Consider the following 52,368-nt stretch of genomic DNA (forward strand, 5'->3'; position numbering starts at 1 on the left):
GACACCTTCGAACGCATGGCTTTTCGCTTCAACGAGATCAGCACGTCCGCCATGGCGGCGTTCGCCGAGGACTATCGCGTGGTGCCGACATCGCGGGGGTGCCACCTGACCTGGATCATGGCGCTGCAGCCCGCGAACCTCGCCGGACGGGCCGGACTGACGCTGGGCGCGCCGGTGATGAACCGGATGTGCCAGCGCTTCCTGAACGAGCTGCGGCGCTACACCGACGAGCGGTTCGCCCGTCAGTAGATGCGGGCCCATGCGCTGCGGCGCACTCGATCCGGGTCTTCCTCGACCGCGTCCCGTCGCGTGGCGATCAGGCGGGTCCGACGATGCTCGACGTCGTAGAGAGGCCAGTTCGCCTCGTCGCGGACGCGATCGCTGCAGGCGAAGTCCAGCCAGGTGCGTTGCATGCGGACGCCCACCGACGGCGGGAAGCGCCGCCCGAGCGGATGCAGCTTGCGTCCGATGAAGGACGCGTAGCTGTGCTGTACGTGCACGATCTCGCTGCCGTGAGTGGCGCCGAGGCCGAGCAGGCGCAGGCTCAGCCCTGCGTGGTCGAACCGGTACATCCGGGCCGGCGCGCGTGAGCTGTAGGCGTCTGCGAATGCCCAGGCGGGCCCGCCGAACATCACGTCGGAGCCGATGGCGATGAGGGCGCTGCGCCGCGGATAGCGCGGATATGCTTGCAGCACAAAATTTTTGACGTCGGGGGCGACCCGGTCGAAGTAGGCGTGCACCGACTCCTTCGTGGTGGGCAGCATCGGCGGCCGGGTCCAGGCGAACATCGTGGCCTCGTGGCTGTTGGTGCCGATGATCAGCGGTACGCGGGCGATCTCGCCGGCGCGGGCCGCGTCGATCGGATGGCGGGGCAGCAGCTCGGTGCCGTGCGTGAGCCCGTAGGCCAACATGGGCGTCTGCGCCGCGCTCGCCAGCTGCACCTGACCGGCGGCGCGGCGCAGCTGCCGCTGCGGCAGTTCGGCCACCTCGGCCGCCGGCACACCGAGGTGGCCGAGGAAATCGCGGGCCCGCTCCGCACGTAACGCCCGGTCGGCGATCAGCGGCAAGGCGGGGCTCTGCGCGATCGCGCGGTGGAACAACCCGCTCGCCTGCGGACAGGCGAGCAGTGCCAGCACCGACGTCGCTCCGGCCGACTCCCCGAACACCGTGACGCGATCCGGATCTCCTCCGAACGACGCGATGTGCTCGCGCACCCAGCGCAGCGCAGCGAGTTGATCGCGCAGTGCCAGGTTGTCGTCGAAACCCGGACCCAGATCCCCGAGCTCGAGACCACCGAACACGCCGATCCGGTAGGTCACGTTGACGACGACGACGTTGCCGTTGGCCGCCAGGCGCGACCCGTTGTAGAGCTGGAACTGCCCGGCGCCGTAGACGAATGCCCCGCCGGGAATCCACACCATCACCGGCAGCGCGGCGGTGGTGTCCGGCGACCAGACCGTCACCGTCAGGCAGGCCTCGTCGCGGACCTTGGGATCGTCGCGGCCGCCCCCGACGAACGACGTGGTCTGCGGCGGCAGCGGCCCATGCTCGAGAGCATCGCGCACCCCGTCCCACGGCATCGGTGGCGCCGGAGCCAGGAACCGCCGCGGCCCGATCGGCTGCTGCGCGTACGGCACGCCGCGCCACACCCCGATGCCGCCCTCGATGTCGCCGCGCAGCTCACCCAGCGAGGTACGCACGACGGTGGATGGTCCGGCGACGACTGCCACAACGCGAATCGTAGTGTGCGATTCTTGACGGGCCCGGCATCCGGGCCCGGCGGCGAAGCGAGGTGGGGCCATGACCTTCAACGAGGGCATGCAGATCGATACCAGCACCACGTCGACCAGCGGGGGTGGTCGCGGTCCCGGCCGGGGTATCGCCGTCGGCGGCGGCCTGGGCGGCCTGCTGATCGTCGTCGTGGCGCTGTTCCTCGGGGTCGATCCCAGCTCGGTGGTACCGCAGCAGCAGGCCGGCCCGCAGACCGCCGACACCCCGGGCTTCGACACGAGCCAGTGCAAGACCGGCGCCGACGCGAACGCGATCGTGCAGTGCCGGGTGATCGCCACCGGCAACTCCGTCGACGGTGTGTGGGCCCAGCTGATGCCGGGCTACACCCGTCCGAAAGTGCGCCTGTTCACCGGACAGGTCGACACGGGGTGCGGTCCGGCCACCAGCGACGTGGGGCCGTTCTACTGCCCGGTGGATCAGACCGCGTACTTCGACACCGACTTCTTCGACGTGCTGACCACCCAATTCGGTTCCAGCGGAGGGCCGCTGGCCCAGGAGTACGTCGTCGCCCACGAATTCGGCCACCACGTCCAGAATCTCGAGGGCGTGCTGGGCCGGGCCCAGCAGGACCCGCAGGGCGCCACCGGCGCCGGGGTGCGCACCGAGTTGCAGGCCGACTGCTACGCGGGCGTCTGGGCGCACTTCGCGGCGATCACCAAGCAGGAGGGCACCGGGGTGCCGTTCTTGGAGCCGTTGAGCGACAAGGACATCGCCGATGCCCTCTCCGCGGCGGCATCCGTCGGTGACGACCGGATCCAGGAGTCCGCGACCGGGCGCGTCAACCCCGAATCCTGGACCCACGGCTCCTCCGAGCAGCGGCAGAAGTGGTTCACCACCGGCTACCAGACCGGTGACCCCGCCCAGTGCGACACGTTCGCGGCCCGCGACCTTGGGTAGGGCAGCCACGGCCGTCGACGCCGTCGCCGAACGCTATCTGGACACCTGGGCGCAATTGGACCCCTGCGGTGCAACGGAGGTCGGCATCGCCGGCTTCGACGACCAGGTCACCGACTACTCCCCCGACGGCTGCGCGGCCCGCGCCGACGCCGCGCGCGCCGGGCTGCGTGAGCTGGCCGGTACCGCACCGGCTGACGACGCCGACGTGGTGACCGCCGCCGCACTGACCGAACGCCTCACCGTGCTGGTCGACCTGCACGACGCGGGTCTCGATGTCGGCGAACTCAACGTGATCGCCTCACCGCTGCAGACGATGCGCGACGTGTTCGACCTGATGCCGACCGACACCGCCGACGACTGGGCCACGATCGCCCGGCGCCTGGCGCGGGTGCCCGAGCGCGTGTCGGGATACGCCGACGCGCTGCGCGCGGCGGTGTCGACGGGCCGCGCACCCGCGGCGCGCCAGATCCGCCGCGGCATCGCCCAGTCCGGCCAGATCCAGCGCCTCTACCTGGACATGGTCGCCGACGCGGTGCCCGACGATCTGACGCTGCACGCCGAGTTGCGCCGCTGCGCCGAGGACGCCGCCAACGCCTACGCCGCGCTGGTCGGAGTGTTCCGCGAGGAGATCGGCCCCCACGCCCGCGAGGTCGACGCCTGCGGTCGCGACGACTACGCGATGCTGTCCCGCTCGTTCCTCGGCGCCTCCGTGGACCTCGACGAGGCCTACGCCTGGGGCCTGGACCAGTTGAGCTCGATTGTCGCCGAACAGGATTCGATCGCCAACCGGCTGTATCCGGGGGCGAGCGCGAGCGAGGCGCTGCGGCGGCTCGATGACGAGGAACGGTATCTGGTGCACGGCACCGAGGCGCTGGCGCAGTGGATGCAGGACCTGTCCGACCGAGCCGTCGACGCACTGGCGGACACGCATTTCGAGATCGCGCCGCCGCTGCGCCGGCTGGAGTGCCGTATCGCGCCGACGAACACCGGCGGCATCTACTACACCGGCCCCTCCGAGGACCTGACCCGCCCGGGCCGGATGTGGTGGTCGGTGCCCGCCGGCGTGCGCACGTTCCACACCTGGCAGGAGATGACCACCGTTTTCCACGAGGGGGTTCCCGGTCATCATCTGCAGATCGGGCGCGCCGTCGTGTTGGCCGACGAACTCAACCGGTGGCGCCGGCTCGGCTGTTGGGTCTCCGGGCACGGCGAAGGCTGGGCGCTGTACGCCGAACGGTTGATGGCCGAACTGGGGTGGCTCGACGACGCAGGCAACCGGATGGGCATGCTCGACGCGCAACGCTTCCGAGCCGCGCGTGTGGTGATCGACATCGGTGTGCACTGCGGGCTGACCGCGCCGGACGGCGGCACCTGGGATGCCGCCCGGGCGTGGACGTTCCTGCAGTCCCACAGCGCGATGGCCGAGGAGAACCTGCGCTTCGAACTGGACCGCTACCTGGGGTGGCCGGGTCAGGCGCCGTCGTACGCGATCGGTCAGCGGATCTGGCAGGAACTGCGGGACACGGTGACGGAAAAGGGCGTGCCGCTCAAGGAGTTTCACCGGCGAGCGTTGGACCTGGGCGGGCTGCCGCTCGACGTCCTGCGCTCAGCGCTCCTCGACTGAGGATCAGAACAACGCCGGCTGGGCCGGGAGTGCCGGCGCTGGCGCGGGTCGGCGCGGGCCGGTTTGCCGAAACGAACGGCCCGGCCCCAAACCGTATTTCGCGACCAGCGGGGCGGCGCGCTGCGCGAGCATCGCCCGATAGTCGGCCGGCAGATAGGCGCCGCGCCGGTACAGCTGCCGATACTCGCCGACCAGATCCGGGTAGGTGGCCGCCAGCCAGTCCATGAACCAGCCGCGGGTGCTGCCGCGCAGATGCAGACCGAAGACCGTCACGCTCGTCGCACCCGCCGCCGCGATCCGGCCGAGCAGGTCGTCGAGATGAGCCACCGAATCGGTCAGCCGCGGCAGCACCGGGGCCACCATCACATGGCAGGGAAGGCCCGCCTCTCGAATCGCCGAGATCAACCCGAGCCGCGCCTGCGGCGTCGGCGTCCCGGGCTCGATCGCGCTGTGCAGCTCCGGATCTCCGACCGCGAGGGACACCGCGACACTGACGTCGACGCGCCGCATCGCGTCGGTGAGCAGCGGCAGATCGCGGCGCAGCAGCGTGCCCTTGGTGAGGATGGAGAACGGGGTGCCCGAGTCGGTGAGCGCGCCGATGATGCCCGGCATCAGCGCATACCGCCCCTCCGCCCGCTGGTAGGGATCGGTGTTGGTGCCCAGCGCGACGGTCTCGTGCGTCCACGAGGGGCGGCGCAGTTCGCGCCGCAACACCTCGGCCACGTTGGTCTTGACGACGACCTGGGAGTCGAAGTCCTGGCCGCTGTCGAAATCCAGGTACTCGTGCGTCGGGCGTGCGAAGCAGTACCGGCAGGCATGCGAGCAGCCGCGGTAGCCGTTGACGGTGTATTGGAACGGCAGCATCGAGGCCGCGGGCACCTTGTTCAGCGCCGACTTGCACAGTACCTCGTGAAACGTGATGCCCTGGAACTCCGGTGTCCGCACGCTGCGGACCAGACCGAGCCGCTGCAGACCGGGAAGAGCTCCGTCGTCGACATCGATGCTCTGACCGGACCACCGCATACCACCATGCGAACACATGTTCGAACCAGTGTCAAGCAAGTAGCGTGGTTGGCACCATGTCGACTGACGGCTACAACACCGAACTCGCCTCCGAACAGCGCTATGTCGCCACGCTCTACGACCGCCTCGATGCCGAACGCATCCGGGTCAGGGACCGCTACCGCGGCGCCCTGCGGGGCACCGGCGGCACCCTCGTCGAACGCGATGCCGAGGTGCGCGCACTGGCGCGACAGATGGCCCGGCTCAACGTCGCCGACAGCGGCCTGTGCTTCGGCCGGCTCGACAGCATCGACGGGGAGACGATCTACGTCGGACGCATCGGCATCCTCGACGAGGCGGATGACTTCACCTCGCTGCTCGTCGACTGGCGGGCGCCGGCCGCCCGCGCGTTCTACGTCGCCACCGGTGCGTCGCCGGAGAACATGCGGCGTCGCCGCCAGTTCCACACCATGGGCCGCCGTGTGCTCGACTTCACCGACGAGATCCTCGGCCGCCCTGACGCCGCAGAAGATCTCGACGGCCGGGGCACCGGCGACGCGGCGCTCCTCGCCGCGGTCAACGCGCCGCGCGGTGAGGGCATGCGCGACATCGTCGCCACCATCCAGGCCGAGCAGGACGAGATCATCCGTCTCGACCACGCCGGGGTGCTGGTCATCGAAGGCGGCCCGGGCACCGGCAAGACCGTCGTCGCGCTGCACCGGGTGGCCTACCTGCTCTACACCCAGCGCAAACGCATGGAGAGCCACGGCGTTCTCGTCGTCGGCCCCAACGCGGCGTTCCTGGACCACGTCGGGCGTGTGCTGCCGTCCCTGGGTGAGACCAATGTCGTGTTCATGACCACCGGCGACCTGTATCCGGGACTGGGGGTCGCCGCCCGGGACACCCCCGATGTCACCCGGGTGAAGGGCGCCCTCGACATGCTGAAGGTGCTCACGGCGGCCGTCGCCGACCGGCAGCGCGTTCCGGCCGAGCCGATCCCGATCGACTTGGCCGATGTCTCCGTGCGCATCGACCCGGACATCGCGCAGTGGGCCGTCGACGAGGCCCGCGCCAGCGGAAAAACCCACAACGACGCCAGGGCGGTGTTCGCCGACGTGCTGACGTGGGCGCTGACCGAACGCGCGATCGGCAAGATCGGCAAGGGTTGGTTGACCCGAGAGGACCGCAACGCGTGGGAGCACCTGCGCTCGGAACTGGTCGAGGAACTCGACGATCACGCCGGCTTCGCCGCGGCGCTCGACCGGCTGTGGCCGATGCTGACACCCGAAATGCTTCTGGCCGAGCTGTATTCGTCCCCTGAGCGGCTGAGTGCTGCCGGCGCTGACCCGATCCTGCTGCGCACCGATGGGCAGGCGTGGACGGTGTCCGACGTGCCGCTGCTCGATGAACTGGTCGACCTGCTGGGTCGCGACAAGAAGGCCGAGGCGGCCGCGGAGAAGGATCGCCGCGAGGAAGCCGCCTACGCCGCCGGGGTGCTGGACCTGATGATCGGCCGCGAGGACCTCATGGACGACGAGGACCAGCTGCTGGCTTCCGACGTGATCGCGGCCGAAGAGCTCGCCGAGCGCTTCGAACAACGCGACACCCGCGACCTCGCCGAACGTGCTGCCGCAGATCGGGATTGGACGTACGGGCACGTCGTGGTCGACGAAGCCCAAGAGCTCTCCGCGATGGAGTGGCGGGTGCTGATGCGGCGTTGCCCGCGCCGGTCGTTCACGATCGTCGGGGATCTGGCCCAGCGCCGCTCCGCCGCCGGCGTGACGTCCTGGCAGTCGATGCTCGAGCCGTATGTCAACCAGCGGTGGCTGTACCGCCCGCTGCTGACGAACTACCGCACCCCGAGCGAGATCATGGCCGTCGCCGCCGCGGTGCTCGCCGAGTTCGCCCCGGATGTGACACCGCCCGAATCGGTCCGCTCGTGCGGGGTGGCGCCGTGGTCACGCCGCGTCACCGAGGACCAACTGACTTCTGCCATCGAAGAATTCGTGCGCACCGAGGCGGCAATGGAAGGCACCAGCGTGGTCATCGGTCCGCCCGGCACCCCGGGCGCGGTCGCACCCGCGGACACCAAGGGGCTGGAGTACGACGCGGTGCTCGTCGTCTCCCCGGAGACGATCATGGCCGACGGCCCGCGCGGGGCCGCTGACCTGTACGTGGCACTGACCCGCGCCACCCAGCGGCTCGGCGTGCTACACACCGGAGCTCTGCCCGAGGCGCTGCGCGGACTGACCGAGCAGCGAACGGGTTAGCTCACCACTGGGCGCCCTGGCACAGCGGGCTGTAGGGGTGATCGCCCTGGATCACGATCTGCCCGTCGACGGCGACCTCGCAGTGCGCATTAGGCGCCGCCTGCCCGCCCTTGGTGGTGCTGCTCGCCCACACGTACGCCCACTGCGGATCGCTCAGCGTGGTCTCGAACGTCCACGGCTGTCCGGGTGCGATGGTGACGGAATCGCGCTTGATGTAGGCGTAGGCGTCGGCGTTGTAGGCCGCCTTGTCCGTCGGCTGGTTCACCAGATACGTCACGTCGAACTGGTACGGGCCGGCGGTGCTGATCGTGTAACGCACCTGATGACCGGCCGGCTGCGCACTGGCGACACCGGGACTCACCGCGGTGGACCCGAGCACGGACGCGGCCGCGACCATCAGGGACACCCCAACCTTGGCTGTAGCTGTTCGCATGTCGATCACATCGCCCGACGGTACCCAACCGTTACCGGCCTTCGATCGGTGTGGCCCCATAGCCGGTGAACGGCAAACCAACTCCCGCGCCAGCCAACAGGTTAACCGTGCCGTCACACACAGACATTTGACAGAAACACGGGCGCTCTAACGTCCGGAATCGACACCGACCCGTGTCGACAATCCCGCGTTCACCCGTCGCCCACCCATGGCGACACTGCATGTTCTGCGCAGGTGAACCCGGGTAAACACTGTCGACCATCAGAAAGGCCCTCTATGGAGCATCCTCGGCGCCACCCGTCCCGGCGCACCGCGCTCGCCGCGGGGAGCATCGTCGCGGCGGTCAGCTTGCTGGTAGCAGGCTGTGGAAGCAAGGCGAGTGAGTCAGATTCAGCAAATGCGGCGTCGTGCGTGGACACCTCCGGGTCCACCATCAAGGTCGGATCGCTGAACTCACTGTCGGGCACGATGGCGATTTCCGAGGTCACGGTCCGTGACTCCATCAAGCTGGCCGTCGACGAGATCAACGCCGCCGGCGGGGTGATGGGCAAGCAGATCCAGCTCGTCGGCGAGGACGGCGCGTCCGAACCCACCGTGTTCGCCGAGAAGGCCGAAAAGCTCATCAGCAGCGACTGCGTGGCCGCGGTGTTCGGCGGGTGGACCTCCTCCAGCCGCAAGGCCATGCTGCCCGTCTTCGAGTCCAACAACTCGCTGCTCTACTACCCGGTGCAGTACGAGGGCCTGGAATCGTCGCCGAACATCTTCTACACCGGCGCCACCACCAACCAGCAGATCGTGCCTGCGCTGGACTACCTCAAGGAGAAGGGCGTCAAGTCGCTCTACCTGGTGGGCAGCGACTACGTGTTCCCCCAGACGGCCAACCGCATCATCAAGGCCTACGCGGGCGCCAACGGCATCGAGATCAAGGGCGAGGACTACACGCCGCTGGGTTCGACGGACTTCTCGACCATCGTCAACAAGGTCCGCACCGCTGACGCCGACGCCGTGTTCAACACCCTCAACGGCGATTCGAACGTCGCGTTCTTCCGCGAGTACAAGAACGTCGGCCTGACCCCGCAGCAGATGCCGGTCGTGTCGGTGTCCATCGCCGAGGAAGAGGTCGGCGGCATCGGCGTGCAGAACATCACGGGGCAGCTGACGGCCTGGAACTACTACCAGACCATCGACACCCCGGTGAACAAGAAGTTCGTCGACGCCTACAAGAAGGCCTACGGCGCGAACAAGCCGACGTCGGACCCGATGGAAGCCGCCTACACCTCGGTGTACCTGTGGAAGAACACCGTCGAGAAGGCGAAGTCGTTCGAGACCAAGGCGATTCAGGACAACGCCGGCGGCGTCACGTTCGACGCGCCCGAAGGCCTCGTGACGATCGACGGCGAGAACCACCACATCACCAAAACCGCCCGCATCGGCGAGATCCGGCCCGACGGACTCATCTACACCGTGTGGCAGTCCCCCGGCCCGATCGAGCCCGATCCGTTCCTGAAGTCCTACCCGTGGGCCGCCGGCCTCTCCGGCTGACCCGATGGATGTCCTGATCGGACAGCTGGCAACAGGATTGAGCCTCGGCTCGATCCTGTTGCTGGCCGCTCTGGGTCTGTCGCTGACGTTCGGCCAGATGGGCGTCATCAACATGGCGCACGGCGAGTTCATCATGGCCGGCTGCTACACCGCCTACGTGGTGCAGCAGGTGATCTCCAGTGCCGGTGTATCCCTGATCATTTCGCTGGTCATCGGGTTCTTCATCGGCGGTGCGATGGGCGTGGCGCTCGAGGTGGGACTGATCCAACGGATGTACGACCGGCCGCTGGACACCCTGTTGGTCACGTTCGGTGTCGGCCTGATCCTGCAGCAGGTGGCGCGCGACATCTTCGGCGCCCCCGCCGTCAACGTCGTCGCACCGGAATGGCTCTCGGGCGGCGTGGAGATCCTCGGCGCCGTGGTGCCAAAGACCCGCATCTTCATCCTGGTACTGGCCGTGGTGTGCGTCGCGGTGCTGGCCACAGTGCTCAAGGTCAGCCCCATGGGCCGGCGCATCCGCGCGGTCGTGCAGAACCGCGACCTCGCCGAGACCAGCGGCATCTCGTCCCGACGCACCGACATCACCACGTTCTTCATCGGCTCGGGCCTGGCTGCCGTGGCCGGTGTGGCGCTGACGCTCATCGGCTCCACCAGTCCGACGATCGGCCAGAGTTATCTGATCGACGCGTTCCTCGTGGTGGTGGTCGGCGGGCTCGGACAGATCAAGGGCACCGTGATCGCGGCGCTTGCGCTGGGCTTCTTGAACTCGTTCATCGAATACAACACGACCGCGTCTCTGGCCAAGGTCGTCGTGTTCGTGATCATCGTGATCTTCCTGCAGGTGCGTCCACAGGGGTTGTTCACCGTCCGGACAAGGAGTTTGGTGTGAGAACCCTCATCGGCCGCTGGCAGACGTGGGCCGGCTTCGGGATCGCCGCGCTGGTCCTGTTCGTCATCGCCCCCGCGCTGCTGTCGGACTTTCGGCTCAGCCTGCTCGGCAAGTTCCTGTGCTTCGCGATCGTCGCCGCCGGTATCGGACTGGCGTGGGGTCGCGGCGGCATGCTGGTGCTGGGCCAGGGCGTATTCTTCGGGCTCGGCGGCTACCTGATGGCGATGCACCTCAAGATCGCCGACGCGCAGCTGCGCGGCGACGAGGTGCCCGACTTCATGCAGATCCAAGGCATCCGTGAATTGCCGTCGTACTGGCAGCCGTTCGCCTCACCCGCGGTCACGCTCGTGGCCATCGTCCTGCTTCCCACGGCGATCGCCGCCGCACTGGGCTTCGGTGTGTTCAAGCGCAGGGTCAAGGGCGCCTACTTCGCGATCCTGTCGCAGGCGCTGGCGGCTGCACTCGCCATCTTGCTGGTCGGCCAGACAGGCCTCGGCGGGTCCAACGGGCTCAACAGGTTTCGCACGTTCTTCGGGTTCACACTCAACGATCCGGTGAACCGCCGGATGCTGTACTTCATCGCCGCCGCGGTGCTGCTGCTCGTCGTCGCCGTCGTGCGCCAGCTCATGCAGAGCCGCTACGGCGAGCTGCTCGTGGCGGTGCGTGACGGCGAGGAGCGTGTGCGGTTCCTCGGTTACGACCCGGCCAACATCAAGGTGGTCGCCTACACCGTCGCCGCACTGTTCGCGAGCATCGCCGGTGCGCTGTTCGCGCCCATCGTCGGGTTCATCGCGCCGTCTCAGGTCGGCATCCTGCCCTCGATCGCGTTCCTGATCGGCGTCGCGATCGGCGGCCGCACAACATTGCTCGGCCCGGTGCTCGGGGCCATCGGCGTGGCGTGGGCGCAAACCCTGTTCTCCGAACGGTTCCCGTCGGAATGGACGTACGCCCAGGGCCTGCTGTTCATCGTCGTCGTCGGATTCTTCCCCGCGGGCCTCGCTGGCCTCGGTGTGGTGCTGCGCCGGCGGCGGAAGAAGGCCGCCGCGCCGGCCGAGGACACCGCGCCCGACGAGGAGAAAGTGGGGGTGAGTTCATGACCGAGGTCGATGCCGCGACGGCGGGCAAGGAGCCCGTCGAGGGCGGCAACGCCGGGATGGGCACGCAGTACCTCCAAGTGCGCGGCTTGACAGTCGATTTCGACGGCTTCAAGGCCGTCAGCGACGTCGACCTGACGCTGTTCCAGGGCGATCTGCGCTTCCTGATCGGGCCCAACGGCGCCGGCAAGACGACCGTGATCGACGCGATCACCGGGCTGGTGTCGGCGACCGGTTCGGTGAACAAGTCCGGGGTGGAGCTGCTCGGCAAGAAGGTGCACCAGATCGCCCGCAGCGGAGTGGGACGCACGTTCCAGACCGCGAGCGTCTTCGAACAGCTCACGGTTCTGCAGAACCTCGACATCGCCGCCGGCGCGGGGCGTTCGGCGTGGGCACTGCTGCGGCGACGCTCCGGCGTGCTGCCGATCATCGAGCAGACCCTGCACACCATCGGCCTGACCGAGCTCGCCGAGCGGCCCGCGGGTGTGCTGGCCCACGGGCAGAAGCAGTGGCTGGAGATCGGCATGCTGCTGGTGCAGAACTCCGACGTGCTGCTGCTCGACGAACCGGTGGCGGGAATGAGCACCGAGGAACGTGAAGAGACCGGAAACCTGTTGCGGCGCATCGGGGCCGAGCGCACGGTCGTCGTCGTCGAACACGACATGGACTTCATGCGGGCGTTCGCCACCTCGGTGACGGTGCTGGCGCGGGGACAGGTCATCGCCGAAGGCTCGGTGGCGGAGGTGCAGGCCGATCCCAAGGTCCAGGAGGTCTACCTCGGCACCGCTGCCGCAGGCGCGGAAGGAATCTCGTGACACTCGAACTCGTCGACGTCCGCACCGGCTACGGCCGCAGCACCGTGATCCACGGGGTGAGCCTGGAGGTGCCCTCCGATGGCGTCGCCGCCGTCATGGGGCACAACGGCGCCGGCAAGACCACGCTGCTGCGCGCGGCCGTCGGCCTGCTCAAATGCTCAGGCGGCACAGTGCGTTTCGACGGGGAGGACATCACCAAGCTGCGGCCCAGCGCCCGCGTGGCACGGGGATTGGCCTATGTGCCACAGGGGCAGCAGTCGTTCGGTCAGCTGACCACTGCGGAGAATCTTCAGGTGGTGGCCGACGGGCGCAAGAACGGCAAGGCGCTGATCGACGAGCAACTCGACCTGTTTCCTGCGCTCAAGGAGCTGCTGACCCGGCGCGCGGGCCTGCTCTCCGGCGGCCAGCGTCAACAGCTCGCGATCGCCCGCGCGCTGATCACGTCGCCGAAGTGCCTGATCCTCGACGAGCCCACCGAGGGCATCCAGCCGTCGGTGGTCGCCGAGATCGAGGCGGCCATCACCGCACTGACCGCGCGCGGGGATCTGGGCGTGCTGCTGGTCGAGCAGCACATCGGGTTCGCGCTCGAATCCTCTCAGCGCTACTACATCATCGAGGCCGGCCGGATCACCTCGAGCGGCACGGGCGGCTCGGCCTCCGAAGCCGACGTGCGCGCCGCAATGGCCATCTGACTTCTCCCTCGAGCGGGGAGAGTCAGGCCAGTTGCGACAGCACGTGGGCGACCACGTCCTCGACGGCGACGTCGACCTGCTCGCCCGTCGTCAACGCCTTCACCCCGACCGTGCCCGCCTCCAGGTCGCGGTCCCCCGCGACCAGCGCGATCGAGGCGCCCGACCGGTCAGCACCCTTCATCGCGCCCTTGAGGCTGCGATCCCCGTAAGCCACGTCGACCCGCACGCCCGCGGCACGCAGCTGCGCCGCCAGCACCGCGAGCCGCACCTTGGCGTCGACACCCATCGGCACCGCGTACACGTCGACACGCGCGGTCTCGCCGGCCGTCTTGCCCTCGGCACGCAACGCCAGCAGTGTGCGGTCCACACCCAACCCGAAGCCGATGCCCGACAGGTCACGGCCACCCAGCTGGCCCATCAACCCGTCGTAGCGGCCGCCGCCGCCGATCCCGGACTGCGCACCCAGGCCGTCGTGGACGAACTCGAACGTCGTCTTCGTGTAGTAATCCAGCCCGCGCACCATCCGCGGATTGATCACGTACGGCACCCCCAGCGCGTCCAGGTGCGCCAGCACCGTGTCGAAATGCGCCTTGGCCACCTCGGAGAGGTGATCGAGCATCAACGGCGCGTCGGCAGTCATCTCCTTGACGTGCGGGCGCTTGTCGTCGAGCACACGCAACGGGTTGATCTCCGCCCGGCGGCGCGTCTCCTCGTCGAGGTCCAGGCCGAACAGGAACTGCTGCAACAACTCTCGATACTGCGGTCGACAGGTGTCGTCACCGAGAGAGGTGATCTCGAGCCGGAAGCCGTCGAGCCCCAGCGAACGGAACCCCGCGTCGGCCACCGCGATCACCTCTGCGTCGAGCGCCGGATCGTCGACGCCGATCGCCTCCACCCCGACCTGCTGCAGCTGCCGGTAGCGGCCGGCCTGCGGCCGCTCGTACCGGAAGAACGGGCCCGAGTAGCACAGCTTCACCGGCAGCTGGCCCCGGTCGAGGCCGTGCTCGATCACCGCGCGCATGACGCCCGCCGTCCCCTCAGGACGCAGCGTCACCGAGCGCTCCCCGCGGTCGGCGAAGGTGTACATCTCTTTGGAGACGACGTCGGTGGACTCCCCCACGCCGCGGGCGAACAACGCCGTGTCCTCGAAGATCGGCAACTCGATGTCGCCGTACCCGGCGCGGCGAGCGGCACCGAGCAGCGCGGCGCGCACCGCGACGAACTCCGCGGAATCGGGTGGGAAGTAATCGGGAACGCCCTTGGGCGCCTTGAAATCGGTCACGTCGTCAAACCTTCGAGGAACGGGTTGGTGCGGCGCTCGGCGCCGATGGTGCTGCGCTCGCCGTGCCCTGGTAATACCAGCGTGTCGTCGTCGAGCACCAACAGTTTTGTCACGATCGAGGTCAGCAGATCACGACCGCTGCCACCGGGCAGATCGGTGCGGCCCACCGACTGCTTGAACAGGGTGTCGCCGGTGAAGGCCAGCTCGCTGTGCGACGGGTCCTCGACGCGGAAGACCACCGAGCCCTGGGTGTGGCCCGGGGTGTGGTCGACGACCACTGTGATTCCGCCGAGGTCGAGCTTGTCGCCGTCACGGTCGAGTTCGATGACCTGGCGCGGCTCGCGGAACAGCGGCGCGACCGCGAGTGACGCCAGCCCGACGACGAAGCCCTGCCCGAGCGCCTTCACGGGGTCTTTCAGCATGTACCGGTCGGCCGGGTGGATGTAGGTGGGGCAGCCGTAGGTGTCGGCGACCTTCTGCGCCGACCACATGTGGTCGATGTGCCCGTGGGTGAGGAGCACCGCCGCCGGAGTGAGGCGGTTCTCGTCGAGGATGCGCTGCAACGGCCCCATCGCGCGTTGGCCGGGGTCGACGACGATCGCATCGGCGCCCTGTTTGGGCGCCAGCACGTAGCAGTTGCACGCCAGGACCCCGGCGGGGAATCCGGTGATCAACACACCGTCCAGCTTCCCATGCCGAGCCCGACGCGCAGTTCACGAGGGGTCACAGGAGCTGTCTCAGCTCGTCCTGGCACACTCGGTGCCGACCTGATCGACCCCGAGGAGGACCCGGCCCGTGCCGACGAACGAACAACGGCGAGCCGCCGCCAAGCGCAAGCTCGAGCGCCAACTCGAACGGCGTGCCGAGCGGGACCGCAAACGCCGCCTGTACACGATCATCGGGTCGGCCGCCGCGGCGGTCGTCGTGATCGCCGCCGTCGTGGCGACCATCGTGCTGACCAACCGCGACAGCGGCACCCCGACCGCCGCCCCGGCCAGCACGTCGACCTCTGAGGCGGCCTCGCCGCTCGACGCCCCGGAGCCGGGCAAGCCGGGCGCGCTGCCCCCGTTCGCCGCGCCCGAGGGACTGGGCAGCAACTGCCAGTACCCGAAGTCCCCCGAGCCCGCGAGCAAGCCCGTCGAGGCGCCCCGCTCGGGCAAGGTGCCGACGGACCCCGCCCAGGTCAGCGCCAGCATGGAGACCAACCAGGGCAACCTCGGCCTGCAGCTCGACAACGCGAAGTCGCCGTGCACGGTGAACAGCTTCGCCAGCCTGGCCAACAAGGGCTTCTTCGACAACACCCCCTGCCACCGGCTGACCACCAGCGAGGGTCTGGCTGTGCTGCAGTGCGGCGATCCGACCGGCCAGGGCACCGGCGGGCCGGGCTACCAGTTCGCCAACGAGTATCCGACCGACCAGTACCAGCCTGACGATCCGAAGCTGCAGCAGCCGGTGATCTACCCGCGCGGCACGCTCGCGATGGCCAACGCCGGACCGGGCACCAACGGCAGCCAGTTCTTCCTGGTCTACAAGGATTCGACGCTGCCGCCGAACTACACCGTGTTCGGCACCATCGACCAGACCGGTCTGGCGACGCTGGACAAGATCGCCGCGGCCGGCACCAAAGAGGGCGGCGAGGACGGCGCACCCAAGCTCGACGTCACGATCAAGAAGCTCCAGCTGGACTGAGACTCAGGCAGCTGAGGTGACGCGGTAGACGTCGTAGACGCCCTCCACGTTGCGGACCACATTGAGCACGTGGCCCAGATGCTTGGGGTCACCCATCTCGAAGGTGAACCGGCTGATCGCTACCCGGTCGTTGGACGTCGTCACCGACGCCGAGAGGATGTTCACCTTCTCGTCGGCGAGCACCCGCGTGACGTCGGACAGCAGCCGGTGCCGATCGAGCGCCTCGACCTGGATGGCGACCAGGAACACCGACGACGGCGACGGCGCCCACTGCACGTCGATGATCCGTTCGGACTGCTGCTCCAGCGACGAGGCGTTCGTGCAGTCGGTGCGGTGCACGCTCACCCCGCCGCCACGGGTGACGAACCCCATGATGATGTCGCCCGGCACCGGCGTGCAGCACTTGGCGAGCTTGCACAACACCCCGGGCGCGCCCGGAACCGCCACGCCGACGTCGTCGCTGGTGCGCTGCCGCACCGGCATGGTCGCCGGTGTCGAGCGCTCGGCCAGCTCGTCGGCCGCCTCGTCGTCGCCGCCGATCTGGGCGACCAACCGCTGCACGACGTGGCGGGCCGACACGTGGCCCTCACCGACCGCGGTGTAGAGCGCGGAGACGTCGAGGTAGCGCAGCTCACGAGCAAGCGCCGCCATGGTCTCGGCATTCATCAAGCGCTGCAACGGGAGTCCGCCGCGGCGCACCTCGCGCGCGATCGCGTCCTTGCCTGATTCCAGCGCCTCTTCACGACGCTCCTTGGCGAACCACTGCCGGATCTTGGCCTTGGCGCGCGGCGACACGACGAACGTCTGCCAGTCCCGTGACGGCCCGGCGTTGGCGGCCTTGGACGTGAAGACCTCGACCACTTCCCCGTTCTCGAGCTTGCGCTCCAGCGCAACGAGCCGACCGTTGACCCGGGCACCGATGCAGCGGTGCCCCACCTCGGTGTGCACGGCGTAGGCGAAGTCGACGGGCGTGGACCCGGTGGGCAGCGTGATGACGTCGCCCTTCGGGGTGAACACGAAGATCTCCTGCACCGCGAGGTCGTAACGCAGCGACTCCAGGAACTCGCCGGGGTCGGCGGCTTCCCGCTGCCAGTCGAGCAGCTGCCGCATCCACGCCATGTCGTCGAGCTCGGTGGCGGTGTGGCTGGGCGGAACTCCGTTGCGCCCCTTGGCTTCCTTGTAGCGCCAGTGCGCGGCGATGCCGTACTCGGCGGTCTTGTGCATGTCGGTGGTGCGGATCTGCACCTCCAGCGGCTTGCCCTCCGGACCGACGACCGTGGTGTGCAACGACTGGTACACCCCGAAGCGAGGCTGGGCGATGTAGTCCTTGAACCGGCCCGCGATCGGCTGCCACAGCGAGTGCACCACACCGACGGCGGCGTAGCAGTCGCGCAGCTCGTCGCACAGAATCCGCACGCCGACCAGGTCGTGGATGTCGTCGAAGTCGCGACCCTTGACGATCATCTTCTGATAGATCGACCAGTAGTGCTTGGGCCTGCCCTCGACGACGGCGTTGATCTTCGACGCGTTCAGCGTGTTGGTGATCTCGGCACGCACCTTGGCCAGGTAGGTGTCGCGCGACGGCGCCCGATCGGCGACCAGCCGCACGATCTCCTCGTACTTCTTGGGGTGCAGGATCGCGAACGACAGGTCCTCGAGCTCCCACTTTACCGTCGCCATACCGAGCCGATGAGCAAGGGGCGCAATGACTTCCAGTGTTTCGCGAGCCTTGCGGGCCTGCTTCTCGGGCGGCAGGAAGCGCATCGTGCGCATGTTGTGCAGCCGGTCGGCGACCTTGATCACCAGCACGCGAGGATCGCGCGCCATCGCGATGATCATCTTGCGGATCGTCTCGCCCTCGGCCGCGGTGCCCAGCGCCACCTTGTCCAGCTTGGTCACGCCGTCGACGAGGTGGCCGACCTCCGGACCGAACTCGGCGGTCAACGCCTCCAGGGTGTAGCCGGTGTCCTCGACGGTGTCGTGCAGCAGCGCCGCGATCAACGTGGTGGTGTCCATGCCGAGCTCGGCCAGGATGTTGGCCACCGCCAGCGGATGGGTGATGTAGGGGTCACCCGACTTGCGCAGCTGGTCGGCGTGCCGCTGCTCGGCGACCTCGTAGGCCTTCTGCAACAGGGTCAGGTCGGCTTTGGGGTAGATCTCCCGGTGCACCGACACCAGCGGTTCCAGCACCGGGTTGACGGCGCTGCGCTGGGAGGTCATCCGGCGGGCGAGGCGGGCCCGCACCCGCCGCGACGCGCTGGTCGCCTTGGCCGCTTCGGTCCGGGGCAGCTCCATCGGCTGGGTCTCGGGCCCGGCCGGTGGCGGCGGGGGCGTCTGCACAGCCTGGTTCGCGCGCGGATCTGCCTGGATCTCGTTGGCCATGCTCACCTCCGCTTATTGCTGCTCTTCGCAGGATATCCGGTCACACGGTGTGCAAGGCCGTGACCGGCAAGGGTTCGAGCACCGACCGGCCGCCCAAGGCCGACAGTTCGAGCATCACGATGGCGCCGCTGACCCTTGCCCCCGCTGCGGTGAGTAACTGATGGGTGGCCGCCAGTGTTCCCCCGGTCGCCAGCACGTCGTCGATCACCACGATGGTGCGGCCGGCCAACTCGACGCCGTCGGCGGGCACCTCCAGCGTGGCGGTGCCGTATTCGAGGGTGTAGGTCTCACTGATCACCGGCGGCGGCAGCTTGCCGCCCTTCCGGACCGCGAGCACGCCGATGCCGAGCGAGATCGCCACGGCGCCGCCGAGCAGGAATCCGCGGGCATCGACTCCGGCCACGAGGTCGGCGCCGCGGGCGATGTCGGCCATCGCGGCGCTCACCTCGGCCAGACCCCTGGCATCGGCCAGCACCGGCGTCAGATCCTTGAACAGCACACCCGGCTCGGGAAAGTCGGGCACCTCGCGCAGCAGCGAGGAGATCACCTGGCCGACGTCACGCGTCTGACTCACTGGCTCAGCTTCCATCGGTCCATGTTCCATCCCGCGCCCCAGCGCGTCGGATTGGCGCTCACCGCGTACATCTTCGTCGACGCGAGCAGCGTGCGCTGCTGACGGTACAGCGGCAGGGTCGGCATGTCGCCCCACAGGATCGGACCGGCCTCGGCGAGCAACCGCGCGATCTCCTTGGGGTCCGAGGTCACCGCCAACGTCGAGATGATGCCGTCGATGCGTTCGTTGGCATACCGAGGGAGATTGTTGCCGTCCCCGCTGTGCAGGGTGTAGGCGTCCATCGCCGAGGAGCCCGTCGATCCGCTGCCCGTCGCCCCGCCGGTGCTGGCGATCAACACGTCGATGCTGTTGTCGCGCAAAGACTGTGGGCCCACGTTCTCCCCCGCGGCGTCCTGCACCGTGATGCCCGCAGGCGCGCACGCTTTCGCCATCGCGCCGACGGCGGCGGCAAGCCGGGCGTTGGGCGACTGGTACCCGATGCGCACCGTCAGCGGCTGGTTGCCCAGCGAGGCGCGCGCGGCGTCGGGGTTGGCGACCGCGAAGTCGTTGACCTGGGGCGTGGCTTCCGCACCGGAGTAGGCGTCCTCGGCCGCGGCGTTGAGCCGCGAGTTGGCCGGCGGCACCGACGCATTGCGGGCGATGACGTCGCGCGGCGTGCACTGGGCGACGGCGCGGCGCGCAGGCACCGCGGCCAGAGGCCCCTGCGGGGCGAAGATCAGCTGCTCGACGCCCGCCGATGCCGAGTCGGAACGGGTGTAGTCGTCGGGCAGGTTCAGGCTGCCCGCCGACCCGGCCGCGATGTCGACGACATCGAAGGCGCCCTCGTTGACTCGGTCCTGCAGATCCGAGCGGCGCGGCCACACAGTGACCTTGACGGTGACGGGCTTGGTGCCCCACCACTTGTCGTTGGCCACCAGCACCACCGCGCCATCGCCGGTGACGGAGTCGATGCGGTACGGCCCCGACGACGGGAATCGCTTGAGGTCCAGATCCGGGGTCAGGTTCCAGGTCGTGTTCCACGCCTGGGCGATCCGCTCGACCGCGGGTCCGTCGCTGCCGAGCAGGGCCTTGGTCACGCCGCCGTCGCCGAGCCCGAGCTCGTCGGCGATGACGTGCGAGGGCATCATCGACGTCGCCGCGAACAGCTGCCCGTAGTCGGTGAACGCCCGATCCTGGGCGAAGCTGACACGGGCCTTCTTCTGGCCCGGAGTGCAGTCGATGGTCGCGATGTCGGTGTAGCCGGCCCTGCTGGCGGCATCGAAGGTCGGGAAGCGGCCCGACTGCGCCGCCCACGCCAGCACCATGTCGTCGCAGGTGATCGGCTTGCCGTCGGAGTAGACGGCCGCCGGCGTGATCTCGTAGTCCAGGACCAGCGGGCTGCGCCCCACGACCGCGATGGTGCCGAAGTCGTGGTCGCCGACGATCTGGCCGTCGGGACCGTGGTAGTTGAACCCGGTCAGCACCCGCGCGAACGCCTGCGAGCCGCCTGAGGCGGCGCCGGCCACGGTGTTGGTGTTGTACGTCGAGAGCGTGCCGTCGATCGCGTAGTCGATCGCGTCCGCGGCGCCCGACGAGCACGCCGAGAGACCGAACGTCCCCACCACGGCGAAGACCGCCGCTATGACACTGACACGGCACGCACGGGTGCGGTGGGCCATCGGACCTACCGCTCCCTAGCGCTTTCCGGTGCTTCGCTTACCCGACGGCCGGCCCGTCCGGCTCGAGGTCGGCCGGATCGGTCGAGCCCCAGGGGCGGGCTTGTCCGGCGGCGGTCCGGCCGGCGTGGTGACGACCCGCGCGGGCTCGGGTTCCGATGCCGCTGGTGCGTCGGCCTCGTCGTCGAACACCCCGTCCCCGGCACCAGCCTTGGCAGCGACGGTCTTGCGGCGGTTGAGCACCCGGCGCGTGTGCTTGCTGACGAGGTCGGTGCGCTCACGCAGGCTGACCAGCAGGGGCGTGGCGAAGAAGATCGACGAGTAGGTACCCACGATCACGCCGACGAGCTGGACCAGCGCCAGGTCCATCAGCGTGCCGACGCCCAGCAGCCACACCGCGATCACCATCAGTGCGATGATCGGCAGCACTGAGATCAAGCTCGTGTTGATCGATCGCATGAACGTCTGGTTGACGGCGAGGTTCGCCTGTTCGGCAAACGTCCGGCGGGTGGTGTGTTCGAAGCCCTCGGTGTTCTCCTCGACCTTGTCGAACACGATGACCGTGTCGTAGAGCGAGAAGCCGAGGATGGTCAGCAGACCGATCACGGTGGCAGGCGTGACCTCGAACCCGACGAGCGCGTACACCCCTGCCGTGACCACGAGGTCGAACACCAGCGTCAGCAACGCGGCGACGGCCATGTATCTCTCGTAGCGCACAGTGATGTAGATGGCCGCCAACACCAGGAACACCACGAGCGCGATCAGAGCCTTCTGCGTGATCTGACCGCCCCACGTCTCCGACACCGCCGAGTCGCTGATCACCTGCTTGCTCGGCTGGCCGTCGGCACCCTTGGGCTGGAATTCGTCGAAGAGTGCAGTGCGCAGTGCCTCGGTCTCGTCATTGCTCAGCGTTTCCGAGCGGATCTGGAACGTCGCCGACCCACCGCTACCGACGACGACCACCGACTCCGGCGGCTTGCCGATGGCGTTGTTGAACACCGTCTCGACTTGCGCTGAGGTGGCCTGCCCCTCTCCGCGCGGGAACGACACCTTGGTGCCGCCCTCGAAGTCGATGCCGAAAGTGAAGCCGCGCAACACGATCGCGCCGAGGGCGATCGCGACGATGATCCCGCTGACCGCGTACCACAGCTTGCGGCGCCCGATGACCTCGAAAGCGCCGGTGCCGGTGTAGAGGCGGACGAAGAAGCCGTGCTTGGGCGCGTCGGCGCCACTGGCTTCGAGGTCGGGCGCCTCCACCGCGGTCGACTCGACGGCGCCGTCGCGCCGATGTGAACTACTGCGTGCCATGCGTTATCCCCGTCCCGCCGCGTGTGCGGCCGCTCGGCGTTCGCGCGCGATCTGCTGGACGGCGCCGAGGCCGTTCAGCGACGGCTTGGCCATGGTCGGTGACTTGGACGCGAAGTACAGCAGCGGCCAGGTCACCAGGAACACGACGACCACGTCGAGGATGGTGGTCAGGCCCAGCGTGAACGCGAAGCCCTTCACCTGGCCGACCGCGAGGAAGTACAGCACCGCCGCGGCCAGGAACGTCACCGCGTTGCCCGACATGATCGTCTTGCGGGCACGCGTCCAGCCTCGTGGCACCGCCGACCGGAACGATCTGCCCTCGCGGATCTCGTCCTTGATGCGTTCGAAGAACACCACGAACGAGTCGGCCGTGGTGCCGATACCGATGATCAGACCGGCGATACCCGCCAGGTCGAGCGTGTAGTTGATGTAGCGCCCGAGCAGCACCAGGATCGCGAACACCATCGCGCCCGAGGCCACCAGTGACAGCGCCACCAGCAGGCCGAGCACCCGGTAGTAGAGCAGCGAGTACAGCAGCACCGCCACCAGCCCCACCGCGCCGGCGATCAGACCGGCGCGCAGCGACGACAAGCCCAGCGTGGCCGATACCGTTTCCGCCTCCGAGGACTCGAACGACAGCGGCAGCGAGCCGTACTTCAGCACGTTGGCGAGTTCGCGTGCCGAGTCGGCGGTGAACTGGCCGGTGATCTGGGTGCGTCCGCCGGGGATCGCCTCGTTGATGACGGGCGCGCTGACGACCTTGGAGTCCAGCACGAACGCCGTCTGCGTACCGACGTTGGCCGCCGTGAAGTCCGCCCACGTCTTGGCGGCATCGCTCTTGAACTCGACGTCGACGACGTACTCGCCGCGCTGCTGGTCCAAGCCGGAGGTGGCGTTGGCGATGCCCTCACCGCTGATGATCGACTTGTCCAGCAGATAGACCTCTTTGCCGTCCTGCGAGCAGGTCACCAGCGGCAGGTTCGGGTCGTCGTTGCCGGCCAGCACGTCGTCGTCACCGCAGCGGGTGGCCTGGAACTGCAGGGCGAGGATCTGGATGGCCTGCTCGGAACTCTGCCGCAGCCGCTTCTCGTCCTGGATGCGCTGGGCCAGCGGCACGTTCTTGCCACCCGGCGCGGGCGGTGCCCCCGGTGCGGGCGACGTCGTCGGCCCCGGAGGTGCCGGATTCGGCGCGGGAGCCGGGCTCGGGCTGGGCGCGGGCTGCTGCGGGAACGGACGCGGCTGAGGTGCCGGCGCGGGGGCCTGCGGCTCCAACGGCGGCAGCCCGGGGATGTCGGCGTCGGGGCCACCGGGAGGCCCGCCTGCACCTGGCGGCAGGCCGGGCACGGCCGCACCCGGCGGCAGACCCGGAACAGCGCCGGGGGGCGCACCCGGTGCGCCTGGAGGAGCACCGCCCGGCCCCGCCTGCTCGGGCGGCCCCTGACCGGCGGCCGGGATCGCGTGGATCACGGGACGAATGTAGAGCCGTGCCGTCTGGCCCAGATTGCGCGCTTCGCTGGTGTCGTTACCCGGAACGGTGATCACGAGGTTCTGGCCGTCGATGATCACCTCGGACCCGGACACGCCCAGACCGTCGACGCGGGCACTGATGATCTGCTGCGCCTGGTTGAGCGCATCACGTGAGGGCGGTGAGCCGTCCGGGGTGCGGGCGGTCAGCGTCACGCGGGTGCCGCCCTGCAGGTCGATACCGAGCTTGGGCTCGGCCTTCTTGTCACCGGTGAGGAACACCAACAGGTAGGCACCGATCAGCAATGCCAGGAACAGGGCCAGGTAGCGGGCAGCATGCACCGGCGTCGAAGACGATGCCACGTCTCTACAGTCTCCTCGGGGTCAGGTCGTCAGGTACCGCGACGGCGCGGTGACCCGCAAAGGGTACGTGCCGCGGCTGATACGTCAGCTGTCAGTCTTCGTGTTGGGCCGGTCGCTCAGCTCGGTCGCACCGGAGGCCGGCTCGACCGGGAAGTCCTCGTCGTCGTCCTCGAGCTCGTCGGCGTCCTCGGTGACGCGGTCGCGCACGGCGAGCTTCATCCAGGTGGTCACCACGCCCGGCGCGATCTCCAGGTCCACTTCGTCGTCGGAGATACCGGTGATCCGCCCGCGCAGGCCTGAGGTGGTGTGCACCTCGTCGCCGACGGTCAGCGAGTTGTGCAGGTCGATCGTGGCCTGCATGGCCTTCTTCTGACGCCGCGACGCGAAGTACATGAAGGCGCCCATGATGATGAGCAGGGGCAGGAAGACGAACAGGTCCATGGCAGCAGTGTCTCTTCTGTTTCGTTGCGGTCTGTTTCTCGGCGGCCCCTCCGAACCCGTCGGAGGGCCGCATTCATGAAGGAATTCGTTGACCAGTGTGCCATTGCGGCCGCCACGCCCGCCTTCCCCCGCCGAACGGCGGCTCGGACCGACGGATTTCGTCGTCGCGATCGACCTCTGCCACCGAACCCGGCGTATCGACCCCTGGTTCTCGACGGATCGGTAGGGGGACCGACTAGGCTCGGAAGGTCAGCGGCCCATCGTCACAGGAGGTCCTTGAGTTGAGCGTTCTCGAACAGAGCCGCCACCTCGCCACCGCTATCCCCGGCCCGCGCTCGCAGGAGCTGATCGCGCGCAAGACGGCGGCGGTGGCCAGCGGCATCGGCAACACCATGCCCGTCTACGCAGTCCGCGCCTTCGGCGGAATCGTCGAAGACGTCGACGGGAACCGCCTCATCGACATGGGCTCGGGCATCGCCGTCACCACCGTGGGCAATGCGTCGCCGCGGGTGGTCGACGCCGTACGCGACCAGGCCGCCCAGTTCACGCACACCTGTTTCATGGTGACCCCGTACGAGGGGTACGTGGCCGTCGCCGAGGCGCTGAACCGCCTCACCCCCGGGGACGGCGACAAGCGCTCGGCGCTGTTCAACTCCGGCTCCGAAGCCGTCGAGAACGCCGTCAAGATCGCCCGCACCTACACGGGCAGGCAGGCGGTCGTAGCGTTCGACCACGCCTACCACGGCCGGACCAACCTCACGATGGCGCTGACCGCCAAGTCGATGCCCTACAAGCACGGTTTCGGTCCGTTCGCCCCGGAGATCTACCGGGCGCCGCTGTCCTATCCGTTCCGCGACGCGGAGTTCGGCAAGGAGCTGGCCACCGACGGTGAGCTCGCCGCCCGGCGGGCCATCACGATGATGGACAAGCAGGTCGGCGCCGCCAACCTGGCCGCGGTGATCATCGAGCCGATCCAGGGCGAGGGCGGATTCATCGTGCCCGCCGAGGGCTTCCTACCCACGCTGCTGCAGTGGTGCCGCGACAACGGTGTGGTGTTCATCGCCGACGAGGTGCAGACCGGCTTCGCGCGCACTGGCGCGATGTTCGCCTGCGAGCACGAGGGCATCGTGCCCGACCTGATCGTGACGGCCAAGGGCATCGCCGGTGGCATGCCGCTCTCGGCGGTGACGGGTCGCACCGAGATCATGGATGCTCCCCACGTCGGGGGCCTGGGCGGTACCTACGGTGGCAACCCGGTGGCATGCGCGGCCGCGTTGGCCACGATCGCGACGATCGAGGACGACGGGCTCGTGGGGCGCGCCAAGGAGATCGAATCGTTGATGAAGGACCGGCTCGGCCGCCTGCAGGCTGAGGACGACCGCATCGGCGACGTCCGCGGGCGCGGCGCCATGATCGCGGTCGAACTGGTCAAGGCCGGCGCCCTCGAGCCGGACGCAGAGCTGACCAAGAAGCTCAGCACGGCTGCCCACCAGGCCGGCGTGATCGTGCTGACGTGCGGCACCTTCGGCAACGTGCTGCGCTTCCTGCCGCCGCTGACGATCAGTGACGAGTTGCTCAACGAGGCCCTCGACGTCCTCGAGTTGCTGCTGCGCGACATGTGACCGGCCTCACTGGCTAACAGTCGGACCGCGCGAAACTGTGATCCGGACCACGGAATCAGCTGCGGCAGAGCCGTTTTGCGGTCCGCCGCAGCGATTCACAGCAACCTGACAGCCGCAAAAGGTCCTTTGTCGGAATACGCTTAGTTTTACTAACGTAGTTTTCTGGTGGACGCGCGAATGCGCCCCCACCGACAACGTGTTCTCAAAGGATTACTGATGCCGACTGATACCCGTGAAGAACGACTCGCCCGCCGCATCGACGACCTGCTGGCCACCGATCCCGAGTTCGCCGCGGCCGTGCCCGATGACACGATCGCCGAAAACCTCGATCACCCGGAGCTGCGTCTACCGGACATCATCGCCACCGCGCTCGACGGCTACGCCGAGCGCCCCGCTCTCGGCCAGCGCGCCGTCGACCTGGTCACCGACCCGCAGACCGGACGCACCGAGGCCAAGCTCCTCCCCCACTTCGACACCATCACCTACGCCGAACTGTCCACCCGCATCCACCAGCTGCTCGCCGCACTGACCGATGTGAATCCCGGCGACCGCGTCGCCGTCCTCGGCTTCACCAGCGTCGACTACGCCGTGATCGACACGACGCTCGCGCTGGCCGGCGCGGTGTCGGTGCCACTGCAGACCAGCGCACCCGAGGCGACCTTGCGGCCAATCGTCGCCGAGACCGAGCCCGTGGTGTTCGCCGCGTCCGTCGACCATCTCGCTGACGCCGTCGACCTCGTCCGCGACGCCGAGTCGGTGGGCCGCCTCATCGTGTTCGATCACCGCGCCGAGGTCGACGATCACCGCGACGCCGTCGCCGACGCACGTGCCCGCCTCGCTGACGCCGGCCGCTCCGTCGAGGTCGTCACGCTCGCCGAGGTGCTGGCCCACGGCGCGACTTTGCCTGCGGCACAGCCATTCACCTCACCCGAGAAGGATCCGCTTCTCCTGCTGATCTACACCTCCGGCAGCACCGGTGCCCCCAAGGGCGCGATGTACCCGGAGCGGTTGGTCGCCAACGCGTGGCGCCGGTCCGGTCGCTCGACGTGGGGCGGCGAGCAGTCGACGCCGTCGATCACGCTGAACTTCATGCCGATGAGCCACATGATGGGCCGCGGTCTGCTCTACGGCACGCTCGGCGCCGGCGGTACCGCGTATTTCGCTGCGCGCAGTGATCTCTCGACGTTCCTGGAAGACCTCGCACTGGTTCGCCCGACCCAGCTGACCTTCGTTCCGCGCATCTGGGACACCATCGCCGCCGAGGTCGCCAAGGAAGTGGACCGCCGACCCGACGGCCTCGACGACGTCTACGCCGATCTGCGCCAGAGCCTCATCGGCGGCCGCTACGTCATGGCGATGACCGGCTCGGCGCCGCTGTCACCCGAGATGCGGACCTTCGTCGAAGACCTCCTCGACCTGCACCTGACCGACGGCTACGGCTCGACCGAGGCCGGAGCGGTGTTCGTCGACGGTCAGATCCAGCGTCCGCCGGTGACCGACTACAAGCTCGTCGACGTCCCGGACCTCGGCTATTTCACCACCGACCGTCCGCACCCGCGCGGCGAATTGCTGGTCAAGTCCGAGACCCTGTTCCCCGGCTACTACAAGCGGCCCGAGATCACCGCCGAGATGTTCGACCCCGACGGCTACTACCGCACCGGCGACGTGGTCGCCGAGACCGGCCCTGATCAGGTCGTCTACCTCGACCGTCGCAACAACGTGCAGAAGCTCTCCCAGGGTGAGTTCGTCGCCGTCTCGAAGCTCGAAGCGGTGTTCGGCGACAGCCCGCGAATCCGTCAGATCTACGTGTACGGCAACAGTGCCCGGTCCTACCTGCTGGCCGTGGTCGTGCCGACCGAAGACGTGCTGGCCCGCGACGACGCGAAAGCCCTGATCGCCGAGTCGCTGCAGGACGTCGCCCGCGCGGCCGATCTGCAGTCCTACGAGATCCCCCGCGACTTCCTGATCGAGGAGACCCCGTTCACGCTGGAGAACGGTCTGCTCACCGGCATCCGCAAGCTGGCCCGGCCGAGGCTCAAGGAGCGCTACGGCGACCAACTCGAAGCCCTGTACGCCGAATTGGCCGAGGGGCAGGCCGACGAGATGCGCACGCTGCGCGCCGAGGGCGCGAACCGGCCGGTGCTCGAGACAGTCGGCCGCGCGGCGGCCGCCCTGCTCGGCACCGCGGCCACCGATGTGCAGCCCGACGCCCACTTCACCGATCTCGGTGGAGATTCGTTGTCGGCGTTGACATTCGGCAACCTGCTGCGTGACATCTTCGACGTCGATGTGCCGGTCGGTGTGATCGTCAGCCCTGCCACCGATCTCGCCTCGCTGGCGGCCTACATCGAGACGCAGCGTCAGCCCGGCGCGAAGCGGCCCACCTTCACCGGCGTGCACGGCGCGGGTGCCACCGAAGCCCGCGCCAGCGATCTGACGCTCGACAAGTTCATCGACGCCGAAACCCTCTCTGCGGCAACCTCGTTGCCCGGACCGAGCGCCGAGGTTCGCACGGTGCTGCTGACCGGCGCCACCGGATTCCTGGGCCGCTACCTGGCCCTGGACTGGCTGGAGCGGATGGACCTCGTCGACGGAAAGGTGATCTGCCTGGTCCGCGCCAAAGACGACGACGCCGCGCGGGCCCGCCTCGACGCGACGTTCGACAGCGGCGATCAGCAGCTGTTGGAGCACTACCGCTCCCTGGCCGCCGACCATCTCGAGGTGCTGGCCGGCGACAAGGGTGAAGCCGATCTGGGCCTCGACCCGCAGGTGTGGCAGCGCCTCGCCGACACCGTCGACCTGATCGTCGACCCGGCCGCGCTGGTCAACCACGTCCTGCCCTACAGCGAGCTGTTCGGCCCCAACGCCGTCGGCACCGCCGAACTGATCCGCCTCGCCCTGACCACCCGCCAGAAGCCGTTCGCCTACGTCTCGACGATCGGGGTGGGCGCCGGGATCGAGCCGGGCAGGTTCATCGAGGACGGCGACATCCGTGAGATCAGCGCGGTGCGCAAGGTCGACGACAGCTACGCCAACGGCTACTCGAACAGCAAGTGGGCCGGCGAGGTTCTGCTGCGCGAGGCTCACGACCTGTGCGGATTGCCGGTCTCGGTGTTCCGCTGCGACATGATCCTGGCCGACACCACCTACGCCGGTCAGCTGAACCTGCCGGACATGTTCACCCGGTTGATGTTCAGCCTCGTCGCCACGGGCGTGGCTCCGGAGTCGTTCTACCAGCTCGACGCCGACGGTCGGCGGCCGCGCGCCCACTACGACGGGCTGCCGGTCGAGTTCATCGCCGAAGCGATTTCCACGCTGGGTGCCGCGGTGGCTCGCGAGTCGGAGAGCGGGTTCGAGACCTACCATGTGATGAACCCGTACGACGACGGCATCGGCCTCGACGAGTTCGTCGACTGGTTGATCGAGGCGGGCTACCCGGTGCGCCGGGTGGGTGACTACGCCACCTGGCTCGCCCGGTTCACCGCGGCGATCAACGCCCTGCCCGAGCGCAAGCGTCAGGCGTCGCTACTGCCGCTGCTGCACAACTACCAGCGGCCGGAGACCCCGATCCCGGGCTCCATCGCACCCACCGACCGGTTCCGGACGGCGGTGCAGGAGGCCAAGATCGGGCCCGACAAGGACATCCCCCACGTCACCCGAGAGGTGATCGTCAAGTACGTCACCGATCTGGAGCTGTTGGGACTGCTCTGAGTCAGTGGTGCACCAGGTTGCGGTCGCGCCGTCCGCCGAAGAGGCGGCCGCGCAGACCGCGCCGCGGTGCCCGCTCGTGTGGATCGACCACCTCTGTGGGCTGCGCGCCCACCGGGGTGGCTGCCGTCCGGTCCGTGACAGGTATCGAGCCGGTGTGGGCGGGAGCGTCGACAGCAACGGGGCGGCTGGCGTACTCGACGTCGCGGACACTACGTACCGACACCCGGCCCAGAGCCAGCGCGCCGAGGAAGATGATCACCGCGCCGAGGCCGTAGAAGTAGCTGAGGTCGAGCCAGACCCGCTTGGTTTCGGTGTCGGCGACCGGTGCGCCGGCATCGCCGAGGCCGAGCGGGCCGGCCAGGGCCCGGCCGATCACGAACCATGCGCCCCCGGCCACACTCAGCCAGCTGCCGAGCACGGCGGTGGCACGGTTGCGCGAGGTCAGCAGTACCAGACCGCCGACCACCGTGATCACTCCGGGAAGCACCTCGAGCCAGCCTCGGCCCGTGGTCCAGGCCCATGCTTGATCCGGGGTGAAGGCGAAGTCGAAGTTCGGCCCGATGAACGGGACGAGGGCGCCCCACAGGCCGAGCAGAACGAGCAGGAGACCGCTGGCGGCGCCGCGGCTGCGTGGAATGGTCATGCGACCGCCGCGTGGTCGATCTGGGCGCTGAGTTCCGATCATGATGCCTCCTTGTGACGTGCCCGACGTGCGCACAGGAGTACCCCCGCCCCACCGGCGGTAACCGAGGCGGGAATCGATCGTTACAGGGTTGAGGCCAGCAACAGGAGCACGATCGCGACCAGCGGCAACGTCCCCTGCATCACCGCGGCGCGGGCCTTGTCCCGCGCGGAGGCGACCAGGACGACCGCCGCGGCGAGCATCGACCCCAGCCCGGCATAGAGCAGCGCCGCACCGACGGCGTCGGCGCCCGTCGCCGTAGCCATAGCCGTCGCCACGATGCCCGCCACCGTGACGATCGCCAGGAACAGGTTGTAGAAGCCCTGATTCAGCGCGAGTAGGCGCGTGGTCTGCGCCTCCTCCTCGCTCATCCCGAACACCGCCCGGGTGCGCGCCGAGGTCCACGTCACCGACTCCATCACGAAGATGTAGACGTGCAGGATCGCGGCGAGCGCCGCGACGACGAGCGCTGCGGCGGTCACTCGAACAACCCCGCCTGGCCGAGCGCACCGGCCCCGCTGGGCGGTGTCATCCCCAGGTGGGTCCACGCCAATCGGGTGGCGACGCGACCGCGCGGAGTGCGCGCGATCATGCCCGCCCGCACCAGAAATGGCTCACACACTTCTTCCACAGTCGTAGCTTCCTCCCCCACCGCCACCGCGAGAGTCGACACGCCGACCGGCCCACCCCCGAAGCTTCGGGTCAGCGCGGAGAGCACGGCGCGGTCGAGCCGATCCAGCCCGAGCTCGTCGACGTCGTAGACCTCGAGGGCGTACTTGGCAATGTCGCGGGTGATGACGCCGTCGGCGCGGACCTCGGCGTAGTCGCGAACACGACGCAGCAGCCGGTTGGCGATGCGCGGCGTACCGCGGGAACGGCGCGCGATCTCGGCGCCGGCATCGGCTCCCAGCTCGATGCCGAGGATGCCGGCCGAGCGCGCCAGCACCCGTTCGAGTTCCGCTGGCTCGTAGAAGTCCATGTGCGCGGTGAAGCCGAACCGATCACGCAGCGGCCCGGTCAGCGCACCGGAACGGGTGGTGGCGCCGACGAGGGTGAAGGGTGCCACCTCCAACGGAATCGACGTCGCGCCAGGCCCTTTGCCGACGACGACGTCGACGCGGAAGTCCTCCATCGCGAGGTAGAGCATCTCTTCGGCGGGGCGGGCGATGCGGTGGATCTCGTCGATGAAGAGCACGTCGTGCTCGACGAGATTGGACAGCATCGCCGCCAGGTCACCGGCGCGCTCCAACGCCGGACCCGATGTGAGGCGCAACGACGAGCCCAACTCGGCCGCGATGATCATCGCCAGCGATGTCTTCCCCAGCCCCGGCGGCCCGGACAGCAGGATGTGGTCGGGCGTCCCGCCGCGATTCTTCGCGCCCTCCAGAACCAGCTGCAGCTGCTCACGCACCCGGGGCTGGCCGATGAACTCGCCGAGCGACCGCGGCCGCAGGCTCGCATCGATGTCTCCCTCACCGACCGTCAGTGCCGGGGAGACCTCCCGCTCGTCGGCGTCGTCGGGCGACCCGTCCTGATCTCCAGCGAACCGACCCATCACTTCTTCCCGAGCATCGACAGGGCTGCTCGCAGCGCACCGGAGGTGGTGGCCTCGGGGTCGTTGGCGAGCACTTTGTCGGTGGCCTCCTCGGCCTGCTTCTGCGCGAAGCCGAGACCGACGAGCGCCTCGACGACCGGTCCGCGGATACCGTGTCCGCCCGCAGCGGTGAGCCCGGACGAGGTGGACGCGCCGACTTTGTCGCGTAGCGTGAGCACCAGCAGCTCGGCAGTCTTCTTGCCCACCTTGGGGATTCGCACCAGCGCGGTGAGGTCACCGTCACCGATGGCAGCCCGCAGCGTCGGGCCGTCGTACATCGCGAGCGCACCCAGCGCGATGCTCGGTCCGATACCGGAGACGCCCAGCAGCGTCAGGAACAGGTCGCGCGCATCGGAGTCGGCGAAACCGTAGAGGGTCTGGGAGTCCTCGCGCACGATCATCGCGGTGATCAGCCGTGCCTCGGTGCCGCGCCGCAACGTCGCCAGGGTCGACGGCGTCGCCATCACCTTGTACCCGACGCCGGCCGCCTCGATCACCACGTGATCGAGCGCGATGTCGAGGACCTCGCCGCGTACCGACGCGATCATCGCGCGCTCCGCGACATCTTGGCGGACTTGAGGGTGGCCTGATACTTGCGGCGCTGCTCGGCCGCCATCGCCTCCGCCTCGGCCATTCGGGCGATCATCGGTGCGCGCCAGCAGTGACAGATCGCGAGCGCCAGCGCGTCGGCCGCGTCCGCCGGGGTCGGCTTCTGTTGCAGCGCAAGGATTCTCGTCACCATCTCGGTGACCTGCGCCTTGTCGGCCCGGCCGTTGCCGGTGACGGCGGCCTTCACCTCGCTGGGCGTGTGGAAGTGCACGTCGATGTCCCGCCGGGCGGCCGCCAGAGCGACCACCCCGCCTGCCTGCGCGGTGCCCATCGCGGTGTTGGCGTTCTGATTGGAGAACACTCGCTCGATCGCGATGACGTCGGGGGTGTGGGTGTCCAGCCAGTGCTCGACGGCGTCGCTGATCGCGAGCAGGCGGTGCGCCAGCGGATGATCAGCCGGGGTGCGCACCACGTCCACGTCGAGCGCGATGACCTGGCGGCCGCGCCCGCTCTGGATCACCGACAACCCGCACCGGGTCAGCCCGGGGTCGACACCCATCACGCGCACGCCAGCCTCCTACAGAACATTTGTTCGAGAGCTTAGCGCCGGGGACCGACCGTCAGCGGGAGGGACACGCGTCAGATCGTGTAGTTGCCCGAGCGCCAACCCTGCCGGATCTGCAGGGCGAGTTCGGCGCAGCGCCCGCCTGCGCGCCGCCACCCGCGCACCAGCTCCCGCTGCACCTCGACATGGTCGCGTTCGACGACGACCACCCAGCGCACCCCGCAGAGCTTCGCCAGCAGCCACAGCGGCCACACCACGAGGAACGGCAGGATCAGCACCAGGCCGATCACCCAGCCGAAGAAGTCGAAATTGTCGAGCAGATCACCGGGGTCCGGGAACGGCCACAGCACGCGGTACACCGACCACTGCACGCCCTGGGAGTCCGCGACGACGGCCATCGCCAGAGCATACGCACTGATCAGCCGGGTGCGAGGCGAGCCGCGCGCGGCACCTCGAGGGTGATGCCGCGATACTGCGGAGCCAGGACCCGCCCCGCCGCGAGCAGCGGCTCGCTCGAGCGCAGCGTCCGGGCCAGGACGAACGCCCCCTCCAGGGCGACGATCAGCGCGATCGTGGCGTCCCGGGCCTTCGCCTGGTCGAGTCCGCGCTGCTCGAAGTACGCGGCGCCGCCGACGATCCAGCCGTCGAAGATCTCCCCGGTGGCCTGGCGCAGCGGCTCGACCGTGTCGGCGATCTCGGCCGCGACACTGGCCACCGGGCACATGTTCGCGAAGCCAGTGGCCGCCATGTCCTCGGCGGCCTGCCGGAACACCCCGTCGACGGCGTCGCCGAGATCGGTGTAGGCGTCGACGACCGTCGGTATCAGCAGCCCGTAGGCCGCCCCGGCATTCAGTAGCGCCTCCCGCGCGATCTGCACCTTGCCGTCGCGGAAGTGGTGGTACAGCGATCCGATCGGCGCTCCCGACGCCTCGGCGATGTCTTTCATCGCGACCCCGGCATAGCCGCGGTGGCGCATCAGTTCAGCCGCGGCGGTCAGGATCGACTCCCGTGTGGACCTTGCCATCGTCACCTCCCGATGCCATGCTAGAGCACACGTTCTAGAACGATGGTTCTAATGGAGGAATGATGCTGACGGTCACCACCCACGCAGGTCCCATCCAGATCCGGGAGGAAGGCGACCCGCACGGCGCACCCGTCGTGCTGCTGCACGGACTGCTGATGAACGACGCGCAGTGGGACCTGGCCATCCCCCATCTGCCGCCGCACTGCCGCTACCTCCTGCCGGTCCTGCCAATGGGCGGCCACCGCATCCCGATGCGTCCCGACGCCGACCTGACCATGCCGGGCATGGTCGGCATCGTCGCCGACGTCCTCGATGCTCTCGACCTGACCGATGTCACCCTCGTCGTCAGCGACTGGGGCGGTCCACTGTTCCTCACCGCCGCCGGGCGCGATCGGCGGATCGGCCGACTGGTCATCTGCCCATCGGAGGCCTTCGACAACTTCCCACCGGGGTGGCCAGGCAAGGTGGCGTGGCTGGCCAGCCGCACGCCCGGCACGGTGGCGCTGGCGATGCGGCAGCTGCGCATCGGATGGCTCCGCAGGCAGTACCTGATGTTCGGCATGATGGCCAAACACCCACTGCCGCAGTCGATCGTGGATGCGTGGACAGCACATGGATTGGCGGACAAGGCGATTCGCCGCGATCTGGTCAAGTACTGCCGAACCCGTTTCGACAAGCCTGCGCTGATCGAGGAGACCAATCAGCTGGCAGCCTTCGACCGGCCCGCGCTGGTGCTGTGGTCGGACAACCCGGTGATGCCCGTCGAGCACGCGCATCGGCTCACCGAGCTGTTACCCGATGGACGGCTACAGATGATCGAGCACGCCTACGTGCTGGTGATGCTCGATCAACCGCAGCAGACCGCGGCAGCGCTCGCAGGATTCCTGGCCGCTACCGCGCCTCGGTGAGGGCGGTCAGTCCTCGTCGAGGGCGGCCGCGACGTCGTCGGGGATGTCGACGTTGGTGTAGACGTCCTGCACGTCGTCGCTGTCTTCGAGAGCGTCGACGAGCTTGAGCACCTTGCGTGCCCCCTCGAGGTCAACCGGCACGCTCACCGACGGCTGGAACGTGGCCTCGGCGGACTCGTAGTCGATGCCGGCGTCCTGCAGCGCGGTGCGCACGGCGACCAGATCGGTGGGCTCAGAAATAATCTCGAAGCTCTCACCCAGGTCGTTGACGTCCTCTGCGCCGGCGTCGAGCACGGCAGCCAACACGTCGTCCTCGGTCAGCGAGTTCTTCTCCAGCGTGACCACACCCTTGCGGGTGAACAGGTAGGACACCGAACCCGGGTCGGCCATGTTGCCGCCGTTGCGGGTCATCGCGACGCGCACTTCGCCTGCGGCCCGGTTGCGGTTGTCGGTCAGACACTCGACCAATACGGCGACGCCGTTGGGGCCGTAGCCCTCGTAGGTGATGGTCTGCCAGTCGGCGCCGCCGGCTTCCTCGCCCGCGCCACGCTTGCGGGCGCGCTCGATGTTGTCGTTGGGCACCGAGTTCTTCTTGGCCTTCTGGATGGCGTCATAGAGGGTGGGGTTGCCGGCGGGATCGCCCCCGCCGGTACGCGCCGCGACCTCGATGTTCTTGATCAGCTTGGCGAAGTTCTTGCCGCGACGTGCATCGATCACGGCCTTCTTGTGCTTCGTGGTGGCCCACTTGGAATGGCCGCTCATCTGCTCGCTACCTCTTTCACCGACTACGTCGAAGTCCGATTGACCAGTCTACGTGCCCCTCACCCCAGGTCCTGCCCGATGCCGCTGCGGGATCTCCGGGCGGCCGAGAGTGGGCCCTACGCGCGGGAGCCGGCCGACATTTGTGCAGATGCCCCACGTTCGATCAGATCGCGCGTACGCGCGCCGCCTGTTAGCTGGACCACAGTCTCTGGATGCCGATCTTACTCCGGAGTAAGGTGCTGTTGCATGACGTTCTCCCTGGAGCTGTCCTCGGACCTGATCGACGTGCAGAAGTGGGTCCACGAGTTTGCCAACGACGTCGTCCGCCCCGCCGCCGCGGAGTGGGACGAGCGCGAGGAAACCCCGTGGCCGATCATCCAAGAGGCGGCCAAGGTGGGCCTCTACTCGATGGAGTTCTTCGCCGAGCAGGCCGCCGAACCGACCGGCCTCGGCATGATCGTTGCGTTCGAGGAGATGTTCTGGGGTGACGCCGGCATCGCGCTGGCGATCCTGGGCACCGGCCTGGCCGCGGCGTCCGTCGCCGCCAACGGGACTCCCGAACAGGTCGGCGAATGGGTGCCGCAGATGTTCGGCAGCGTCGACGATCCCAAGGTCGCGGCATTCTGTTCCTCAGAACCCAACGCAGGCTCCGACGTCGGCTCGATCCTGACCCGCGCCCGCTACGACGAGGCCACCGACGAATGGGTGCTCAACGGCACCAAGACGTGGGCCACCAACGGCGGCATCGCCAACGTGCACGTCGTCGTCGCGTCGGTGCACCCGGACCTCGGCACCCGCGGGCAGGCCTCGTTCATCATCCCGCCCGGCACCAAGGGACTGAGCCAGGGCCAGAAGTTCCTCAAGCACGGCATCCGCGCCTCGCACACCGCCGAAGTGGTTCTCGACGACGTACGCATCCCCGGTCGGCTGATCCTGGGCGGCAAGGAGAAGTTCGACGCCCGCATCGCCAAGGTCCGCGAGGGAAAGAAGGCCGCCGGCCAGGCCGCCATGGCGACCTTCGAACGCACCCGCCCGACGGTGGGCGCGATGGCTGTCGGAGTCGCCCGGGCCGCCTATGAGTACGCCCGCGACTACGCCACCGAGCGTGAGCAGTTCGGCCGCAAGATCGGCGAATTCCAGGCTGTCGCCTTCAAACTCGCCGACATGAAGGCCCGAATCGACGCCGCCCGGCTGCTGGTCTACCGCGCCGGCTGGATGGCCCGCAACGGCAAGGTGTTCGACTCCGCCGAAGGCTCGATGGCCAAGCTGGTCGCCAGTGAAACCGCCGTCTACGTCACCGACGAGGCGATCCAGATCCTGGGCGGCAACGGCTACACCCGCGAATACCCGGTGGAGCGGATGCACCGCGACGCCAAGATCTTCACGATCTTCGAGGGCACGAGCGAGATCCAGCGGCTGGTGATGGCCCGCGCGATCACCGGGCTGCCCATCCGCTGACGTGATTTTGGCGTGATGGTCGTCGGTCAGCGACGACGATCACGTCGAAATCGCTAACATGAGCGCAACGGCGCCGAAACACCGCGGTCCTAGCTTTGCCGAATGACTCAGGAAATCGGCGATGATGTGCGCTCCGGCGCACCGGATGCCGACCTCGACCGTCTGACCGCCACCAAGGAAACCCTCGAGGACTACACGCTGCGCTTCGCTCCGCGCAGCTACCGCAAGTGGTCCACGGGTGTCGTCGGCATCTCGGCCCTCGGCGGCATCGCCTATCTGGCCGATTTCGCGATCGGCGCCAACATCGGCATCTCCTACGGCACGACGAACGCGCTGTGGGGCATCCTCATCTTCGCCGTCGTGATCTTCCTGACGGGCTTTCCGCTCGCGTACTACGCAGCGCGCTACAACATGGACCTCGACCTGATCACGCGCGGAAGCGGATTCGGCTACTACGGGTCCGTCGTCACCAACGTCATCATGGCGACGTTCACGTTCATCTTCTTCGCCCTCGAAGGCTCGATCATGGCCCAGGGCCTCGAACTCGGCCTGGGCATACCGCTGTGGCTCGGGTACGCGGCCTCGACCCTGATCATCTTCCCGCTCGTCATCTACGGGATGAAAGTGCTGTCCACACTTCAGGTCTGGACGACACCGCTGTGGCTCGTCCTGATGGTCGCACCGTTCGTGTACCTCCTGGTCAGCCATCCCGAGTCCGTCAGCCAGTTCTTCGCCTATCAAGGTGAAGAGGGCAACGGCGGCTTCGACCTCGGCTCCACGCTGCTGGCCGCGGGCGTCTGCCTGTCGCTGATCGCGCAGATCGCCGAGCAGATCGACTACCTGCGCTTCATGCCGCCGAAAACGCCGGAGAACAAGCGCAGTTGGTGGACGTGGATGATTCTCGCCGGCCCGGGCTGGGTCTTCTTCGGCGCGATCAAGCAGATCGTCGGGCTGTTCCTGGCGGTGTACCTGATCGCCAACGTCGCCGACAGCGCCGGGGTGGCCAACCAGCCGGTGCACCAGTTCCTCGAGATCTACGAGAACTTCCTGCCCGGCTGGCTGGCCATGACGTTGGCCGTCGTGCTCGTGGTGATCAGCCAGATCAAGATCAACGTGACGAACGCCTACTCCGGATCACTGGCGTGGACCAACTCGTTCACCCGCGTCACCAAGCACTACCCCGGCCGGCTGGTGTTCTTGGGCTTCAACCTGCTCATCGCACTGATCCTGATGGAAGCCAACATGTTCGACTTCCTCAACACCATCCTCGGGTTCTACGCCAACTGCGGTATGGCGTGGGTCGTGGTGGTGGCCTCGGACATCGTGATCAACAAGTACCTGCTCAAGATCTCCCCGCAAGCGCCCGAGTTCCGCCGAGGCATGCTGTACGCGATCAATCCGGTCGGGTTCGGATCGATGCTGATCGCCGCGGGCGTTTCGATCCTGGCGTTTTTCGGCGGTCTGGGCGAAGCGATCCGGCCGTACTCGCCGCTGGTGGCGATCGGGCTCGGGTTGGTGCTGCCGCCGATCTTCGCGGTGGCGACCAAGGGCAAGTACTACCTGCGCCGCACCGACGACGGCATCGACCTCCCCATGTACGACGAGCTCGGCAATCCGTCCGGCGAGCACCTCAAATGCCATGTGTGCCATCACGATTTCGAGCGGCCGGACATGGCGAAGTGCGAGACGCACGATGCGTTCGTCTGCTCGCTGTGCCTGTCCACCGACAAGGTCGCCGACCACGTCCTGCCGGCTCAAGCGTGATTTCGGCGTGGTTGTCGTCGCTCAGCGACGACAACCACGCCGAAGTCGCTAGGACAGGGAGTCGACGAAGAGTTTGTGGACGCGCCGGTCGCCGGTGACCTCCGGGTGGAACGCCGTCGCGAGCGTGCGACCCTGCCGTACCGCGACCGGATGACCCGCCGCGGTGGCGAGCACTTCCACCCCGTCGCCGACCCGCTCCACCCAGGGAGCCCGGATGAACACCGCGTGCACCGTGCCGTCGAGGCCCGTGAACGCGATGTCCTCCTCGAAGGAATCGACCTGACGGCCGAAGGCGTTGCGCCGCACGGTGATATCAATGCCGTATAGCGGCAGCGCCTCACGTCCGGGTACGCCCGCGTCGGCGATCTCGGTGGCGAGCAGGATCATGCCGGCGCAGGATCCATAGGCCGGCATACCGTCCGACAGGCGGGTCCGCAGCGGCTCGAGCAGGTCGAACTCGCGCAAGAGATGACTCATCGCCGTCGACTCGCCGCCGGGGATCACCAAACCGTCGACCCGGGCCAACTCGTCGGCCCGGCGCACCGTGCACGCATCGGCCCCCGCTTCGCGCAACGCCGCGAGGTGTTCGCGGGTGTCCCCCTGCAGCGCCAGCACCCCGACCCGAGGGGCGCTCACGTCGTCGAGCGGGAGAAACCGCGAGCGAAACGGGTCAGGCCCTCCTGCATGACCGCGGCCACCATCTCGCCGTACTGATTGAAGATCTTGCCCTGGGTGAGCGAGCGCCCACCGCACGCCGAGGGCGAGGACTGGTCATAGAGCAACCACTCGTCGGCACGGAACGGGCGCATGAACCACATCGCGTGGTCGAGCGAGGCGACCTGCAGATGCGGGCGTTCGTCGGGGTAGTTGACCTGCGCCGAACCCAGCAGCGTGAGATCGCTCATGTAGGCGAGCGCGCAGATGTGCAACACCGAATCATCGGGCAGCGGGTCCCGATGCCGGAACCACACCTGCTGCTGAGATGCCTTGTTGGGCAACAACTTCAGCTGATCGCGCGGGACGATCCGCACGTCCCATTCATCGAACTGGCGGAAGCTGGCATCGTCGAACACCTTGCTCGCCGACTTGAAGTCGGGGATGTTGTCCGGCGGCGGGGCGGCCGGCATCGCGTCCTGGTGCTCGATGCCACTCTGGTCGGTCTGGAAGGACGCCGACATCGAGAAGATCGTCTCGCCGTGCTGGATCGCGGCGACCCGGCGCGTGCAGAACGAGCCGCCGTCACGCAGCCGCTCGACCGTGTACACCGTGGGTGACCGGGCGTCGCCCGCGCGCAGGAAGTAGCCGTGCAGCGAGTGCACCTGGAACTTCGGGTCCACGGTGCGCACCGCCGAAACCAACGATTGGCCGGCGACATGGCCGCCGAACGTGCGCTGCAGGAAGCCCGACTCGGGGCTGAACACACCGCCGCGGTAGATGTTGACCTCGATCTGCTCCAGGTCGAGGATCTCTTCGATCGCCATTACTGTTGGTTCTTTGCGCGAGCGCTCATCACAGGTGCCGTTTTTACCAGCCCCGCTCGGCGAGCCGATGCGGCACCGGGATGTCGTCGACGTTGATGCCGACCATCGCCTCGCCGAGACCGCGGGACACCTTGGCCAGCACGTCGGGATCGTCATAGAACGTGGTCGCCTTGACGATCGCCGCGCCCCGCTCCTCGGGGTTGCCGGACTTGAAGATGCCCGAGCCGACGAACACGCCCTCGGCACCGAGCTGCATCATCATCGCCGCATCGGCAGGGGTGGCGATGCCGCCGGCGGTGAACAACGTCACCGGCAGCTTTCCGGCCCGCGCCACCTCGACCACCAGATCGTAGGGCGCCTGCAATTCCTTTGCCGCGACATACAATTCGTCTTCCGACAACGACGTCAGCCGGCGGATCTCGCCGCCGATCTTGCGCATGTGGGTGGTGGCGTTGGACACGTCGCCCGTGCCGGCTTCCCCCTTCGACCGGATCATCGCCGCGCCCTCGGTGATCCGCCGCAGCACCTCGCCCAGGTTGGTGGCACCGCACACGAACGGAACGGTGAACTTCCACTTGTCGATGTGGTTGGCGTAGTCGGCGGGCGTCAGCACCTCCGACTCGTCGACGTAGTCCACGCCGAGGCTCTGCAGGATCTGCGCCTCGACGAAGTGGCCGATACGGGCCTTGGCCATCACCGGGATCGTGACCGCGGAGATGATGCCCTCGATCATGTCGGGGTCGCTCATCCGCGACACCCCGCCTTGGGCGCGGATATCGGCCGGCACCCGCTCGAGCGCCATCACCGCGACGGCGCCGGCACCCTCGGCGATGCGAGCCTGCTCAGGGGTGACGACATCCATGATCACGCCGCCCTTGAGCATCTCCGCCATGCCCCGCTTCACCCGCGCGGTTCCGCGAGTCGGGCTGCCGTTGCTCTGGGCGCCTTCGGTTTCCACTGTCAACTCCTTCAATCGCTACCGATTCAGTGTAAATGCGGCGGCAAACTAATTCGATCCGCAGTCAGCGGATGAGGCGCACCGGCTGCCGGTCGTGCATTTCAGGCCGGTGGGCCAGCGCTGTCGCCTCGTCGAGCAGGTCGGCGAGCTGACGCGGATAGACCGCCTCACCACCGGCAACCAGTTCGCGGATGATTGTCGCATCGCACCATCGGTGGCCGTGGATGTAGGTCTGTTCCAGTCCGGATCGGCCGCCGTCGGCCGGCTCGAAGCGCGCGGTGCGGTGCACGAAGTACATCTCCTCGCTGCGCATCACCGCTCCGTTGAACTCGATGGTCGCGTCACGCCGCCACGCAGGCCCGATCAAGTCCTCGGGGCTCACCCGCAGCCCCGTCTCCTCCTCGAGTTCCCGCGCGGCCGTCTGCGCCAGCGACTCCCCCGCCTGCGCCGCGCCACCGATGGTGAACCACCAGCGCGGCGCGGGTTGGACCGGGCTCTGCGGATCCGATCCGCACAGCAGCAGCACGGCGCCGTCGTCGTCGAGCAGCAGGACCCGCGCCGACCTGCGCGCCGTCGGCGGGGCGGCCTCGCGAGTCGACACCTCCCCGCCCTCGGAGATCTCGAAGTACCCCGGCATCGCCGCGGTGCCACCCAGCCGCAGCGCACGCACCGCGGGGCGCTCCCGCAGGGCCAACGTGTCGCGGACCGCGTCGTTGTGGAACCGCCGGGCCAGCAGCACCCGCGCTTCGGCGTCGGCGAGTTCGGCCACCAGGGCGCGCGGCAGCGAGGCGGGATCGACGCGGGCCAGCGCAGCAGACAGCTCGTTCTCGGCGGCCTCTCGGGCAGACCGCGGGGCCCGCTCGGCGGCGTCGGCCAGAGCGGCCAGCCTTTTGCCGTCGGGCCCGACGCCGTACGCGTCGACCGCGACCGCGCGCGCCACCACCGCGCGACGCGCCAGCGCCCCGTCGAGTGCCTGCCAGGACAGGTCGTACCGCACGTGCAGACGGTCGAGGCGGTGGGCGGTCTGATAAGCCCACAGACCGATCAGTGCGACGGCAGCGACCAGCAGCGCGATCACCACTGCGGTCACCCACGGGATCACGAGGCGACCCGCACTTTCACGCCGGAGCCCGCCACCGTCTCGTACACCCGCATGATCTGCTTCGCCACGACCGACCAGTCGTAGCGCTGCACGAGCTCGGCCGCGCACTCGATGTAGTGGGCGCGACGGGCGTCGTCGGTGAGGACCTCGATCAAGCCGGTAGCCAAATCGGCGGAGTCGTCGACGGCCACCAGCCGGCCGCCGCGGCCGTCGTCGAGCACCCGTCGGAACGCGTCGAGGTCACTGGCCACCACCGCGGTGCCTGCGGCCATCGCCTCGACCAGCACGATGCCGAAACTCTCGCCGCCCGTGTTGGGTGCGCAGTACACGTCGGCGCTGCGCATCGCCGCGGCCTTCTGCGCGTCGTCGACCTGGCCGAGGAACCGCAGGTGACCGGCCAGCGGGCCGGCCGTCTCGCGCAGCTCCGCCTCGTCACCGCGCCCCACCACGAGCACCTCGATGTCACCGAAGCGGTCGACGACAGCGGGCAGCGCACCCATCAGCACCGACATGCCCTTGCGCGGCTCGTCGAAGCGACCGAGGAACAGGATCGAACGGCCCGGGCGCGGGTAGCCGGCGAGCAACGGCGCGGTGGCGAACGAGGCGACGTCGACGCCGTTGGGGATCTCGACCGCGTCGCTGCCCAGCGCCTCCATCTGCCAGCGGCGAGCCAGGTCTGAGACCGCGATGCGGCCGACGATCTTCTCGTGCATCGGCCGCAGAATCGGCTCGAACACCGACAGCGTGAGCGACTTCGTCGTCGACGTGTGGAACGTCGCGACGATCGGGCCCTCGGCGATGTTGAGCGCCAGCATCGACAGGCTCGGCGCATTGGGCTCGTGCAGGTGCAGCACGTCGAATTCGCCCTGCTGCAGCCACTTTTTCACCCTGCGATGCGTCGCGGGCCCGAAACGCAACCGTGCGACCGACCCGTTGTACGGGATGGGGATGGCCTTGCCGCCGGAGACGACGTAGTCGGGCAGCGACGTCTCAGCGTCGGGCGAGGCCGGCGCGAGCACGCTGACCTCGTGACCGGCCGCGTGCATCACCTCCGCGAGCTGCAGCACGTGGGACTGCACGCCGCCGGGCACGTCGAAGCTGTACGGGCAGACCATCCCGATGCGCATCAGGGCGCCTCCAGCCTCGCCCTGCGCTCATCGGAGAGATCGGCCAGCCACTGCGGTTGCATCATGTGCCAGTCGGCGGGATAGGTGGCGATGTTGTCGGCGAACCGGTCCGCCAACGCCTGGGTGATCGCGGTGACGTCGCCCGACGAGGTGTCGATCTGAGGGTAGATCTTGGTGCCCCAGCCGTCGCCGTCGAACCAGCAGTGCGCCGGGAACAGCGCGGCTCCGGTGGTGAGCGCGAGTTTGGCCGGCCCGGCGGGCAGCCGTGTGGGCTCGCCGAAGAAGTCCACTTCGACGCCGCGCCGACTGAGGTCACGGTCGGACATCAAGCAGACGATGCCGTTGTCGTTCAGCCAGTCCGACAGCACGTCGAACGGTGGACGCTCCCCGCCCGACGACGGCACCACGGTGAAACCGAGGCTCTCCCGGTAGGCCAGGAATCGGCGGTAGAGCGACTCCGGCTTCAGACGTTCGGCGACGGTGGCGAAGGTGCCGAAATTCTGCGCAAGCCACACCCCGGCCATGTCCCAGTTGCCGCTGTGCGGCAACGCCAGGATCGCGCCGCGGCCCTTCTCCTTCAGCGCATCGAAGGCCATGCCGATGTCGAGGACGTCCAGCTGGCGCCCCAACTCGTCGTGGTCCATCGACGGCAGCCGGAACGCCTCTCGCCAATACCGAGCGTAGGACGCCAGCGAGGCCTGCATCAGGTCGTCGGGCACGTCGCGCGGCGCGGTGCCGATCACCCGTGCGAGGTTCTTGCGCAGCTGATCGGGTCCGCCGCCACGGGCGGCATACCGAGCGCCCGCACCAAAGGCGTTGCGGGCCACGATCTCCGGTGCGGCGCGCACCAGCCGCCACCCCGCCGCATAACCCCAGTCACTGAGGTGGTCTCCGAAGGGGATCATCATGGTTCGGGGGTCTCGGGCTTCTCGGCCGGGGTGAGAGGATCTGTCGCTCCCGGGGAGACGCGCACGCTGTGCAGCCGCTGCCCGACGGTGAGCACACTGGTCACCGCCAGCACCCACATGGCCACCGGCAGCAGCCACTGCAGCGGCAGGAACGGCAGACCGGACAGGCCGGCACCCATGAGGACGATCACGAGCCGCTCCGGACGCTCGATCAGCCCGCCGTCGCCGGTGAGGCCGCTCGCCTCCGCCCTTGCCTTGATGTACGAGATCACCTGGGAGGACACCAGACAGATCATGGTCGCGACCGCGAGGCCGGTGCTCTGCAACCCGAAAGCCGCCCACCACAGCAACCCGCAGAAGATCGCGCCGTCGCTGATGCGGTCACAAGTGGCGTCGAGCACTGCGCCGAAGCGCCTGCCACCGCCGCTCTCCCGGGCCATCGCCCCGTCGAGCATGTCGGCGAGCACGAACACGAACACCGTGAACGCGCCCCACCACAGTTGGCCCATCGGGAACAGCGTCAACGCGCCGAGCACCGACCCGGCCGTCCCGAGAATGGTCACGCTGTCGGGCGTGAGTCCCAGGCGTAGTGCACCTTTGGCCGCGGGCCGCGACAGCTTGGCATACGCCGCCCGCGTCATCAGGTAGAAATCGCTCACGACTGGCGATCCCACTCGCCCGCCAGCAACTGGCGCGTGTCGCGAAGCAGCTGCGGGATGATCTTCGAATCCCCGATGACCGTGATGAAGTTCGCGTCACCGCCCCAGCGGGGCACCACGTGCATGTGCAGGTGCTCCGACAACGAGCCACCCGCCGACGTGCCGAGGTTGAGGCCGACGTTGAACCCGTGTGGCCGCGACACCGCCTTCATCACTCGAATCGCCTTCTGCGTGAACGCCATCAGCTCGGCGCTCTCGGCGACGGTCAGGTTCTCCAGTTCCGCGACCCGCCGATACGGCACCACCATCAGGTGCCCGGGGTTGTACGGGTAGAGGTTGAGCACCGCATAGACCAGCTCGCCGCGCGCGACCACCAGGCCGTCCTCGTCGGACATGTTGGGGATGTCGGTGAACGGCTCGGACGACGCCGCCGATCCCTGCTTCACGGCGTCGACGATGTAGTTCATCCGGTGGGGTGTCCACAACCGCTGCAAACGGTCGGGTTCACCTACCCCGCGGTCTACGATCGTGTCGTCCGAGTCCACGTCACCCCTCGCCTGCCTGCGCCTCGACGGTTACGAGATCTGCTGTCGGAGCACTGTTCTCGCGCCGCTTCACCCAGTCGACGATGGTCTGGACAGCCGCCTCACGTCCGACACCGTTGATCTGCGTGCGGTCACCGAACCGGAAGCTCACTGCGCCGGCCTCCACGTCGCGGTCCCCCGCAAGCAGCATGAACGGCACCCGCTGGTTGGTGTGGTTGACGATCTTCTTGGCCATCCGGTCGTCGCTCGTGTCGACCTCGGCACGAATCCCGTGCTTCCTCAGGTCTGCAGCCACCTCGAGCAGGTAGTCGACATGCCCGTCGGCGACGGGAATCCCGACCACCTGTACCGGCGCCAGCCACGCCGGGAACGCACCGGCGAAATGCTCGGTGAGGATGCCGAAGAACCGCTCGATCGAGCCGAACAGAGCGCGGTGGATCAACACCGGACGCTTGCGGGTGCCGTCGGCGGCGGTGTACTCGAGCTCGAAGCGGTCCGGCATGTTGAAGTCGAGCTGAATGGTCGACATCTGCCAGCTCCGGCCAAGCGCGTCGCGCACCTGCACCGAGATCTTCGGGCCGTAGAACGCGGCACCGCCGGGATCCGGAACCAGTTCCAGGCCCGAGGATTCCGCCACCTCGCGCAGCGTATCGGTGGCCTCCTCCCAGATCTCGTCGGAGCCGACGAACTTCTCGGGGTCCTTCGTCGACAGCTCCAGATAGAAGTCGTCGAGGCCGTAGTCGGCGAGCAGGTCCAGCACGAACTGCAGCAGCCGGGCCAGCTCGTCGCGCATCTCTTCGCGGGTGCAATAGATGTGCGCGTCGTCCTGCGTCATCCCCCGCACCCGGGTCAGCCCGTGGATCACACCGGACTTCTCGTAGCGGTAGACACTTCCGAATTCGAAGAGCCGCAACGGAAGTTCCCGGTAGGACCGTCCCCGCGCCCGATAGATCAGATGGTGCATCGGGCAGTTCATCGGTTTGAGGTAGTAGTTCTGGCCCGGTTTGCGGACCGTCCCGTCCTCGTTGAACTCCGCGTCGATGTGCATCGGTGGGAACATGCCGTCGGCGTACCACTCCAGGTGACCGGAGGTTATGTAGAGCTGTTCCTTGGTGATGTGCGGGGTGTTGACGAACTCGTAGCCGGCCTCGATGTGCTTACGCCGCGAGTACTCCTCCAGTTCGCGCCGCACGATGCCGCCCTTGGGGTGGAAAACCGGTAGGCCGGAACCCAATTCGTCAGGAAAGCTGAAGAGGTCCAGCTCGACGCCGAGCTTGCGGTGGTCGCGCCGCTGCGCCTCTTCGATCAGCTCGAGATGCCGGTCGAGCGCCTCCTGCGACTCCCACGCGGTGCCGTAGATGCGCTGCAGGCTGGCGTTGTCCTGGTCGCCGCGCCAGTACGCCGCGGAGCTGCGGGTCAGCTTGAACGCGGGAATGTAGCGGGTCGTCGGAATGTGCGGACCGCGGCACAGATCTCCCCAGACACGCTCGCGGGTGCGGGGATTGAGGTTGTCGTAGGCGGTCAGCTCGTCGCCGCCCACTTCCATGACCTCGGGGTCGTCCGCGCCGGACTTGTCGTCGATCAACTCGAGCTTGTAGGGCTCGCCGGCCAGCTCAGCGCGGGCCTGGTCCTTGGACTCGTAGACGCGGCGCTCGAAGAGCTGACCGTCTTTGACGATCTTGCGCATCTTCTTCTCGAGTGCGTCGAGGTCCTCGGGGGTGAACGGTTCGGCGACGTCGAAGTCGTAGTAGAAGCCGTCGGTGATCGGCGGACCGATGCCCAGCTTGGCGTCGGGGAACATGTCCTGGACCGCCTGCGCCAACACGTGCGCGGCCGAGTGCCGGATGACGTTGCGCCCGTCCTCGGTGTCTGCCGCCACCGGGGTGACCTCGGCGTCGACGTCGGGAATCCAGGACAGGTCACGCAGGCGCCCGTCGGCGTCGCGGACCACGACGACGGCGTCGGGCGCACCCCGGGACGGGAGCCCAGCCTCACGCACCGCCGCAGCGGCGGTCGTCCCGGCAGCGACCCGGATCGGGGCTGCTGGTGCGGGGCGAGCGGGCGCGGTCATGAGGGGTTCTCCCAACGTTGGTGCAGTTCTGCAGCGTGGTCGACCGAACGGGCTCGGCGACCGCGACCATGCTATCGGTGCGCGACCTCAGGACCCGATACCAATAGGGCTTTGCAGCCAGGGCCACTCGATTCCGACCAGCCGGGCCGCGAAGTTGAGCGCCCCGAGCAGCCACAGCGTGCCGACGACGACGGCGGCGGTGAAGACGACGCCGAGGATCTTGACCCACAGGCCCTGGTTCTTGAACCACTCCATGACCTTGTCGTAGCGCTCGCGCACCCAGGTCAAGAGGCGGCGGGCCCAGTCGAACTCGGTGGCCAGGATGCCGAGGCCGATGAACACGATGGCCCAGCCCGGTCCGGGATACGGGATCGCGATGATGCCGACCGCGAACACGGCCAGGCCGACAACGCCAACCACGATGCGGTACGCCAGATCCGCAGCGGGTCGTTCCCGCAGCCGGTCACGCCACCGGGCCCAGCGCCGCGTGAAGGCGTTGCGTTTGCCGTCGGTCATGGCTGCCCCGGCTTGAGCTTCACGAACAGCGAATGCGCCTCGGCGAGCAGCTGGTCACCGTCGAGCAGGCGGCCCGAGACGAAGATCTTGCGGTCCACGATCTCGTCGATGCCGGCATCGACCTGCAACACCTTGTCGACCGGCACGACCTTGCGGTAGTCGACGTGCAGGAACGCGGTGCGCTGGGCCCGGCTACGTCCCAATTTGGCGGCGGTGAACCCGAGCACCGAATCGAAGAGGTGGGCGATCGTGCCGCCGTGGGCAGCCCGGTTGCGGCCCAGATGGTAGCGCCGGAACAGGGCGGTGCCGCCGATGCGCTCGTCATCGGTGACGTGCAGGTCGACAGGCACGTTCAGGATGTTGCCCCGGTTGGGCAGATCCATCCGTCGTCCCGACGGTGACGCCCACTCGTCGGCGTCGAACGGCGCGAGTAGTTCGGAGGCCTGCTCGATCAGGTCGGCTGCGGCGGTGACGACGTCATCAGGTGCGTCGGCCGCCCGCGCGTGGTCTTGAAGCGTGCGTACCGCCTCGACGAACCGCCCGTAGTCGGGGCCGCCGCGGGTCGTGGGCCGCGGCGGGTTGAAGCCGCCGCCGGACTGGTCGTCGGCGGATTCGGGGGCGCTCACCCGCTCACCGTATTGGTTGTGTCAGCTCTGGGCGGCACCGGCTTTGCTCAGCGTTTCGAACTCGTCGTCACTGAGCTCGATCTCACCGGCCGCCACGTTCTCCTCCAGGTGCGCCACCTTCGACGTCCCGGGAATGGGCAGCATCACCGGCGACCGCTTGAGAAGCCATGCCAACGCAAGCTGGGAGGCCGTCGCACTGTGCTCGGCGGCGATACGTTGCAGTGGACCGTCCGCAGCTGCCAGCGGTCCTGCTGCCAGCGGGAACCACGGGATGAACGCGATGCCCTGGGCTTCGCACGCGTCGACGAGAGGTTCGGCGCCTCGGGTCGTCAGGTTGTACATGTTCTGCACCGAGACGACCGGCGCCACCTTCTGCGCAGCCTGGAGTTGTTCGACGCTGACCTCCGAGAGCCCGATGTGGCGGATCTTGCCCTCCTGCTGCAGCGCCAACAGCTCCCCCACCTGGTCCTCGGCTGGGAACTTGTCGTCGATGCGGTGCAGCTGGAACAGGTCGATGGTGTCCACGCCGAGGCGACGCAAACTCATCTCGCACTCCTGGCGCAGGTACGCCGGATACCCGAGCACGGGCCACTGATCGGGACCGGTGCGCAGCAGCCCCGCCTTGGTGGCGACGACGACCCCGTCGTAGGGATGCAGCGCCTCCCGGATCAGCTCCTCGGAGATGTAGGGGCCGTAGGAGTTCGCGGTGTCGATGAAGTTCACGCCGAGTTGTACGGCTCGACGCAGCACGCGCAGGCATTCGTCTCGGTCTGCGGGCGGACCCCATACGCCCTTGCCGGTCAGGCGCATCGCCCCGAAGGCCAGGCGATTCACGGTCAGATCGGTGCCCAGGGTCAGCGTCGTCGTAGTCACCGCACCGACGGTACGCGCGCGATGCGAAGCTCAACCGGTGAAGTTGAGCGATCTGGCCGATCTGCCGCTGACCTATCCCGATGTGGGCGCAACCGCGGGCACACCGCCGCGGGGATACCGCTTCCTGCGGAGGACCTCGGTCATCGGTGTCGGCCGTCAACGCTTCGACGAGGCAGCCGCAGCAGGTATGCGTTTCGGGATGTTGCGTGGAGCCGGGCTGCGCATAGAGGCGACGACGCCGACAGCCCAAGTGGGCACCGACGTGCTCGGGCACCTGGGCCCGGTGGCCGCCCCCTGCCGGGTCGTGTACGTCCTCGACGAACCGGACCGCCGCGGATTCGCCTACGGCACGCTGCCCGGACACGCAGTCCGCGGCGAGGAGCTGTTCCTGGTGCGCTACGACAGCACCACAGACCAGGTGATCGCCGAGGTCGCCGCCTTCTCCCAGCCTGCGACGTGGTGGAGCCGTCTCGGGGCTCCGATGACCTCCCTCATGCAGAAACTGATCGCGACCCGGTATCTCAAGGCGCTCTGAACAAGCCCGCGAGAAACGGTCACAGAAGTGGCAGCGACATGCCCAGGTGATTTCCAAAGGTCAGCGGTAGATTGATGCCGAATTGACGTGAGAGTTTGGACGGTGGCGGTGGAAACTCAGGCTGACGTGGACGCAGCGCATCTGCGTGTGGCGGAATTGGTGCGCGGTCTGCACAACAGACCCGATACCGACGCGGACACAGTGGTCGCCGAGTTGGCCGAACATGCGGCCGCCGAAATTCCGGGCGCGCAGTACGCAGGCATCACTCTGACCCGCAACGCTCGCCAGATCGAGACGCCCGCAGCGACGTCACACTGGCCGCTGCTGCTCGACAAGATCCAGCAGCGCTATCACGAGGGACCGTGCCTGACGGCTGCCTGGGACGAGCAGACGGTCCACGTACCCGACCTGGAGACAGAGACGCGGTTTCCGAACTATCGACGCGACGCGCTGGCGGAAACCCCCATCAGGTCGATCATGGCGTTTCAGCTGTTCATCGCCGACGAGACCCTGGGGGCGCTCAACGTCTACTCCGAAGAGCCCAATGTCTTCACGGCGGATTCGCGAACCATCGGGATGATCTTCGCTGCGCACTCGTCGGTTGCCTGGAATTCGGCACGCCGCGAGGAACAGTTCAAGAAGGCGCTGTCGAGCCGAGACATGATCGGACAGGCCAAAGGCATGATCATGGAGCGCTATCGGGTGGATGCGGTGCAGGCCTTCGACGTCCTGCGCAAGCTGTCCCAGGATTCCAACGTGCCGCTCATCCAGGTCGCAACCGATTTGGTCGCCGGCGCCCTGGCTGAAAACGAGAAGAAGGATCGCGAGTCGTAACGACTCATGCGTTGACCGCCACCAGCACCATGTACGCCGTCGACGCCAGGGCGAGCAGCAGATACAGGGCTGGAAACCGATGTTGTGGAAGACCCTGGCTCGAACGAAGAACACGACCAGGCCGACTCCGGCAGCGACACCCAACCAGGGCAGGGACGTCATGCCGACCACGTGTCCGACCGCACCCGCGAGTTTCAGGGTCGCGAGCCACGGCACGGCCTTCTCGGGACGTGCACCGCTGCAGAGTTCTTCATGACCCCTGCGAATGCTCTGTTCGAGATGCTGTCACCGACGCCCTGATCCGGCTACTGGCGATCCGGCCTGGCTGAGCCTCGACTCAGCCAGGCCGCAGCGATCTACCGACCTTCCCAACGGTCCCGGCGGTCACCGCCGGCGACAGGTGCCCGCGTCACATCGGCATCGGCGGCGGGAGCGTGTGCAACCGCGCCACCCTGCGATGCCGACCAGTCCGTGCCTGCGCAGAGCAGATCAGACGGCACCGGGACCTCGTTCGGCAGCGGCACCGGCAGACCCGGGATGGACGGGAGATTCAACGGGGACGGCGAAATCAGGTTGGAGACGCCCGTGGCCAGCAGCGGGGTGAAGCCATCCGGCACGGGAGGTCCCGAAATCGACACGGCGGCAGGCATTCCCGGTGCAGGCGCCGGCGGCGGAGGCAGAACCCCGGCCACCGATGAAGCGGCGTCCTGCACAGTGCGCAGCACTCCGGGCGGAGTCAGCAGGTCGCGAACCGTCAGCGCGTTGCCCGGGGTGCCCGGGGTCGGAGACGACGGACCACCGCTGTTGACGCTCACTGACGAGGGCGGGGTCGGCGGCGCCGGCGATGTTGCAGCAGCGGCAGGAACCGTGACCGCGCCGCCGGGGCCACCGGGAACTGGAGGCGCCACCCCACCAGCAGGAACCGTGACCGCACCACCCGGACCACCCGGAACCGGAGGCGCCACCCCACCAGCAGGAACCGTGACCGCACCACCCGGACCACCCGGAACCGGAGGCGCCACCCCACCAGCAGGAACCGTGACCGCACCACCCGGACCACCCGGAACCGGAGGCGCCACCGCACCGGCATCCCCGAAGACCGGAGCGCCGGGGGCGCCGGGAGCACCCGGACCAGACGTACCCGCGGCAGCGGCGACGGGTGCGCCAGGAGTGCCGGCGACGCTAGGAACGCCCGCACCCCCTGAACCGCCAATCGGAGCTCCCGGGCCACCGGGGGTAGGAGGCGTCACCAAACCAGCCTCACCAACAACCGGACCACCCGGCACA

General features: G+C 68.2%; 50 protein-coding genes and 1 pseudogene (1 of these 51 cut by a window edge). 17 read left to right on the plus strand and 34 right to left on the minus strand.

Annotated features, from left to right (window positions below; all coding sequences use genetic code 11):
- Positions 1 to 249, plus strand: partial view of an SRPBCC family protein gene (locus tag ACZYYX_RS21080; protein WP_463816577.1) — the final stretch only. 249 nt of this gene lie to the left of the window's left edge; only the last 249 of its 498 coding nucleotides appear in the window; its start codon lies off the left edge, out of view; its stop codon occupies positions 247 to 249.
- Here the strand turns inward: ACZYYX_RS21080 and ACZYYX_RS21085 are convergent.
- Positions 243 to 1,820: a carboxylesterase/lipase family protein gene (locus ACZYYX_RS21085; RefSeq protein WP_463816578.1), complete on the minus strand. Its 1,578-nt coding sequence runs from the start codon at positions 1,818 to 1,820 to the stop codon at positions 243 to 245. The genes ACZYYX_RS21080 and ACZYYX_RS21085 overlap by 7 nt on opposite strands.
- Here ACZYYX_RS21085 and ypfJ point away from each other — a divergent pair.
- Together ypfJ and ACZYYX_RS21095 are read left to right on the plus strand one after the other, a co-directional pair.
- Positions 1,801 to 2,688 (plus strand): KPN_02809 family neutral zinc metallopeptidase, encoded by an 888-nt coding sequence (ypfJ, locus tag ACZYYX_RS21090; protein WP_463816579.1) that lies wholly within the window; start codon positions 1,801 to 1,803, stop codon positions 2,686 to 2,688. The two genes, ACZYYX_RS21085 and ypfJ, sit on opposite strands and share 20 nt — an antisense overlap.
- Positions 2,681 to 4,312 carry a DUF885 domain-containing protein gene (locus ACZYYX_RS21095; protein ID WP_463816580.1) on the plus strand — a complete coding sequence of 544 codons (1,632 nt, stop codon included), beginning with the start codon at positions 2,681 to 2,683 and terminating at the stop codon, positions 4,310 to 4,312. The genes ypfJ and ACZYYX_RS21095 overlap by 8 nt, the downstream gene beginning before the upstream one ends.
- A gap of 3 nt (positions 4,313 to 4,315) precedes the next feature.
- Here ACZYYX_RS21095 and ACZYYX_RS21100 read toward each other — a convergent pair whose 3' ends face one another.
- Complete coding sequence (locus tag ACZYYX_RS21100; RefSeq protein ID WP_463816581.1) at positions 4,316 to 5,335, minus strand: Rv2578c family radical SAM protein; 1,020 nt, start codon at positions 5,333 to 5,335, stop codon at positions 4,316 to 4,318.
- Between the two features lie 56 nt (positions 5,336 to 5,391).
- Between ACZYYX_RS21100 and helR the strand changes: the two genes are divergently transcribed.
- Entirely contained in the window at positions 5,392 to 7,584 is a 2,193-nt protein-coding gene (gene helR, locus ACZYYX_RS21105; RefSeq protein ID WP_463816582.1) for an RNA polymerase recycling motor ATPase HelR, read from the plus strand.
- 1 nt (position 7,585) lies between these two features.
- Here the strand turns inward: helR and ACZYYX_RS21110 are convergent, their stop codons facing one another.
- A complete protein-coding gene (locus ACZYYX_RS21110; RefSeq protein WP_463816583.1) occupies positions 7,586 to 8,017 on the minus strand; it encodes a hypothetical protein in 432 nt (143 codons plus the stop codon).
- A 276-nt stretch (positions 8,018 to 8,293) separates the two neighbouring features.
- On the opposite strand from ACZYYX_RS21110, the gene urtA reads away from it, so the two are divergent.
- Genes urtA through urtE form a run of 5 tightly spaced genes read left to right on the plus strand, consistent with a single transcriptional unit; the run spans position 8,294 to position 13,049 of the window.
- Complete coding sequence (gene urtA / locus ACZYYX_RS21115) at positions 8,294 to 9,559, plus strand: urea ABC transporter substrate-binding protein (RefSeq protein ID WP_463816584.1); 1,266 nt, start codon at positions 8,294 to 8,296, stop codon at positions 9,557 to 9,559.
- A gap of 4 nt (positions 9,560 to 9,563) precedes the next feature.
- Entirely contained in the window at positions 9,564 to 10,448 is an 885-nt protein-coding gene (urtB, locus tag ACZYYX_RS21120; RefSeq protein WP_463816585.1) for an urea ABC transporter permease subunit UrtB, read from the plus strand.
- Entirely contained in the window at positions 10,445 to 11,545 is a 1,101-nt protein-coding gene (gene urtC / locus ACZYYX_RS21125; RefSeq protein ID WP_463816586.1) for an urea ABC transporter permease subunit UrtC, read from the plus strand. The genes urtB and urtC overlap by 4 nt, the downstream gene beginning before the upstream one ends.
- A complete protein-coding gene (gene urtD / locus ACZYYX_RS21130; RefSeq protein ID WP_463816587.1) occupies positions 11,542 to 12,357 on the plus strand; it encodes an urea ABC transporter ATP-binding protein UrtD in 816 nt (271 codons plus the stop codon). Before urtC ends, urtD begins: the two co-directional genes overlap by 4 nt.
- Positions 12,354 to 13,049 carry an urea ABC transporter ATP-binding subunit UrtE gene (urtE, locus tag ACZYYX_RS21135; protein WP_463816588.1) on the plus strand — a complete coding sequence of 232 codons (696 nt, stop codon included), beginning with the start codon at positions 12,354 to 12,356 and terminating at the stop codon, positions 13,047 to 13,049. The genes urtD and urtE overlap by 4 nt, the downstream gene beginning before the upstream one ends.
- A gap of 22 nt (positions 13,050 to 13,071) precedes the next feature.
- On the opposite strand, the gene hisS is transcribed toward urtE, so the two are convergent.
- Complete coding sequence (hisS, locus tag ACZYYX_RS21140) at positions 13,072 to 14,331, minus strand: histidine--tRNA ligase (protein ID WP_463816590.1); 1,260 nt, start codon at positions 14,329 to 14,331, stop codon at positions 13,072 to 13,074.
- Positions 14,328 to 15,008 (minus strand): MBL fold metallo-hydrolase, encoded by a 681-nt coding sequence (locus ACZYYX_RS21145; RefSeq protein WP_463816591.1) that lies wholly within the window; start codon positions 15,006 to 15,008, stop codon positions 14,328 to 14,330. The genes hisS and ACZYYX_RS21145 overlap by 4 nt, the downstream gene beginning before the upstream one ends.
- A gap of 118 nt (positions 15,009 to 15,126) precedes the next feature.
- On the opposite strand from ACZYYX_RS21145, the gene ACZYYX_RS21150 reads away from it, so the two are divergent.
- Complete coding sequence (locus tag ACZYYX_RS21150) at positions 15,127 to 16,020, plus strand: peptidylprolyl isomerase (protein WP_463816592.1); 894 nt, start codon at positions 15,127 to 15,129, stop codon at positions 16,018 to 16,020.
- 3 nt (positions 16,021 to 16,023) lie between these two features.
- On the opposite strand, the gene ACZYYX_RS21155 is transcribed toward ACZYYX_RS21150, so the two are convergent.
- From ACZYYX_RS21155 to yajC, 6 genes are all read right to left on the minus strand, one after another.
- Positions 16,024 to 18,402, minus strand: coding sequence for a RelA/SpoT family protein (locus tag ACZYYX_RS21155; RefSeq protein ID WP_463816593.1), 2,379 nt, complete (start codon positions 18,400 to 18,402; stop codon positions 16,024 to 16,026).
- A gap of 40 nt (positions 18,403 to 18,442) precedes the next feature.
- Entirely contained in the window at positions 18,443 to 18,991 is a 549-nt protein-coding gene (locus ACZYYX_RS21160) for an adenine phosphoribosyltransferase (protein WP_463816594.1), read from the minus strand.
- The gene (locus ACZYYX_RS21165; RefSeq protein ID WP_463816595.1) at positions 18,973 to 20,634 is read right to left on the minus strand and encodes an ABC transporter substrate-binding protein; all 1,662 of its coding nucleotides are present in this window, start codon (positions 20,632 to 20,634) and stop codon (positions 18,973 to 18,975) included. Before ACZYYX_RS21165 ends, ACZYYX_RS21160 begins: the two co-directional genes overlap by 19 nt.
- A gap of 15 nt (positions 20,635 to 20,649) precedes the next feature.
- Positions 20,650 to 21,939 carry a protein translocase subunit SecF gene (gene secF, locus ACZYYX_RS21170; RefSeq protein WP_463816596.1) on the minus strand — a complete coding sequence of 430 codons (1,290 nt, stop codon included), beginning with the start codon at positions 21,937 to 21,939 and terminating at the stop codon, positions 20,650 to 20,652.
- 3 nt (positions 21,940 to 21,942) lie between these two features.
- On the minus strand, positions 21,943 to 23,766 hold the full coding sequence (secD, locus tag ACZYYX_RS21175) for a protein translocase subunit SecD (RefSeq protein WP_463816598.1): 1,824 nt from the start codon (positions 23,764 to 23,766) through the stop codon (positions 21,943 to 21,945).
- Between the two features lie 84 nt (positions 23,767 to 23,850).
- Positions 23,851 to 24,207 carry a preprotein translocase subunit YajC gene (yajC, locus tag ACZYYX_RS21180; RefSeq protein ID WP_463816599.1) on the minus strand — a complete coding sequence of 119 codons (357 nt, stop codon included), beginning with the start codon at positions 24,205 to 24,207 and terminating at the stop codon, positions 23,851 to 23,853.
- Between the two features lie 281 nt (positions 24,208 to 24,488).
- On the opposite strand from yajC, the gene gabT reads away from it, so the two are divergent.
- Together gabT and car are read left to right on the plus strand one after the other, a co-directional pair.
- On the plus strand, positions 24,489 to 25,829 hold the full coding sequence (gabT, locus tag ACZYYX_RS21185) for a 4-aminobutyrate--2-oxoglutarate transaminase (protein ID WP_463816600.1): 1,341 nt from the start codon (positions 24,489 to 24,491) through the stop codon (positions 25,827 to 25,829).
- A gap of 216 nt (positions 25,830 to 26,045) precedes the next feature.
- Positions 26,046 to 29,540, plus strand: a complete 3,495-nt coding sequence (gene car / locus ACZYYX_RS21190) for a carboxylic acid reductase (RefSeq protein WP_463816601.1) — start codon at positions 26,046 to 26,048, stop codon at positions 29,538 to 29,540.
- A 1-nt stretch (position 29,541) separates the two neighbouring features.
- Here the strand turns inward: car and ACZYYX_RS21195 are convergent, their stop codons facing one another.
- From ACZYYX_RS21195 to ACZYYX_RS21225, 7 genes are all read right to left on the minus strand, one after another.
- Entirely contained in the window at positions 29,542 to 30,225 is a 684-nt protein-coding gene (locus tag ACZYYX_RS21195) for a hypothetical protein (protein ID WP_463816602.1), read from the minus strand.
- 80 nt (positions 30,226 to 30,305) lie between these two features.
- Entirely contained in the window at positions 30,306 to 30,704 is a 399-nt protein-coding gene (locus ACZYYX_RS21200) for a DUF1304 domain-containing protein (protein WP_463816603.1), read from the minus strand.
- The gene (gene ruvB / locus ACZYYX_RS21205; RefSeq protein ID WP_463816604.1) at positions 30,701 to 31,777 is read right to left on the minus strand and encodes a Holliday junction branch migration DNA helicase RuvB; all 1,077 of its coding nucleotides are present in this window, start codon (positions 31,775 to 31,777) and stop codon (positions 30,701 to 30,703) included. The genes ACZYYX_RS21200 and ruvB overlap by 4 nt, the downstream gene beginning before the upstream one ends.
- The gene (ruvA, locus tag ACZYYX_RS21210) at positions 31,777 to 32,364 is read right to left on the minus strand and encodes a Holliday junction branch migration protein RuvA (protein WP_463816605.1); all 588 of its coding nucleotides are present in this window, start codon (positions 32,362 to 32,364) and stop codon (positions 31,777 to 31,779) included. Before ruvA ends, ruvB begins: the two co-directional genes overlap by 1 nt.
- Positions 32,361 to 32,933 (minus strand): crossover junction endodeoxyribonuclease RuvC, encoded by a 573-nt coding sequence (gene ruvC, locus ACZYYX_RS21215; protein ID WP_463816606.1) that lies wholly within the window; start codon positions 32,931 to 32,933, stop codon positions 32,361 to 32,363. The genes ruvA and ruvC overlap by 4 nt, the downstream gene beginning before the upstream one ends.
- A gap of 71 nt (positions 32,934 to 33,004) precedes the next feature.
- Positions 33,005 to 33,328, minus strand: coding sequence for a hypothetical protein (locus ACZYYX_RS21220; RefSeq protein ID WP_463816607.1), 324 nt, complete (start codon positions 33,326 to 33,328; stop codon positions 33,005 to 33,007).
- A 20-nt stretch (positions 33,329 to 33,348) separates the two neighbouring features.
- Positions 33,349 to 33,954, minus strand: a complete 606-nt coding sequence (locus ACZYYX_RS21225) for a TetR/AcrR family transcriptional regulator (RefSeq protein WP_463816608.1) — start codon at positions 33,952 to 33,954, stop codon at positions 33,349 to 33,351.
- A gap of 62 nt (positions 33,955 to 34,016) precedes the next feature.
- Between ACZYYX_RS21225 and ACZYYX_RS21230 the strand changes: the two genes are divergently transcribed.
- Positions 34,017 to 34,862: an alpha/beta fold hydrolase gene (locus tag ACZYYX_RS21230; protein WP_463816609.1), complete on the plus strand. Its 846-nt coding sequence runs from the start codon at positions 34,017 to 34,019 to the stop codon at positions 34,860 to 34,862.
- Positions 34,863 to 34,868: 6 nt separating this feature from the next.
- On the opposite strand, the gene ACZYYX_RS21235 is transcribed toward ACZYYX_RS21230, so the two are convergent.
- Positions 34,869 to 35,624: a YebC/PmpR family DNA-binding transcriptional regulator gene (locus ACZYYX_RS21235; RefSeq protein WP_463816610.1), complete on the minus strand. Its 756-nt coding sequence runs from the start codon at positions 35,622 to 35,624 to the stop codon at positions 34,869 to 34,871.
- 246 nt (positions 35,625 to 35,870) lie between these two features.
- On the opposite strand from ACZYYX_RS21235, the gene ACZYYX_RS21240 reads away from it, so the two are divergent.
- Both ACZYYX_RS21240 and ACZYYX_RS21245 read left to right on the plus strand, forming a co-directional pair.
- Positions 35,871 to 37,082: an acyl-CoA dehydrogenase family protein gene (locus tag ACZYYX_RS21240; protein WP_463816611.1), complete on the plus strand. Its 1,212-nt coding sequence runs from the start codon at positions 35,871 to 35,873 to the stop codon at positions 37,080 to 37,082.
- 102 nt (positions 37,083 to 37,184) lie between these two features.
- Positions 37,185 to 38,846, plus strand: coding sequence for a purine-cytosine permease family protein (locus tag ACZYYX_RS21245; RefSeq protein ID WP_463816612.1), 1,662 nt, complete (start codon positions 37,185 to 37,187; stop codon positions 38,844 to 38,846).
- A gap of 48 nt (positions 38,847 to 38,894) precedes the next feature.
- Here ACZYYX_RS21245 and pdxT read toward each other — a convergent pair whose 3' ends face one another.
- The 12 genes from pdxT to ACZYYX_RS21305 form a co-directional block, all read right to left on the minus strand.
- The gene (gene pdxT, locus ACZYYX_RS21250) at positions 38,895 to 39,482 is read right to left on the minus strand and encodes a pyridoxal 5'-phosphate synthase glutaminase subunit PdxT (RefSeq protein ID WP_463816613.1); all 588 of its coding nucleotides are present in this window, start codon (positions 39,480 to 39,482) and stop codon (positions 38,895 to 38,897) included.
- Positions 39,479 to 40,327, minus strand: coding sequence for an acyl-CoA thioesterase II (tesB, locus tag ACZYYX_RS21255; protein WP_463816614.1), 849 nt, complete (start codon positions 40,325 to 40,327; stop codon positions 39,479 to 39,481). Before tesB ends, pdxT begins: the two co-directional genes overlap by 4 nt.
- A 43-nt stretch (positions 40,328 to 40,370) precedes the next feature.
- The gene (gene pdxS, locus ACZYYX_RS21260) at positions 40,371 to 41,285 is read right to left on the minus strand and encodes a pyridoxal 5'-phosphate synthase lyase subunit PdxS (RefSeq protein WP_463816615.1); all 915 of its coding nucleotides are present in this window, start codon (positions 41,283 to 41,285) and stop codon (positions 40,371 to 40,373) included.
- A gap of 64 nt (positions 41,286 to 41,349) precedes the next feature.
- The gene (locus ACZYYX_RS21265; RefSeq protein WP_463816616.1) at positions 41,350 to 42,387 is read right to left on the minus strand and encodes an NUDIX hydrolase; all 1,038 of its coding nucleotides are present in this window, start codon (positions 42,385 to 42,387) and stop codon (positions 41,350 to 41,352) included.
- The gene (locus ACZYYX_RS21270) at positions 42,384 to 43,514 is read right to left on the minus strand and encodes a glycosyltransferase family 4 protein (protein ID WP_463816617.1); all 1,131 of its coding nucleotides are present in this window, start codon (positions 43,512 to 43,514) and stop codon (positions 42,384 to 42,386) included. The genes ACZYYX_RS21265 and ACZYYX_RS21270 overlap by 4 nt, the downstream gene beginning before the upstream one ends.
- Positions 43,514 to 44,422 (minus strand): phosphatidylinositol mannoside acyltransferase, encoded by a 909-nt coding sequence (locus ACZYYX_RS21275; protein WP_463816618.1) that lies wholly within the window; start codon positions 44,420 to 44,422, stop codon positions 43,514 to 43,516. The genes ACZYYX_RS21270 and ACZYYX_RS21275 overlap by 1 nt, the downstream gene beginning before the upstream one ends.
- Positions 44,419 to 45,081, minus strand: coding sequence for a phosphatidylinositol phosphate synthase (gene pgsA / locus ACZYYX_RS21280; protein ID WP_463816619.1), 663 nt, complete (start codon positions 45,079 to 45,081; stop codon positions 44,419 to 44,421). Before pgsA ends, ACZYYX_RS21275 begins: the two co-directional genes overlap by 4 nt.
- On the minus strand, positions 45,078 to 45,626 hold the full coding sequence (locus tag ACZYYX_RS21285; RefSeq protein ID WP_463816620.1) for an ATP adenylyltransferase: 549 nt from the start codon (positions 45,624 to 45,626) through the stop codon (positions 45,078 to 45,080). Before ACZYYX_RS21285 ends, pgsA begins: the two co-directional genes overlap by 4 nt.
- Before the next feature lies 1 nt (position 45,627).
- On the minus strand, positions 45,628 to 47,697 hold the full coding sequence (thrS, locus tag ACZYYX_RS21290; RefSeq protein ID WP_463816621.1) for a threonine--tRNA ligase: 2,070 nt from the start codon (positions 47,695 to 47,697) through the stop codon (positions 45,628 to 45,630).
- An 87-nt stretch (positions 47,698 to 47,784) separates the two neighbouring features.
- Positions 47,785 to 48,213: a TIGR02611 family protein gene (locus ACZYYX_RS21295; protein WP_463816622.1), complete on the minus strand. Its 429-nt coding sequence runs from the start codon at positions 48,211 to 48,213 to the stop codon at positions 47,785 to 47,787.
- Positions 48,210 to 48,839: a PaaI family thioesterase gene (locus tag ACZYYX_RS21300; RefSeq protein WP_463816623.1), complete on the minus strand. Its 630-nt coding sequence runs from the start codon at positions 48,837 to 48,839 to the stop codon at positions 48,210 to 48,212. The genes ACZYYX_RS21295 and ACZYYX_RS21300 overlap by 4 nt, the downstream gene beginning before the upstream one ends.
- A 21-nt stretch (positions 48,840 to 48,860) precedes the next feature.
- Positions 48,861 to 49,712: an aldo/keto reductase gene (locus ACZYYX_RS21305; RefSeq protein WP_463816624.1), complete on the minus strand. Its 852-nt coding sequence runs from the start codon at positions 49,710 to 49,712 to the stop codon at positions 48,861 to 48,863.
- 37 nt (positions 49,713 to 49,749) lie between these two features.
- Here ACZYYX_RS21305 and ACZYYX_RS21310 point away from each other — a divergent pair, with 37 nt between their 5' ends.
- Both ACZYYX_RS21310 and ACZYYX_RS21315 read left to right on the plus strand, forming a co-directional pair.
- Positions 49,750 to 50,247: a DUF1990 family protein gene (locus tag ACZYYX_RS21310; protein ID WP_463816625.1), complete on the plus strand. Its 498-nt coding sequence runs from the start codon at positions 49,750 to 49,752 to the stop codon at positions 50,245 to 50,247.
- Positions 50,248 to 50,355: 108 nt separating this feature from the next.
- Positions 50,356 to 51,081 carry a GAF and ANTAR domain-containing protein gene (locus tag ACZYYX_RS21315; protein ID WP_463817167.1) on the plus strand — a complete coding sequence of 242 codons (726 nt, stop codon included), beginning with the start codon at positions 50,356 to 50,358 and terminating at the stop codon, positions 51,079 to 51,081.
- A 144-nt stretch (positions 51,082 to 51,225) separates the two neighbouring features.
- On the opposite strand, the pseudogene ACZYYX_RS21320 reads toward ACZYYX_RS21315, so the two are convergent.
- The 3 genes and pseudogenes from ACZYYX_RS21320 to ACZYYX_RS21330 all read right to left on the minus strand — a co-directional run.
- Positions 51,226 to 51,297 (minus strand): annotated as a pseudogene (locus ACZYYX_RS21320) (DoxX family protein); the annotation flags it as partial.
- 140 nt (positions 51,298 to 51,437) lie between these two features.
- The gene (locus ACZYYX_RS21325) at positions 51,438 to 51,896 is read right to left on the minus strand and encodes a hypothetical protein (RefSeq protein WP_463816626.1); all 459 of its coding nucleotides are present in this window, start codon (positions 51,894 to 51,896) and stop codon (positions 51,438 to 51,440) included.
- Positions 51,893 to 52,279 carry a hypothetical protein gene (locus ACZYYX_RS21330; protein ID WP_463816627.1) on the minus strand — a complete coding sequence of 129 codons (387 nt, stop codon included), beginning with the start codon at positions 52,277 to 52,279 and terminating at the stop codon, positions 51,893 to 51,895. The genes ACZYYX_RS21325 and ACZYYX_RS21330 overlap by 4 nt, the downstream gene beginning before the upstream one ends.
- Between the last annotated feature and the right edge of the window lie 89 nt (positions 52,280 to 52,368).

This window comes from Mycobacterium sp. IDUB_1, from assembly GCF_055419625.1.

Excerpts from the sequence above, each read along its gene's own strand:
- ypfJ (WP_463816579.1), top strand. The coding sequence starts at position 1,801 with ATGACCTTCAACGAGGGCATGCAGATCGATACCAGCACCACGTCGACC.
- ACZYYX_RS21085 (WP_463816578.1), bottom strand. The coding sequence starts at position 1,820 with ATGCCCTCGTTGAAGGTCATGGCCCCACCTCGCTTCGCCGCCGGGCCC.
- ACZYYX_RS21100 (WP_463816581.1), bottom strand. The coding sequence starts at position 5,335 with ATGCGGTGGTCCGGTCAGAGCATCGATGTCGACGACGGAGCTCTTCCC.
- helR (WP_463816582.1), top strand. The coding sequence starts at position 5,392 with ATGTCGACTGACGGCTACAACACCGAACTCGCCTCCGAACAGCGCTAT.
- ACZYYX_RS21110 (WP_463816583.1), bottom strand. The coding sequence starts at position 8,017 with ATGCGAACAGCTACAGCCAAGGTTGGGGTGTCCCTGATGGTCGCGGCC.
- urtA (WP_463816584.1), top strand. The coding sequence starts at position 8,294 with ATGGAGCATCCTCGGCGCCACCCGTCCCGGCGCACCGCGCTCGCCGCG.
- urtB (WP_463816585.1), top strand. The coding sequence starts at position 9,564 with ATGGATGTCCTGATCGGACAGCTGGCAACAGGATTGAGCCTCGGCTCG.
- urtD (WP_463816587.1), top strand. The coding sequence starts at position 11,542 with ATGACCGAGGTCGATGCCGCGACGGCGGGCAAGGAGCCCGTCGAGGGC.
- ACZYYX_RS21155 (WP_463816593.1), bottom strand. The coding sequence starts at position 18,402 with ATGGCCAACGAGATCCAGGCAGATCCGCGCGCGAACCAGGCTGTGCAG.
- ACZYYX_RS21160 (WP_463816594.1), bottom strand. The coding sequence starts at position 18,991 with ATGGAAGCTGAGCCAGTGAGTCAGACGCGTGACGTCGGCCAGGTGATC.
- ACZYYX_RS21165 (WP_463816595.1), bottom strand. The coding sequence starts at position 20,634 with ATGGCCCACCGCACCCGTGCGTGCCGTGTCAGTGTCATAGCGGCGGTC.
- secF (WP_463816596.1), bottom strand. The coding sequence starts at position 21,939 with ATGGCACGCAGTAGTTCACATCGGCGCGACGGCGCCGTCGAGTCGACC.
- yajC (WP_463816599.1), bottom strand. The coding sequence starts at position 24,207 with ATGGACCTGTTCGTCTTCCTGCCCCTGCTCATCATCATGGGCGCCTTC.
- car (WP_463816601.1), top strand. The coding sequence starts at position 26,046 with ATGCCGACTGATACCCGTGAAGAACGACTCGCCCGCCGCATCGACGAC.
- ACZYYX_RS21195 (WP_463816602.1), bottom strand. The coding sequence starts at position 30,225 with ATGATCGGAACTCAGCGCCCAGATCGACCACGCGGCGGTCGCATGACC.
- ruvB (WP_463816604.1), bottom strand. The coding sequence starts at position 31,777 with ATGGGTCGGTTCGCTGGAGATCAGGACGGGTCGCCCGACGACGCCGAC.
- ruvA (WP_463816605.1), bottom strand. The coding sequence starts at position 32,364 with ATGATCGCGTCGGTACGCGGCGAGGTCCTCGACATCGCGCTCGATCAC.
- ACZYYX_RS21220 (WP_463816607.1), bottom strand. The coding sequence starts at position 33,328 with ATGGCCGTCGTCGCGGACTCCCAGGGCGTGCAGTGGTCGGTGTACCGC.
- ACZYYX_RS21225 (WP_463816608.1), bottom strand. The coding sequence starts at position 33,954 with ATGGCAAGGTCCACACGGGAGTCGATCCTGACCGCCGCGGCTGAACTG.
- ACZYYX_RS21230 (WP_463816609.1), top strand. The coding sequence starts at position 34,017 with ATGCTGACGGTCACCACCCACGCAGGTCCCATCCAGATCCGGGAGGAA.
- ACZYYX_RS21235 (WP_463816610.1), bottom strand. The coding sequence starts at position 35,624 with ATGAGCGGCCATTCCAAGTGGGCCACCACGAAGCACAAGAAGGCCGTG.
- ACZYYX_RS21240 (WP_463816611.1), top strand. The coding sequence starts at position 35,871 with ATGACGTTCTCCCTGGAGCTGTCCTCGGACCTGATCGACGTGCAGAAG.
- ACZYYX_RS21245 (WP_463816612.1), top strand. The coding sequence starts at position 37,185 with ATGACTCAGGAAATCGGCGATGATGTGCGCTCCGGCGCACCGGATGCC.
- tesB (WP_463816614.1), bottom strand. The coding sequence starts at position 40,327 with ATGGCGATCGAAGAGATCCTCGACCTGGAGCAGATCGAGGTCAACATC.
- ACZYYX_RS21270 (WP_463816617.1), bottom strand. The coding sequence starts at position 43,514 with ATGCGCATCGGGATGGTCTGCCCGTACAGCTTCGACGTGCCCGGCGGC.
- ACZYYX_RS21275 (WP_463816618.1), bottom strand. The coding sequence starts at position 44,422 with ATGATGATCCCCTTCGGAGACCACCTCAGTGACTGGGGTTATGCGGCG.
- thrS (WP_463816621.1), bottom strand. The coding sequence starts at position 47,697 with ATGACCGCGCCCGCTCGCCCCGCACCAGCAGCCCCGATCCGGGTCGCT.
- ACZYYX_RS21295 (WP_463816622.1), bottom strand. The coding sequence starts at position 48,213 with ATGACCGACGGCAAACGCAACGCCTTCACGCGGCGCTGGGCCCGGTGG.